At 66.6% G+C, this 57,671-nt stretch carries 48 protein-coding genes, 1 tRNA gene and 1 pseudogene (2 of these 50 cut by a window edge); 33 read left to right on the plus strand and 17 right to left on the minus strand.

All coding sequences use genetic code 11. From position 1 onward, the window contains the following. The 6 genes from gdhA to ABQE93_RS11200 form a co-directional block, all read left to right on the plus strand. Positions 1-971 carry the 3' portion of an NADP-specific glutamate dehydrogenase gene (gene gdhA / locus ABQE93_RS11175; RefSeq protein ID WP_448407932.1) on the plus strand. It extends 379 nt beyond the left edge of the window, so 971 of the gene's 1,350 nt are visible here — the last part of the coding sequence; the start codon falls outside the window, past its left edge; the stop codon is at positions 969-971. 91 nt (positions 972-1,062) lie between these two features. Beyond that, a complete protein-coding gene (locus ABQE93_RS11180; RefSeq protein ID WP_448407930.1) occupies positions 1,063-2,244 on the plus strand; it encodes an NAD(P)/FAD-dependent oxidoreductase in 1,182 nt (393 codons plus the stop codon). Further along, positions 2,241-3,143 (plus strand): RNA polymerase sigma factor SigJ, encoded by a 903-nt coding sequence (sigJ, locus tag ABQE93_RS11185; protein WP_448407929.1) that lies wholly within the window; start codon positions 2,241-2,243, stop codon positions 3,141-3,143. Before ABQE93_RS11180 ends, sigJ begins: the two co-directional genes overlap by 4 nt. Positions 3,144-3,304: 161 nt before the next feature. Continuing rightward, entirely contained in the window at positions 3,305-4,483 is a 1,179-nt protein-coding gene (locus ABQE93_RS11190) for an NAD(P)/FAD-dependent oxidoreductase (RefSeq protein WP_448407927.1), read from the plus strand. Then, on the plus strand, positions 4,480-5,403 hold the full coding sequence (locus ABQE93_RS11195; RefSeq protein ID WP_448407926.1) for an RNA polymerase sigma-70 factor: 924 nt from the start codon (positions 4,480-4,482) through the stop codon (positions 5,401-5,403). The genes ABQE93_RS11190 and ABQE93_RS11195 overlap by 4 nt, the downstream gene beginning before the upstream one ends. Positions 5,404-5,423: 20 nt before the next feature. Then, positions 5,424-6,674 (plus strand): aminodeoxychorismate synthase component I, encoded by a 1,251-nt coding sequence (locus ABQE93_RS11200; RefSeq protein WP_448407924.1) that lies wholly within the window; start codon positions 5,424-5,426, stop codon positions 6,672-6,674. Here ABQE93_RS11200 and rsmI read toward each other — a convergent pair. Further along, on the minus strand, positions 6,630-7,466 hold the full coding sequence (gene rsmI / locus ABQE93_RS11205) for a 16S rRNA (cytidine(1402)-2'-O)-methyltransferase (RefSeq protein ID WP_448407923.1): 837 nt from the start codon (positions 7,464-7,466) through the stop codon (positions 6,630-6,632). The genes ABQE93_RS11200 and rsmI overlap by 45 nt on opposite strands. A gap of 24 nt (positions 7,467-7,490) precedes the next feature. Between rsmI and ABQE93_RS11210 the strand changes: the two genes are divergently transcribed. Next, entirely contained in the window at positions 7,491-9,032 is a 1,542-nt protein-coding gene (locus ABQE93_RS11210) for a dolichyl-phosphate-mannose--protein mannosyltransferase (RefSeq protein ID WP_448407922.1), read from the plus strand. Between the two features lie 115 nt (positions 9,033-9,147). Next, positions 9,148-10,011 (plus strand): type IV toxin-antitoxin system AbiEi family antitoxin, encoded by an 864-nt coding sequence (locus ABQE93_RS11215; protein ID WP_448407920.1) that lies wholly within the window; start codon positions 9,148-9,150, stop codon positions 10,009-10,011. Positions 10,012-10,059: 48 nt separating this feature from the next. Here ABQE93_RS11215 and arcA read toward each other — a convergent pair whose 3' ends face one another. Continuing rightward, positions 10,060-11,271 (minus strand): arginine deiminase, encoded by a 1,212-nt coding sequence (arcA, locus tag ABQE93_RS11220; protein WP_448407919.1) that lies wholly within the window; start codon positions 11,269-11,271, stop codon positions 10,060-10,062. A gap of 46 nt (positions 11,272-11,317) precedes the next feature. Between arcA and soxR the strand changes: the two genes are divergently transcribed. Both soxR and ABQE93_RS11230 read left to right on the plus strand, forming a co-directional pair. Continuing rightward, a complete protein-coding gene (gene soxR / locus ABQE93_RS11225; RefSeq protein ID WP_448407917.1) occupies positions 11,318-11,752 on the plus strand; it encodes a redox-sensitive transcriptional activator SoxR in 435 nt (144 codons plus the stop codon). 33 nt (positions 11,753-11,785) lie between these two features. Next, a complete protein-coding gene (locus tag ABQE93_RS11230; protein ID WP_448407915.1) occupies positions 11,786-12,382 on the plus strand; it encodes an alpha-ketoglutarate-dependent dioxygenase AlkB family protein in 597 nt (198 codons plus the stop codon). Here ABQE93_RS11230 and ABQE93_RS11235 read toward each other — a convergent pair. Then, positions 12,379-13,023, minus strand: a complete 645-nt coding sequence (locus tag ABQE93_RS11235; RefSeq protein WP_448407913.1) for a DUF5642 family protein — start codon at positions 13,021-13,023, stop codon at positions 12,379-12,381. The genes ABQE93_RS11230 and ABQE93_RS11235 overlap by 4 nt on opposite strands. 29 nt (positions 13,024-13,052) lie before the next feature. After that, positions 13,053-13,688 carry a DUF5642 family protein gene (locus ABQE93_RS11240; protein WP_448412401.1) on the minus strand — a complete coding sequence of 212 codons (636 nt, stop codon included), beginning with the start codon at positions 13,686-13,688 and terminating at the stop codon, positions 13,053-13,055. Positions 13,689-13,788: 100 nt separating this feature from the next. Here ABQE93_RS11240 and ABQE93_RS11245 point away from each other — a divergent pair, with 100 nt between their 5' ends. Then, complete coding sequence (locus ABQE93_RS11245; RefSeq protein WP_448408066.1) at positions 13,789-14,073, plus strand: hypothetical protein; 285 nt, start codon at positions 13,789-13,791, stop codon at positions 14,071-14,073. On the opposite strand, the gene ABQE93_RS11250 is transcribed toward ABQE93_RS11245, so the two are convergent. Continuing rightward, complete coding sequence (locus ABQE93_RS11250) at positions 14,070-15,575, minus strand: PE-PPE domain-containing protein (protein ID WP_448407911.1); 1,506 nt, start codon at positions 15,573-15,575, stop codon at positions 14,070-14,072. The genes ABQE93_RS11245 and ABQE93_RS11250 overlap by 4 nt on opposite strands. A gap of 217 nt (positions 15,576-15,792) precedes the next feature. Here ABQE93_RS11250 and ABQE93_RS11255 point away from each other — a divergent pair, with 217 nt between their 5' ends. Next, complete coding sequence (locus ABQE93_RS11255; RefSeq protein ID WP_448407910.1) at positions 15,793-16,488, plus strand: envelope biogenesis lipoprotein LpqN; 696 nt, start codon at positions 15,793-15,795, stop codon at positions 16,486-16,488. Positions 16,489-16,498: 10 nt separating this feature from the next. On the opposite strand, the gene ABQE93_RS11260 is transcribed toward ABQE93_RS11255, so the two are convergent. Then, a complete protein-coding gene (locus tag ABQE93_RS11260) occupies positions 16,499-17,497 on the minus strand; it encodes an acetyltransferase Pat (protein WP_448407909.1) in 999 nt (332 codons plus the stop codon). Positions 17,498-18,119: 622 nt separating this feature from the next. Here ABQE93_RS11260 and ABQE93_RS11265 point away from each other — a divergent pair. From ABQE93_RS11265 to ABQE93_RS11315, 11 genes are all read left to right on the plus strand, one after another. Then, complete coding sequence (locus tag ABQE93_RS11265) at positions 18,120-19,853, plus strand: AMP-binding protein (protein ID WP_448407908.1); 1,734 nt, start codon at positions 18,120-18,122, stop codon at positions 19,851-19,853. 251 nt (positions 19,854-20,104) lie between these two features. Then, positions 20,105-20,527, plus strand: a complete 423-nt coding sequence (locus tag ABQE93_RS11270) for a hypothetical protein (RefSeq protein WP_448407907.1) — start codon at positions 20,105-20,107, stop codon at positions 20,525-20,527. Between the two features lie 197 nt (positions 20,528-20,724). After that, entirely contained in the window at positions 20,725-22,068 is a 1,344-nt protein-coding gene (locus ABQE93_RS11275; protein ID WP_448407906.1) for a UDP-glucose dehydrogenase family protein, read from the plus strand. A 3-nt stretch (positions 22,069-22,071) separates the two neighbouring features. Next, complete coding sequence (locus ABQE93_RS11280; RefSeq protein WP_448407905.1) at positions 22,072-23,007, plus strand: efflux ABC transporter ATPase subunit, DrrA-related; 936 nt, start codon at positions 22,072-22,074, stop codon at positions 23,005-23,007. Beyond that, complete coding sequence (locus ABQE93_RS11285; RefSeq protein WP_448407903.1) at positions 23,004-23,747, plus strand: ABC transporter permease; 744 nt, start codon at positions 23,004-23,006, stop codon at positions 23,745-23,747. Before ABQE93_RS11280 ends, ABQE93_RS11285 begins: the two co-directional genes overlap by 4 nt. After that, positions 23,744-24,541, plus strand: a complete 798-nt coding sequence (locus ABQE93_RS11290) for an ABC transporter permease (RefSeq protein WP_448407902.1) — start codon at positions 23,744-23,746, stop codon at positions 24,539-24,541. The genes ABQE93_RS11285 and ABQE93_RS11290 overlap by 4 nt, the downstream gene beginning before the upstream one ends. 51 nt (positions 24,542-24,592) lie before the next feature. Then, on the plus strand, positions 24,593-25,420 hold the full coding sequence (locus tag ABQE93_RS11295; RefSeq protein ID WP_448407901.1) for a glycosyltransferase family 2 protein: 828 nt from the start codon (positions 24,593-24,595) through the stop codon (positions 25,418-25,420). A 39-nt stretch (positions 25,421-25,459) separates the two neighbouring features. After that, positions 25,460-26,533 (plus strand): glycosyltransferase, encoded by a 1,074-nt coding sequence (locus tag ABQE93_RS11300; RefSeq protein ID WP_448407900.1) that lies wholly within the window; start codon positions 25,460-25,462, stop codon positions 26,531-26,533. Positions 26,534-26,675: 142 nt separating this feature from the next. Then, positions 26,676-27,461: an FkbM family methyltransferase gene (locus ABQE93_RS11305; protein ID WP_448438061.1), complete on the plus strand. Its 786-nt coding sequence runs from the start codon at positions 26,676-26,678 to the stop codon at positions 27,459-27,461. Positions 27,462-27,688: 227 nt separating this feature from the next. After that, positions 27,689-28,627: a methionyl-tRNA formyltransferase gene (locus ABQE93_RS11310; protein ID WP_448408064.1), complete on the plus strand. Its 939-nt coding sequence runs from the start codon at positions 27,689-27,691 to the stop codon at positions 28,625-28,627. Positions 28,628-28,679: 52 nt separating this feature from the next. Continuing rightward, on the plus strand, positions 28,680-29,552 hold the full coding sequence (locus tag ABQE93_RS11315; protein WP_448407897.1) for an ATP-grasp fold amidoligase family protein: 873 nt from the start codon (positions 28,680-28,682) through the stop codon (positions 29,550-29,552). Positions 29,553-29,566: 14 nt separating this feature from the next. Here the strand turns inward: ABQE93_RS11315 and ABQE93_RS11320 are convergent, their stop codons facing one another. Next, positions 29,567-32,764 carry an MMPL/RND family transporter gene (locus ABQE93_RS11320; protein ID WP_448408063.1) on the minus strand — a complete coding sequence of 1,066 codons (3,198 nt, stop codon included), beginning with the start codon at positions 32,762-32,764 and terminating at the stop codon, positions 29,567-29,569. A 293-nt stretch (positions 32,765-33,057) separates the two neighbouring features. Between ABQE93_RS11320 and ABQE93_RS11325 the strand changes: the two genes are divergently transcribed. Continuing rightward, positions 33,058-34,308, plus strand: coding sequence for a glycosyltransferase (locus ABQE93_RS11325; RefSeq protein ID WP_448407896.1), 1,251 nt, complete (start codon positions 33,058-33,060; stop codon positions 34,306-34,308). On the opposite strand, the gene ABQE93_RS11330 is transcribed toward ABQE93_RS11325, so the two are convergent. Next, positions 34,298-35,608, minus strand: coding sequence for a hypothetical protein (locus tag ABQE93_RS11330; protein ID WP_448407894.1), 1,311 nt, complete (start codon positions 35,606-35,608; stop codon positions 34,298-34,300). The two genes, ABQE93_RS11325 and ABQE93_RS11330, sit on opposite strands and share 11 nt — an antisense overlap. Positions 35,609-35,861: 253 nt before the next feature. On the opposite strand from ABQE93_RS11330, the gene ABQE93_RS11335 reads away from it, so the two are divergent. Further along, positions 35,862-36,659: a phthiotriol/phenolphthiotriol dimycocerosates methyltransferase gene (locus tag ABQE93_RS11335; RefSeq protein ID WP_448408062.1), complete on the plus strand. Its 798-nt coding sequence runs from the start codon at positions 35,862-35,864 to the stop codon at positions 36,657-36,659. Here the strand turns inward: ABQE93_RS11335 and ABQE93_RS11340 are convergent. The 4 genes from ABQE93_RS11340 to pks2 all read right to left on the minus strand — a co-directional run bounded on the left by ABQE93_RS11340 (position 36,656) and on the right by pks2 (position 47,222). After that, positions 36,656-37,975 (minus strand): condensation domain-containing protein, encoded by a 1,320-nt coding sequence (locus tag ABQE93_RS11340; RefSeq protein ID WP_448407893.1) that lies wholly within the window; start codon positions 37,973-37,975, stop codon positions 36,656-36,658. The two genes, ABQE93_RS11335 and ABQE93_RS11340, sit on opposite strands and share 4 nt — an antisense overlap. Before the next feature lie 96 nt (positions 37,976-38,071). Further along, positions 38,072-39,439, minus strand: a complete 1,368-nt coding sequence (locus ABQE93_RS11345) for a WS/DGAT/MGAT family O-acyltransferase (protein ID WP_448407892.1) — start codon at positions 39,437-39,439, stop codon at positions 38,072-38,074. Between the two features lie 17 nt (positions 39,440-39,456). Further along, positions 39,457-40,902 carry a condensation domain-containing protein gene (locus tag ABQE93_RS11350; protein ID WP_448407890.1) on the minus strand — a complete coding sequence of 482 codons (1,446 nt, stop codon included), beginning with the start codon at positions 40,900-40,902 and terminating at the stop codon, positions 39,457-39,459. 29 nt (positions 40,903-40,931) lie between these two features. Further along, positions 40,932-47,222 (minus strand): sulfolipid-1 biosynthesis phthioceranic/hydroxyphthioceranic acid synthase, encoded by a 6,291-nt coding sequence (gene pks2, locus ABQE93_RS11355; protein WP_448407889.1) that lies wholly within the window; start codon positions 47,220-47,222, stop codon positions 40,932-40,934. 1,148 nt (positions 47,223-48,370) lie between these two features. Here pks2 and ABQE93_RS11360 point away from each other — a divergent pair. The 5 genes and pseudogenes from ABQE93_RS11360 to ABQE93_RS11380 form a co-directional block, all read left to right on the plus strand. Beyond that, a pseudogene (locus ABQE93_RS11360) lies at positions 48,371-48,512 on the plus strand (Fe-Mn family superoxide dismutase); the annotation flags it as partial. A 95-nt stretch (positions 48,513-48,607) separates the two neighbouring features. Further along, complete coding sequence (locus ABQE93_RS11365; RefSeq protein ID WP_448407887.1) at positions 48,608-49,372, plus strand: SDR family NAD(P)-dependent oxidoreductase; 765 nt, start codon at positions 48,608-48,610, stop codon at positions 49,370-49,372. Between the two features lie 97 nt (positions 49,373-49,469). Beyond that, positions 49,470-50,528 carry a dihydrodipicolinate reductase gene (locus tag ABQE93_RS11370; protein WP_448408060.1) on the plus strand — a complete coding sequence of 353 codons (1,059 nt, stop codon included), beginning with the start codon at positions 49,470-49,472 and terminating at the stop codon, positions 50,526-50,528. Positions 50,529-50,572: 44 nt separating this feature from the next. After that, complete coding sequence (locus ABQE93_RS11375; RefSeq protein WP_448407885.1) at positions 50,573-51,157, plus strand: TetR family transcriptional regulator; 585 nt, start codon at positions 50,573-50,575, stop codon at positions 51,155-51,157. Then, entirely contained in the window at positions 51,154-51,978 is an 825-nt protein-coding gene (locus ABQE93_RS11380) for a hypothetical protein (RefSeq protein WP_448407883.1), read from the plus strand. The genes ABQE93_RS11375 and ABQE93_RS11380 overlap by 4 nt, the downstream gene beginning before the upstream one ends. A 39-nt stretch (positions 51,979-52,017) precedes the next feature. Here ABQE93_RS11380 and ABQE93_RS11385 read toward each other — a convergent pair. From ABQE93_RS11385 to ABQE93_RS11405, 5 genes are all read right to left on the minus strand, one after another. After that, positions 52,018-52,090, minus strand: a tRNA-Ala gene (locus tag ABQE93_RS11385). Positions 52,091-52,153: 63 nt separating this feature from the next. Beyond that, positions 52,154-53,134: a divisome protein SepX/GlpR gene (gene sepX, locus ABQE93_RS11390; protein WP_448407882.1), complete on the minus strand. Its 981-nt coding sequence runs from the start codon at positions 53,132-53,134 to the stop codon at positions 52,154-52,156. A 218-nt stretch (positions 53,135-53,352) separates the two neighbouring features. Next, positions 53,353-54,006 carry a GNAT family N-acetyltransferase gene (locus tag ABQE93_RS11395; protein ID WP_448407880.1) on the minus strand — a complete coding sequence of 218 codons (654 nt, stop codon included), beginning with the start codon at positions 54,004-54,006 and terminating at the stop codon, positions 53,353-53,355. 14 nt (positions 54,007-54,020) lie between these two features. Beyond that, positions 54,021-55,298 carry a molybdotransferase-like divisome protein Glp gene (glp, locus tag ABQE93_RS11400; RefSeq protein WP_448407879.1) on the minus strand — a complete coding sequence of 426 codons (1,278 nt, stop codon included), beginning with the start codon at positions 55,296-55,298 and terminating at the stop codon, positions 54,021-54,023. Between the two features lie 67 nt (positions 55,299-55,365). Beyond that, positions 55,366-56,277, minus strand: a complete 912-nt coding sequence (locus tag ABQE93_RS11405; RefSeq protein WP_448407877.1) for a UTP--glucose-1-phosphate uridylyltransferase — start codon at positions 56,275-56,277, stop codon at positions 55,366-55,368. Between the two features lie 47 nt (positions 56,278-56,324). Between ABQE93_RS11405 and ABQE93_RS11410 the strand changes: the two genes are divergently transcribed. The 3 genes from ABQE93_RS11410 to ABQE93_RS11420 all read left to right on the plus strand — a co-directional run. Further along, positions 56,325-56,948 (plus strand): 5-formyltetrahydrofolate cyclo-ligase, encoded by a 624-nt coding sequence (locus ABQE93_RS11410; RefSeq protein WP_448407876.1) that lies wholly within the window; start codon positions 56,325-56,327, stop codon positions 56,946-56,948. 82 nt (positions 56,949-57,030) lie between these two features. Continuing rightward, positions 57,031-57,363, plus strand: a complete 333-nt coding sequence (locus tag ABQE93_RS11415) for an FmdB family zinc ribbon protein (RefSeq protein ID WP_448408058.1) — start codon at positions 57,031-57,033, stop codon at positions 57,361-57,363. Positions 57,364-57,432: 69 nt separating this feature from the next. Then, a protein-coding gene (locus ABQE93_RS11420; RefSeq protein ID WP_448407874.1) for an SAF domain-containing protein crosses the window boundary here: on the plus strand, positions 57,433-57,671 show its beginning. Its footprint extends 424 nt past the window's final position; 239 of the gene's 663 nt are visible here — the first part of the coding sequence; its start codon is at positions 57,433-57,435; its stop codon lies off the right edge, out of view.

Raw genomic sequence — 57,671 nt, forward strand, 5'->3', positions numbered from 1 at the left:
GCGGCAAGGGTGGTTCGGACTTCGACCCGAAGGGCTGTTCCGACGGCGAGGTGATGCGGTTCTGTCAATCGTTCATGACCGAGCTGTACCGCCACCTCGGTGAGTACACCGACGTGCCCGCCGGTGACGTCGGCGTCGGCATGCGCGAAATCGGTTATCTGTTCGGGCAATACAAACGGATCACCAACCGCTACGAGTCCGGTGTGCTCACCGGTAAGGGCCTGACGTGGGGCGGGTCGCAGGTCCGCACCGAGGCCACCGGCTACGGCACCGTCTTCTTCGTCAAGGAGATGCTCAAGGCGGCCAACGACTCGTTTGAGGGCAAGCGGGTGGTGGTCTCGGGTTCGGGCAACGTCGCGACCTATGCGATCGAGCAGATCCACCACCTCGGGGGCACCGTGGTGGCCTGTTCGGACTCCAGCGGCTACGTGGTCGACGAGAAGGGCATCGACGTGGCCCTGCTCAAGGAGGTCAAGGAAGTCCAGCGCGGCAGGATCATCGACTACGCCGAGGCCAGGGCCGGTGCAGCCCGCTCCGTACAGGGCCGCTCGGTGTGGGAAGTGCCGTGTGACATCGCGATACCGTGCGCCACGCAGAACGAGATCAACGGCGACGAGGCCGGATACCTGATCAAGAACGGCTGCCGGTTCGTCGCCGAGGGCGCCAACATGCCGTGCTCACCGGCAGCGATCAAACAGTTCAACGAAGCCGGCGTGACGTTCGCGCCCGGTAAGGCCGCCAACGCCGGCGGCGTCGCGACCAGCGCGCTCGAGATGCAGCAGAACGCGTCGCGCGACTCGTGGACGTTCGTCGACACCGAGAAGCGGCTGGAAGAGATCATGCGCCGCATCCACAACCGGTGCCTGTCGACTGCCGAGGAGTACGACCAGCCGGGCAACTACGTCGCAGGCGCCAACATCGCCGGGTTCATCCGGGTGGCCGACGCGATGCTGGCCCTCGGCCTCGTGTAGTGATGTAGGTCACACCGGTCCGCCCGGCCGTTACGTCCCCGCTCTCGACGGTGTCTCAAGGACACGAGACCCTGGAGAGTAAGGAGACATCATGGTCGACACCCGCACCCACGTCGTTGTACTCGGCGGCGGATATGCCGGAACCGTCGCGGCCAACCGGCTGCAGGCCGACGAGAGCTGCGACGTCACGCTGGTCAACCCGCGACCCCAGTTCGTCGAACGCATCCGACTGCACCAGCTGGTCGCCGGCCGCGACGACGCGCTCGTCGACTACGCCGACGTGCTCAACGGGGCCGTCCGGTTGGTAACCGACCGGGCCATCCGCATCGACGCCGCGGCGCGCACCGTGGCCCTGGCCTCCGGCGACACGCTGGACTACGACTACCTGATCTACGCGGTGGGCAGCGGCGTCGCCGCCCCCACCGTGGCCGGTGCCGCCGAATTCGCCTATCCGATGGCCGAATTCGAGCACGCCACCCGGCTGCGCGCCGCACTGGACGACGTCGAGCCTGCCGTGGCGCTGACCGTCGTCGGCGCGGGCTCCACAGGTATCGAGACGGCCGCCGAACTCGCCGAGCAGGGCCACCCCGTCACGCTGGTGTGCGGCGGCGAACTGGGTCCGTACCTGAGCGCATCGGGCCGACGTTCGGTGGCGCGGCGCCTCGCCAAGCTCGGTGTGACCGTGCTCGACGGCCCGGGCAGTACCGTCACCGCCGTCACGCCAAACGCCGTGACGCTCGCCGACGGCCGGGAGGTGCCCAGCCCGATGACCGTGTGGACGGCCGGTTTCGGCGTACCGGATCTGGCAGCCGCCAGCGGGTTGAGCACCGACGCGCTGGGCCGGCTGATCACCGATGAGACGCTGACCAGCGTCGACGACGTCCGCATCGTGGCCGCGGGCGACGCGTCCGCGCCGTCGAACGAGCCGCTGCGGATGTGCTGCGCGTCGGCCGCCCCGCTCGGCGCCCAAGCCGCCGACACCGTGCTGGCCAGGATGGCGGGCACCGCTGCGCCGCCGCTGAGCGTGGCGCTGGCCGGGCAGTGCATCAGCCTGGGCAGCAAGGCAGGCATCTTCCAGCTGTCCCATACCGACGACACGGCCACGCCGCTGTACATCGGTGGCCGCGCCGGCGCGGCGCTGAAGAAGGCCGCGTTGACGGCCTCGGTCAAGTTCCTGTCCCGCGAAGCCCGCAAGCCCGGCTCGCTGCTCTGGCTCAAGAGCGACAAGCGCGCCCAGCGCCTGGCGGACACCGAAAGGGTCACGGCGCCATGAGTTCTGGTGACGAGCACGCCGAGCGGTTCACGCTGCTGCGCCCGCTGTTGTTCACTATCGCCTACGAGATCTTGGGCAGCGCAACCGAATCCGATGATGTGCTGCAGGACAGTTACCTGCGGTGGGCCGATGTGGATCTGGCGACCGTGCGCGACACCAAGGCCTACCTGGCACGGCTGGTCACCCGGCAGGCCCTCAACGCGCTGCGGGCGAGCAACCGCCGCCGCGAGGACTATGTCGGCCCGTGGCTGCCCGAACCGCTGCTGCTCGACGAGCACGACGCCGAAGCCGACGTCGTGCTCGCCGAATCGGTGTCGATGGCGATGCTGGTCGTGCTCGAGACGCTCACCCCCGACGAACGCGCGGTGTTCGTCCTGCACGAGGTGTTCGGGTTCGGCCATGACGAAATCGCTTCGACCATCGGCAAATCGGCGAACGCCGTGCGCCAGATGGCCTACCGCGCCCGCGAACACGTGCAGTCGCGGCGCCGACGAATGGAACCCGTCGATTTCGCCACGTCGGTGCGCGTCACCGAACAGTTCATGACCGCGGCGGCCACCGGCGACATGGAGCAGCTGCTGGCGATGCTCGCACCCGATGCGACGTGGACGGCCGACAGCGGTGGCAAGGCGCCGGCCGTGCGTCGTCCGGTGATCGGCGCGAAGAAGGTGGCCGCGATGATCGTCGCGTTCATGCGCCACGGACCCGAGCGGGTGCCCGGGCTGCGCTTCGAAACGGTCAACTGCAACAACACCCCGGCAATCGTCGTCTACGACGACGACGAGCCGCTCGGTGTGTTCCTGGTCGAGGTCGTCGACGCCAAGATCACCAACTTCTACGCGATGGCCAACCCGGAGAAGCTGGCCGGGATCGCCCGGCCGCGCACGATCCGCCGCTGACCCCTTGCTGGGCCGAACGTGGGTTACCGACACGTTTCGAGCGCTTGAGGCGTGCGGGTAACCCACGTTCGCCGCGCTGAGGGTGTGGGCTGCGTCACGTCCTGTCACATCCGGGCGGCCCGCGGTGTCTAGGGGGCAGGACCCATTAGAGAGGAGCAACCATGACCGACAAGCGCACACATGTGATCGTCATCGGCGGCGGGTACGCCGGGGCGTTGGCGGCCAACCGTCTGCGAGAGCGCGACGACGTCGACGTCACCCTGATCAACCCACGGTCCCAGTTCGTCGAGCGCATCCGGCTGCACCAGTGGGTGGCGCGCAGCGGCGAGGCCACCGTGGACTTCGCCACGCTGCTCGGCGAGGGGGTGCGGCTCGTCGTCGACACCGCCACCCGCATCGACACCACATCGCGCACCGTGGCGTTGGCGTCGGGCGACACGCTGGCCTATGACTACGTGATCTACGCCGTCGGCAGCACCGGCGCCGTACCCGACACAGTGGCCGGTGCAGCCGAATTCGCCTATCCCATCGGGGAATTCGAGCTGGCTCAACGGCTGCGTGCGGCGCTCGACGAGCTGCACAGCGACGCGCCCGTCACCGTGGTGGGCGCCGGGCTCACCGGTACCGAGACGGCGGCGGAGCTGGCCGAGCAGGGCCGCAACGTCACGCTGGTCTGCGGCGGTCGGCTGCTGCCGAGCCTTTCGGAGCAGGCGCGACGCTCGGCGGCCAAGTGGTTGCGCAAGCACGGGGTGAAGGTGCTCGAATCCGATGTGGTGACCGAGGTTCGACCCGACGCGGTGGTGTTCGCCGACGGCGCGGTACGTCCGAGCGCGTTGACCGTGTGGACGGCCGGTTTCGGAGTGCCCGCGCTCGCCGCGCACAGCGGCCTGCGCACCGATGCGCAGGGCCGGTTGCTCACCGACGAGACGCTCACCAGCGTCGACGACCCGCGCGTCATCGCCGCGGGCGACTGCGCCTCCCCGTCGAATGCACCGCTGCGGATGAGCTGCCAGTCAGCCTCGCAGCTGGGACCGCAGGCGGCCGACACGGTGCTGAGCCGGATCGCAGGCACCGAACCCGCGCCGCTGCAGTACGGCTTCGCGGGGTCCAACGTCAGCCTGGGCCGCCGCGCGGCGGTCATCCAGTTCGCCCGGCAGGACGACACCGCGGTGCGGTTCTACGTGCCGGGGCGGCTTGGTGCCGCGATCAAGGAGGCGGTCTGCAAGGGCACGGTGTGGGGGATCCGGCGGGAGGCCCGCAAGCCCGGTTCCAGCTTCTGGTTCAAGGGCGGCCCGCGTCCGGAACAGCCGGCGCACGCCGGGGTAGCGTCGGTGCGATGAACACCGGGCCGGGTGACGTGGGGGTACCTCCCGCTAGTGGGGGACATGTCGAGCGGTTCACGCAGCTGCGTCCGCTGCTGTTCACGATCGCCTACGAGATCCTGGGCAGCGCAACCGAATCCGACGATGTGCTGCAGGAAAGCTACCTGCGGTGGGCGGAGGTGGACCTCGCGACGGTAAGCGACACCAAGGCCTACCTCGCCCGGATCGTCACCCGGCAGGCCCTCAACGCCCTGCGCGCCCAGTCGCGTCGGCGTGAGGACTACATCGGCCCGTGGCTGCCCGAACCGCTGCTACTCGATGCCACCGATGCCTCCTCCGATGTGATTCTCGCGGAGTCGGTTTCGATGGCGATGCTCGTCGTGCTGGAGACGCTGAGCCCCGACGAACGCGCGGTGTTCGTGTTGCGTGAGGTGTTCGGCTTCAACCACGACGAGATCGCCGCGACGATCGGCAAGTCTGCCGTCGCGGTGCGGCAGATGGCGCACCGTGCCCGTGCGCATGTGCAGTCCCGACGTAAACGGTTCGAGCCGGTCGACCCGAAGCTGTCGGCGGAGATCACCTCCCAGTTCTTCGCGGCGGCCTCGAGCGGCGACGTGGACGAGCTGCTGGAGATGCTCACCGAGGACGTCACATGGACCGCCGACAGCGACGGCAAGGCCAGCGCGGCCCGCAAGCCGATCGTCGGCGCCGAGAAGGTCGCCAGGGTGCTCGTCGGGCTGGTTCGCGTCGCCGGGGAGCGCGGCCGCGTCGAACCGGCGACGTACAACAACGCCCCTGCGCTCAAGCTCTACCTGGGCGACAGCTTCGAAGGGATCATCACCGTGGAAATCACCGACGGGCGGATCTCCAACTTCTACGCGATGCGCAACCCCGAGAAGCTGGCCGGGGTCGACATCCCCCGCACGATCAGCCGGTGAGGGTCTGACACGCTTACGCGGTGCGGATCGAGCGGCTCGGCGACCTGGGCAGCGCCCCTGCGGTGCTGCGCGCCCTCGGTCACGCCACCGCCCGAAGCCTCCTGCCGCCGCCGGCCGCGCTGATCGGCGAGTGGTTCGACTCGCGCGCCGTCATCGCGCCGTCGCTGGCGACCGCGCCCGCCCCTCCTTCTGCCGTGTTCGACGTCGCCCCCCGCGCATCCGGCGGCGCGGTCGGCGGTGGCTGGTTCGGCTACCTGTCGTATCCCGACGCCGGCGCCGACGGGGCCGGGCCACGCATCCCGGAGGCGGCCGGCGGCTGGTCGGACTGCGTGCTGCGCCAAGACCGCGACGGCCGATGGTGGCATGAAAGCCTCTCCGGCGCAGGGCTTCCCGGATGGGTGATCGACGCGCTCGGCACCGAGGTGGCGCCGCGACGGTGTGAGGTGGTGTGGGCCGAGGCCGACCGCGACGCACATCGCCGCGGCGTGTCGGCGTGCCTGGATGCGATCGCGGCGGGCGAGGTCTACCAGGCGTGTGTGTGTACGCAGTTCCGCGGCCGGGTCAGCGGTTCGCCGGTGGACTTCTTCGTCGACGCCGTCGCACGCACGTCCCCCGCCCACGCGGCCTACGTTGCGGGCGACTGGGGCGCGGTGGCGTCGCTGTCACCGGAGCTGTTCCTGCGCAGGCGCGGTGAGGCGATCACGTCCAGCCCGATCAAGGGCACGCTGCCGCGCGATGCCGATCCCCGCGCCCTGCGCGCGTCGGCCAAGGAGGTGGCCGAGAACATCATGATCGTCGACCTGGTGCGCAACGATCTGGGTCGCGTCGCGATCACCGGATCGGTGACCGTACCGGAGTTGCTTGCGGTGCGGCCCGCGCCGGGGGTGTGGCATCTGGTGTCGACGGTGACCGCGCGGGTGGATACCGCCATGCCGATGTCGACGGTGCTCGACGCGACGTTCCCGCCCGCCTCTGTCACCGGGACACCGAAGACGCGGGCGCGGCAACTGCTGCGCGGCTGGGAACCGGTTCGGCGCGGTGTTTACTGCGGCACAGTCGGTTTGGCGTCACCGGTGGCTGGTGTCGAGCTGAACGTGGCGATCCGGACGGTGGAGTTCGACGCGTCGGGCAACGCGGTGCTCGGTGTCGGCGGCGGCATCACCGCCGACTCCGATCCCGAACGCGAGTGGCAGGAGTGCCTGCACAAGGCGGCGCCGATCACCGGGTCAGCCGCGCGACCGCAGGACCGCGTCGTAGAGCTCACGCCGTGACGGCGCCCCCGGATGCGCGGCGACCACCTCCGCGCACGCGTCCTTGACGCGCACCCCGTCGTCGACCAGCTTGTGCACCTCGGCCACCAGCGTCTCGACGTCGGCCCGCGGCACCGCGCCGGCCAGCACGACGGTGATCTCGCCGAGCACGCCGTCGGCCGCCCGGTCGGCGAGTTCGGCCAGCGAACCGCGCAGCACCTCCTCGTGGGTCTTGGTCAGCTCGCGGCACACCACCGCGCGCCGCTCGGCGCCGAGGACGTCGACGGCGTCGGTCAGCGTCGCCGCCAGCCGGCGCGGCGACTCGAAGAACACGCAGGTGCGCTGCTCGACGGCCAGCGTCGTGAGCCAGGTGCGGCGCGCGGCCTGCTTGCGCGGCGCGAAACCCTCGAAGCAGAACCTGTCGGCGGGCAGCCCCGACACCGCGAGCGCCGTCGTCACCGCCGACGGCCCGGGTAGACAGCTGACCGGCAGGCCGGCGTCGATACAGGCCGCCACCAGGCGGTAGCCCGGGTCGCTGATCAGCGGCATGCCGGCGTCGCTGACGGCCAGCACAGTCGCGCCGCCGCGGATGTCGTCGACCAGGCGCGGCACCCGGGACGCCTCGTTCTGGTCGTAGAGGCTGATGACCTTGCCGACCGGTTTGACCTCCAGCGCGGCGGCCAGCGTCCGGATCCGGCGGGTGTCCTCCGCGGCGATGACGTCGGCGCTGCCGAGCGCCCTGACCAGCCGCGTCGAGGCATCCAACGGCTGCCCCAACGGCGTGGCAGCGATCAACAGCCGGCCGACACTCATGCCCGACAGCCTACGATCGCATGCGTGACCGCCCCCGCCACCGATGCTCCGCACGCGGTGCCGGTCATCAGCCCGGCGCCGCAGGTACCCGTCGCCGACTTCGGGCCGGTCGACCGGTTGCAGGGCTGGCTGATGACGGCCGTCATCGCCGCGGTGGCCGCGGTGACGCGGTTTTTGAACCTGGGATCGCCGACCGACGCCGGCACCCCAATCTTCGACGAGAAGCACTACGCACCGCAGGCGTGGCAGATGCTGCACAACCACGGTGTCGAGGACAACCCCGGCTACGGCCTGGTGGTGCATCCGCCCGTCGGTAAGCAGTTGATCGCGATCGGTCAGGCGTTGTTCGGCTACACCGGGCTGGGCTGGCGGTTCTCCGGCGCGGTGTGCGGCGTGATCATGGTGGTGCTGGTGGCGCGCATCGCGCGGCGGATGAGCCGGTCGACGTTGGTCGGCGGGATCGCCGGGCTGCTGGTGATCGCCGACGGGGTCAGCTTCGTCACCTCCCGCACCGCGCTGCTCGACGGGTTCTTGACGGTGTTCGTGGTCGCGGCGTTCGGCGCGCTGATGGTCGACCGCGATCAGGTGCGCGAGCGAATGCACATCGCGCTGTTCGAGGGCCGCATCAGCGAAACCGCCTGGGGGCCAAGGCTTGGGGTGCGTTGGTGGCGGTTCGGCGCCGGTGTGCTGCTCGGGTTGGCGTGTGCCACAAAGTGGTCCGGCCTGTACTTCGTGGCGTTCTTCGGCGTGATGACGTTGGCGTTCGACATCGCCGCGCGCCGACAGTACCGGGTGCCGCGGCCGTGGCTGGGCGCGTTCCGGCGCGACCTGGGGCCGTCGCTGTATGCGCTCGTGGTGATCCCGGTTCTGGTGTACCTGGCGTCCTACACGCCGTGGTTTGCCTCGGAGAACGCGATCGACCGTCACGAGGTGGGCCGGTCGATCGGTGAGCACAGCGTGTTGCCGATCCCCGACGCGTTGCGCTCGTTGTGGCATTACACCTACGGCGTGTACAGGTTTCACTCTGGCCTGACCAACGCCGACGGCAACCACCACCCGTGGGAGTCCAAACCGTGGGCGTGGCCGATGTCGCTGCGGCCGGTGCTGTATGCGATCGACAACCAGGACGTGCCGGGTTGTGGCGCGCAGTCGTGTGTGAAGGCCGTGATGCTGGTCGGCACCCCGGCGATGTGGTTCCTCGCGGTGCCGGTGCTGGGGTGGGCGCTGTGGCGGGCATTCATCAAGCGCGACTGGCGTTTTGCCGCGGTGCTGGTTGGTTACGGCGCCGGGTTCTTGCCGTGGTTCGTCGGCATCGACCGGCAGATGTACTTCTTCTATGCCGCGACGATGGCGCCGTTTTTGGCCCTGGCGATCGCGTTGATCCTCGGCGACATCCTGTACAAGCCGCGGCAGAACGCCGAACGACGAACGCTGGGGTTGCTCGCGGTGAGTTTCTATGTCGCGCTGGTCCTTACGAACTTCGCGTGGCTGTTTCCGATCCTGACGGGCATTCCGATCTCGCAGGAGACGTGGAACATGCAGATCTGGCTGCCGAGTTGGCGCTAGGCCCCGTTTCGCGAGGCGTACACCAGGGTCGTCGTTCGCGAGTTATCCACAGCCCTGGTGTAAACCTCGCGAATCGTGGGTGGCCTTGTCGGTGCTCCTGGCCAGCATCCGTGGCATGGAACAAGCATTCATCGGCACCGAACTACTAGGCAGCGGTCTGACTCGAAGCCAGTTGCGTTGGCGCTATAAGGCCGTCCACCCTCGCATCTACGTGCCGCGGCGCGCTTCACCGTCGGTGCACCTCGACGCGCAGGCCGCCTGGCTCTGGACGGATCGCCGTGGCATCGTGGCTGGCCGCGCCGCTGCTGCATTGCACGGAGCGAAGTGGATCAACCCGGGCACCCCGATCGACATGATCGCCCCGCGTGAACGGCGGCGGGCCGGTGTGGTCGTCCGAAATGAACGGGTCGACTGGGACGAAATCTGCGCGATCGGCGAACTCGCGGTCACCACGCCGGCGCGTACCGCATTGGATCTGGCTCGACACCTCAACCGCGACTTGGCCGTCCAGCACCTCGATGCGCTGGCGGCGGCAACCGGCGTGACGGCTGACGACGTAGCGCCGCTTGTCGAGCGGTATCGCGGTTGGCGGGGGATGAAGCGCGCCCGCATCGCGCTGGATCTGATGGACGGCGGTGCTCAGTCTCCCAAGGAGACCTGGCTGCGGCTGCTCGTCATCGACGCCGGATACCCACGGCCTCGCACCCAGATTCGGGTTCACGACGGTATCGCCGAGGCGTTCCTGGACATGGGTTGGGACGAGCCGATGATCGCATTGGACTACGACGGCGAGCAGCATCAGACAGATCGCCCACGATTCGTCCACGACATCGGACGAAACGCGCTGGTGGAGTGTCAAGGCTGGCTCGACATCCACGTGGTCAAGGAGCACAGCCGCGGGTTCACGTTGCACAGATTGCGGGAGGCCGCCGAGCGCCGCCGGTGGTTCCCGCTCGCGAGGCGTACACCAGGGCCGTGATCGCGTGGGATTCGACAGCCCTGGTGTACGCCTCGCGAGTTAACGAAGCTACAACGGGTCGCGGGCGGCCGGGCACGACATGCACCGCGGGCCGCCGCGGCCGGTACCCAGTTCGGCCGCCTCGATCGCCAACACCTCGATGCCGGCATCGGCCAGCCGCGCATTGGTTTCGGTGTTGCGCTCGTATGCGACCACGACACCGGGCGCGAGCGCCAACGTGTTGTTGCCGTCGTCCCACTGCTCACGCTCGGCGATCACCGGGTCCAGACCCGTCGCGATGACCCGCAGCCGCTCGATACCCATCGCCTCGGCCGCCGCATCCACGAACGGCGCCGCGTCGTCGATGCGCACCCCGCCGCTGCCGTTGCGATGAATCATGTACGCCGACAACGAGTCCACCACGCCCGGATACATCACCACCGCGTCGACGTCGACCATCGTGCACACCGTGTCCAGGTGCATCTGCGCGCGTCGCTGGGTGATCGGCACAGCCAGCACGGTGTGCGCCAGATCGTCGTCGAACAGGCTGCGGGCCAACGCTTCCGCACCCGCGGGTGTGGTGCGCTCCCCCACCCCGACGGCCACCACCCCCGGCGCCAGCAGCAGCACGTCACCGCCCTCCACCGGAGCCGACCGGGACTCGTAGGCCCGACGCACCCCCAGGAACCGAGGGTGATGCGCATAGATCACGTCGGTCAGCGACGTCTCGCGCACCCGTGCAGGCAACGCCAACGAGGTGATCGCCACCCGCGGGCCGATCCAGAACGACGAGTCGCGGGTGAACATCAGGTTCGGCAGCGGGTCGATGACGAAGTCGGCGCCGTGGTGCATCTTGCGCACCAGCGACAGTTCGCTGTCGCGGAACGGCAACTCGTTGAAAGTCATCCCCGCCATCAGCACCCGCGCCAGCGGCGCCGGGTCGAGACCGCGCAGATACGCCGAGAGTTCTTGAGCCAGCGGCAGTCCCAACCGCCTCGGATCGACCGCCGCGGCGATACCGTGCATCCTGGCGGCGCCGCTGTGCGCCAGGGCCTCGGTCAGCAGGTCGGCCAGCCGCAACACCTCGACGCCGCGCGACTCAAGCAGCGCGGCGAACGCGTCGTGCTCACGCTGTGCCCTGGCCACCCACGGCACACCGTCGAACAACAGCGCGTCGTTGTTACGGGGCGTCAACCGCTGCAGTTCGGCGCCGGGCCGGTGCAGGATCGCCACCCGCAGCGCGCCGACCTCCGAGTCGCATCCCAAGGCAGCACCCGTCACGTTATGCACCGTAGCGCCACGCGCCACCTCAACTATTGTTCAGGTCATGGAGCGCACCCTCGAGCTGACGCCGGGCGAGATGTCCGTCCGCAGCGGCGTAGCGGTGTCGGCACTGCACTTCTACGAGCGCGAGGGCCTGATCACCAGCCGCCGCACCGCGGGCAACCAGCGCCGCTACGCCCGCGAAACCCTGCGACGCGTGGCGTTCATCAGGATGTCGCAGCGGTTGGGCATCCCGCTCGCCCGCATCCGCGAGGCGCTGGCCAGCCTGCCCACCGATCGCGTCCCGACCAGCAAGGACTGGGCCCGGCTCTCCGCGGGCTGGCGCCAGGACCTCGACGACCGGATCCTGCATCTGCAGCGGCTGCGCGACAACCTGACCGGATGCATCGGCTGCGGCTGCCTCAGCCTCAAGACGTGCGCGTTGTCCAACCCCGACGACGTGCTCGCCGAACACGGCCCCGGTGCGGTCCGGCTCTGACGATTCGAACGCCTGTGCGATAGACTCGCGGGTATGGAGCTGGCGTTGCAGAGCTCGCTGTTCGAGCACGCTGAACGACGGCACCTGGGCCACGGCGCCTGGATCGATTTTCGGTCCGGCTGGCTCGAGGACGCCGACGAGCTCTTCCAGGAGCTGCAAACCGTGATCCCCTGGCGCGCCGAACGCAGGCCGATGTATGACCGCGTCGTCGACGTGCCGCGGCTGGTCAGCTTCCACCACCTCGTCGACGATCCGGCGCCGCATCCCCGGCTGAAGCACATCCGGCGCCGGCTCAACGACGCCTACGCCGGCGAACTCGGTGAACCGTTCACCACCGCGGGGTTGTGCCTGTACCGCGACGGCAACGACAGCGTGGCCTGGCACGGCGACAACATCGGCCGCAGCAAGACCGAGGACACCATGGTGGCGATCGTGAGCCTCGGCGCCACAAGGACTTTCGCGCTGCGCCCTCGGGGCGGGGGTAAGTCCCTCCGGCTGCAGCACGCGCACGGCGACCTGTTGGTGATGGGCGGCTCCTGCCAACGCACCTGGGAACACGCGGTGCCGAAGACCACCAAACCCGCCGGTACGCGCATCAGCATCCAGTTCCGTCCGCACGACGTGCGCTAACCCCTGACCGCGGTCACCGCCTCGACGAGCAGATCGCGGGCGCGCTGGGTGTCGACCGGCGCGACGGGTGTGTCGGGCAGCACCAGCGGGTTCGCGGTGACGATCACCAGGAAGCTGCCGAAGCTCGCCACGTAGTTGTACAACTCGCCGGTGCCGGTGTTCGTCTGGAGTACGCGATGAGTGCCCACGGTCTGCGCGCCGTCGATCTGCGGCACCTCGGTGGTCTCGACCAGACCGCGCACTCCGGGGCCGATGAACCCGACCTTGGAGCAGTTTTCGGCGGGGCCGTCGACGTCGGCGGCCTCAGACGTCTCGATCGCGATGGTGATGAACCGGTTGCCCTCGCCCTCGGCGGTCACGGCGGCCATGTTGCCCTTGGCCCCGGCGGGCACCATCTGTCGGTTGGCGAACGAAGCGCAGTCGGCCGGGTCGAACGTCATTCCGGGCGGCAGCGCCTGCGGGCCCAGCAGCCGCGGGTCGATCCCGCTGGGCCCGACGTCGCTGACCTTGAACTCCTGGCCGAAATTGGACCGCACGTCCAGGACCCGCGCGATGTCGGCGTTCGACAGGTCGGCTTTCCCGCTCGTACACGCCGCCAACAGACCGACGCACGCGATCGCGACCATCACCCTGTTCGACATCGCCGCACACGCTACCCGCCGAGCTGCGCTCAGCCCCGCAACGCCGACACCGTTTCGACCAGCAATCCGGCGGCGAAATCCTGTCCCAGTTGCGGATTCGGCGATCCCGGATCGGTGACGACGACGACGAACGCGACGTGGGAGCCCAAGTACGCGGTGACGGTGTAGGCGTAGGACCGGGTCTGGGTGCCGCCCTCGACGACGGTGGTGGAGTCGGTGACGGTGGCGAGCGTCGTCGCATGGGCGACCGTCGGCGCCGGGGCGATCGTGACGATGCCCTGACCCTGCCCGCCGGATACCGTCCAGCGCAGGCATTCGTCGCGCAGTGCGGAGTCGAGGTGCGCCGGATGCGGCGCGCCGAGCACGACGGCGTAGACGATGCCGCCCGGCCCGGAGGCCGACCACCCCGCTGTCGTCGTCGCATCCGGGACGGGGTCAGCCAACGCCGCGCACTTGGGCGGATCCGCTGTCCACCCCTGGCCATAACCCCACAGGGCGGCGGGCGCTGTTGGGTCGGTGACGCCGGCGAACTCATAGCCGGCCGGAAGGTCGCCACGCACGCGGTCGACGCGGGCGGGATCGACGCGCAGGTCCGTCGTCGACGTCGGCCCGGGCACCGGAGGCGTCCCGCACGCCGCCGCGGCCAGCGCCAACGTCGCGACCATCGCACGCAACACTTCTCGGCCCCCCAGCGATCAATTAGGTAGCAGGGTTCATTCTCATCGGACGGAGGCTGTCATGCGTGGGTTATGGAGCGTGGCAGCAATGGTGGCGGCCGCGGGCGTCATGCTGGCCCCGGCGACCGCGGCCGTCGCGCAACCCGTGGCGCCCGGCAACGCGCAACGCACGATCGGGGAACTGGAGGCCTCCGGCTATGACGTCGTCATCGACCGGGTCGGCAGCGCCCCGATCGAGCGGTGCATCGTGACCAGCGTGCGCAATCCGCAGGAGGTCACCCAGACCTACGTCGTCGGCAAGGGTAAGGACCGCGAGTTGGTCACCGTCGTCGTCAGCAGATCGATCACGGTGTCGTTGAACTGCGCCGCCTAAGCCGCGGCCTGATCGTCGCTGCCGGTGTCGGTGTCGGTACCGGTGTCCGATTCGCTGGGGGTGTCGTCCTGCGCCGCGGGTGAGGCGGGTGGCGCGGACGTCTCGTCGTCGAGGTCTTCGGTGTCCTCGTCGACGACTTCCTCCTCGGTGTCCTCGGTGTCCTCGGTGCCCTCGGAGTCGGTGGTGTCGTCGCCGCTATCGGTCTCCGGCTCAGGCGTGTCCTCCACGACCTCGTCGACCGCCTCGTCCTCCGGCGCCTCGTCGTCGCTTTCGGACGACGACGACGCGGCCAGCACTTCCTCGGTGTCCGTGTCCGACGGCGGCTCGGGCAACTCCGGGCCGCCCACGCCGAACGGGCTGGTCACTGGCTTGGTGCCCAGCGGCCGGAACGTCGGATCGTCAGCGACCTCGGCCAGCGCGTCGTCGATGCCGACCGGGATCGCGGCAACGATGTTGACGATGGTCTGCACCGGGTCGAGGAAGGGAAACCAGCTCACCTTCGTGGGGACGCCGGGGCTGACGTGTCGCGCGTAGCCGCCCTCGATGGCGGCCCGAAGCGGTGCGTCCAGAAACGTCAGGATCGGCGACGGAACGAACGGCTCGAACGGCATCAGAATCGGCAGCCGCTTCGTCACATAGAGGTAGTAGTCGGTGTCGCCGTAGGACCCCTGGTACCGGGCGTCGCTGAGGTCCCCGTTCTGCAGGGGCCCGTGCAAAAGGATCGAGCCGGCCACCGCGTTGAGCCACGCCAGCACGTTGGTGACGCTGGCCGGGGCGTCGCCGCCGCGGACGTCGTACTGTCCGGCGACGTCGACCGTGGGCATGCAGTTGCCGGTGTCGCAGCTGTTGGTCGGCGTGGGGCCGTGAAACGTCACGCCGATGATCGGGATGGTCCAGCCGCGCAGCCCGCGCGCCAGGATGCCGCCGTTGGGCCGCATCGGGTTGCCCAGCAGGAAAAACGATGAGACCGGCGGCGTCGCACCGGGGTTGTCGATCAAATCCCGCTTGACCAGGGATGCGATGACCGCGCTTTGCGAGTAGCCGTACACGACGAACTCGTCGCCGACCACCGGTGGCCCGTCGGGCGGCGCAGGCTCCAGAAGGGCGCTGTCGTTGTAGAGACATCCGGTGCCGCGTATGCAGCTGTTCAAGTTGTCCCGACCGATGGCCACGGAGCGGTCGAACGTCATCGAGCCGTATACGGGGAAGAACTGCGCCGGGTTGACGACGGCGTACCGGTCATCGCCGGGGCCAACGCCTGCCAGGGGTGCACCCCCAGTGCCCGTCGGCATAGCCGCGGCCTGGTTGATGTAGTCGTCGATGGCGTTGCTCATATACGGGTTGACGTAGGCCGCGTCGTCGTCGGTGCCCAGCGTGTGGCCGCTTCCACCCATGATCAGCGCGGTCGCCGCCAACTGGACCGCCGTCGCCGCGGTCCATGCGACGGCGACGACCACGGTGCCGAACAACCCCAGCACCACAGCGACGACCGGACGGAGCAAGCGAGACCTCCTCAGCAACGGCGATCGACACCGTTTCACCACCTATTGGACCAGATCCCCCGCCCCGACGCAGAATTACGGTCGAGGCAGAGCAAATGGATTTGGGGCCACGTTAGGACAACGCAGCGGAAAACCGCGCGGGGCGCGGCGGTTTTCGACTGCGTAAAGGCCGGTGCCGACCGTAGGCTACGGCCGAACGTCAACGATGGGAGATTCAATGAGCAGTTCCGTGAGGGCCGGCGTCGTCGCCATAGCGGTCGCCGCACTCGGCCTTGGCCTGGCCGGCTGCGGATCGGACACCGAGACGGAGTCAACGGAAACCGCCGCGGAAACGACCACCACCACCACCAGCGAAGCCGCGCCCCCAACGGCGACGCCGCAGGCACAGGGTCCCCACTACACCATCGTGGACTACATCCGCGACAACAACCTCACCGAGGAACCGGTGAAGCGCGATACGCCCGGAGCGCCGGTGGTCAACATGCCGATGCCGCCCGGTTGGGCTGACGCCGGCCCCAACACCCCGCAGTGGGCTTACAGCGCAATACTTTTCACGGCCCCGGAATTCGCAGCCGATCCGCCGACGGTCGTCGCGCTGATGTCGAAGCTGACCGGCGACGTCGACCCCGCCAAGATCCTGGAGTTCGCCGCGGGTGAGATCCAGAACCTGCCCAACTACGAGGGCGCGGACAAGGGTGAGCCGAGCCAGCTGTCCGGCTTCGACGCGGTTCAACTCGGCGGCCTGTACGTCAAGGACGGCGTCAGGCGTGCGATCGCGCAGAAGACCGTGGTGATCCCGACCGAGGGCGCGGTCTATGTCTTGCAGCTCAACGCCGACGGCCGCGAGGACCAGATGGGCGTGTTGATGGACGCGACCGTGGCGATCGACGAGCAGACCACGATCACGACCTGACCGAAACCCCTCAGCCGACCGCCTGCACGACCTGGCGGGTGGCATCGCGCACCCGCTTGGTCAGCCCGGGGGTGAACGGGGGGTTGCGCGGACGGGGAACCTCGATCTCGGTGGTGACGACGCCGAGATCCTCGCGGTGCCACCGCGCGCCGGCATGGTTGAGGATCGCGCGCATCGCCAGGTTGTCGCTCAGCACCCGTGCGGTGAACCGTTGCACGCCATGGTATTCGGCGGCGATCGAGACGGCGCCCATGAGCAGGGTGCCGACCCCCTTGTTCTGGTAGGCGTCGGCGACGATGAACGCGACCTCGGCGACGGTGGGGTCATCTGCGTCGACGACGAACCGTCCGTCGGCGACAACCGGTCCGTCGGGCCCGTCGGTCATCACCCAGACGAAATGGTGGACGTAGTCGACCTCGAACAGATACCGCATCAGCGATTTGCTCGGGACGTGCATCGTCTGGAACCGCCGGTACAGCGTTTCGCTGGAGAACTCGACGGGCCCACGCGAGGTGCGTTCGTTGTCGCCGGGCAGCACCGGGCGCAGGTCCAACTCCGTACCATCGCGCAGCCGGACGGGTATCGGCGTGATGAACGCAGCCAGCCGCTGACGAGCGGTGCTCAACAGTCGCTCGAGCATGCTCGGGATCTCGAGCAGAGTGGCGAACGCGTCGCGGTTGCCGACCCAGCCCGTGACCGGCTGGGTGGCGATCACGGTCGCGGTGCGCGGCGCGTCGCGGAGCAAGGCGATCTCGCCGACGATCATTCCGGGCGTCAACCGGGCGACGGTGTCGTTGCCATCGGCGCCGGTGTGGCTCACCTCCGCTTCACCGGAGCCGATGAGCAGGAAGGACACCGCGAGCTCGTCCTGTTGCATGAGCACCTGCCCGGGGGCCGCGGTCAGCGGTCGCAGCTGCGCCGCCAGCGGTACCAGGGTCTCGGTGGGGCAGCCGGCGAAGATCTCCAACCTCGTGAGCTCGTCGGCGCGGACGACGGTCGGGCCGGCCACCACACGAGGCTACGGCGTGGTGGTCGCGCCCAGCAAGGAACGCCGTGTGTCGCCGGACGGCGACGCCGAGCCTCGGCGTTTTCGCTGCAGGTGCAGCGGGTGCGGACGTCCACGAAGCCTTCGCGACGCGCCCGACCGCGTGTCAGGCATTTTGGCGGGTCTGATCTGATGAGATGGCCGGTGCGCGACGGCACCCCGCGGACGCCGCGGCCAACGAAATTGACGTCGCAGGCAAATATTGGCTGGGCGGCTGGCAAGCTACCGCGCCCAGGAGGCCGGATGCCGCCGACATTCGGTTGAAAATCACATTTTCGGTGCGATGTACTGCGCTGCAACGACACTTTTCGCGACTGTGGCTAGCGCCAAAGTGTTTGCTACGCTGCACGATTAGTCGTGTTTACGCTCGAGAAAAGCCGTGCAGCAAAGGTTTGGCCGAAGCCGAGATGTTAGCCGATCAGGTCGCGACTGACCCGGTCGGAGGCCCAGATAGAGTGGCAACTTTGGACGTAAGCACGCACACTAATCTGATGTTGCATAAGCTTTAAGCAATTGTCCGCGCGGTCAATTAGCAAACGCCCTGCTCGCGGCAAAGCGAGCCGAACCGGAAGGTCGACGTACGTTGATGCTGGGGTCCTCGATACCTGCTGTACTGCGCGAACGCGCCAGTCTGCAGCCCAATGACGTCGCATTCACATTCGTTGATTACGACCACGACGGAACGGCCGTGCCCGAGACCATGACATGGGCGCAGTTGAATCGGCGCGCAGCAAACATCGCTTCCGAGTTGAGTGTTTGCGGAGCACCTGGGGACCGGGCCGTCATTCTGGCTCCGCAGGGGTTGGACTACATCGCCGCGTTCGTGGCATCGCTCCAGGCCGGTTTCATCGCGGTGCCGCTTTCGGTGCCGCAACCGGGAGCCCACGACGAGCGCGTGACCTCGGTATTGCGCGACACCGACCCAGCCGTCATTCTCACCACCTCCGCGGAGGTCGCGGACGTCGCCGACTACGCGAAGGCGACAGCGTCGACGCCGACCGTCGTCGCGGTCGATGAGCTCGAGGAGAAGCCGCGGAAACGTCCGCGGCTCAAGGGCGACGCCGGCCAGGACATCGCGTACCTGCAGTACACGTCCGGCTCCACGCGCGAGCCGGCCGGTGTGATGATCACCAACCGCAATCTGTCGGCCAACTTCGAGCAGATTTACGCCGATTTCTTCGTCGACTTCGGCAAGGTCGCGCCGCCCGGCACCACCGTCGTGTCCTGGCTGCCGCTGTACCACGACATGGGCCTGCTGCTGGGGTTGTGCGTTCCGATCCTGGGCGGGTTGCACACCGTGCTGATGAGCCCGATGTCGTTCCTGCAGAGCCCGGCGCGGTGGATGCAGCTGATGGCCAGCCATACCAACGTCATGAGCTCGGCACCCAACTTCGCATTCGAGCTCGCGGTGCGACGCACCACCGACCAGGACCTGGAGGGTTACGACCTGGGCAACGTGCTCGGCCTGCTGAGCGGAAGCGAGCGCGTGCATCCAGCGACGTTGCGCCGATTCACCGACAGGTTCAGCAAGTTCGGCTTCCGCGACACCGCGATCCGGCCGTCCTACGGGCTGGCGGAAGCGGTGGTGTACGTGGCCACCCGCCGGCCGGGTGACCCCCCGGAGATCGCCCACTTCGAATCCGAGAAGCTGTCGATTGGACACGCCAAGCGGTGCACGAACGCCTCGGGCACTCCCCTGGTCAGCTACGGCAGGCCGGAGTCGAACACCGTACGGATCGTCGACCCGGAGACCATGCGGGAATGCCCGGCGGGCACCACCGGCGAGATATGGGTGCACGGCGAAAACGTCGCAAAGGGTTACTGGAACAAGCCCGAGGAGACGGAGCGCACGTTCGGTGGAACGCTGGTCGCGCCGTCGCCGGGCACCCCGGAAAAGCCGTGGCTTCGCACCGGAGACCTGGGTTTCATCTCCGAGGGCGAGCTGTTCATCATGGGCCGCGTCAAAGACCTCCTGATCGTCTACGGCCGCAACCACTATCCCGAGGACATCGAGGCGACGATCCAGGAGATCTCCGGAGGCCGCTGCGCCGCGATCTCGATCGCCGAGGACGGAACCGAAGAGCTGGTTACCGTCGTCGAGGTGAAACAGAAGGGCAACTCACCCGAAGAGATCAACGAACGTTTCGCCGCCATCAAGAACGACATCACGTCGGCGATATCGGCCACCCACGGGCTGCGGATCGCCGATCTGGTCCTGGTGGCACCGGGGTCGCTTCCGATCACGACGAGCGGCAAGATTCGCCGCTCGACCTGTGTGGAGCACTACCGCAGCGGCCAGTTCGCCCGGGTCGACGGGTGAGCGGCTGATAAAGTGTTTGCTGGAAAGGCCAGATTGCGGCTGTTTTACGTGGACGTAAGCGCCCGCTTGTACCGAACAACAATAGCTTCGCCGGTCGCGAAGCCAACCTCACACACATCCTCAGAAACAAAGGGAACGACAATTTGCGGTTCCCGACATATGATTAACGCGTCTACGGCGGGAGTGAATCAGTGACTATCAAGCACATGGCCACGTGCGCGGCTGTCTCGGGCGCAGCTGGCCTCGCAGCCTTGTTCCTCAGCAACGGGCTGGCCGCCGCGGACCCGGTGGCGCCTGCACCGCCGCACGAGCCTGGCGTCGTTGCGGCGCACGAGAACCCGCCGCCGGAGGAGCGCCGCGAGGAGCCCGCCAAGAACCCGTGCACGGGGCCGTGGTGCGAGGTCATCAACGCCGCCAAGCAGTTGCCGCCGCCCGACTTCTCCAACGTGGACGTGCCCAAGATCGCCGACGTATCGGTGCCGGTGTCCTTCGGTGTCGGAATGCCCGACGTCGTACCCGATATCGGTATTCCGATCGCGTTCCCGCTGCCGGACTTCCAGATGCCGCCGCCGCCCGCCGTCGGCCTCCCCCAGTTGCAGGCACCCAAGCTGCAGCTGCCGGGACCGCCCAAGATCGGCCTGCCGCAGCTCGGGCCGCCCAAGCTGCCGTTCTGACCCACATCTCGACAACCCACAACCGGTTTGCTCGAAAACCGGTCGTGGTTGAGAATCCTCATGGATCAGAACTGTTCTGGCTACCGTGATCTGTTCGCTACCGATTCGCGCTTATGGCCAGTCACAGGCCATTATGCTGACCGATACGAACACGAATTGTTAGCGGAGCAGCCTTGCGAGAGGCGGAATGCAGTCGAATGCGCATAAGCGTTATTGGCACCGGCTACCTGGGTGCGGTCCACGCCGCATGCATGGCGCATATCGGCCATGAAGTCTGCGCATACGACACCGACGCGTCGAAGATCGCGCTGCTTTCTGACGGTAGCTCACCGTTTTACGAGCCCGGGTTCGAGGAATTGCTCACCTCCGCACTGGGCACTGGCCGGCTGCGCTTCACCCACGATCCCGCGGAGGCGGTTTCCGGGGCGTCCGTGCATTTTGTCTGCGTCGGCACCCCGCAACTGCCCGGCTCCAACGCGGCCGACGTGCAGTACGTCGACAGCGCAGTGCGGACCGTCGTCGCCAACGCCGACTGCCAAGGTTTGATCGTCGGCAAGTCGACGGTGCCCGTCGGTACGGCGCAGCGCCTGGCCGGGGAGGTGGCCGCGACACCGTCACAGCATCTGCTCGAGCTGGCTTGGAACCCGGAGTTCCTCCGTGAAGGCAAGGCGATCGAGGACACGCTTCATCCGGACCGGCTGGTCTTCGGCGTCACCTCTGAGCACGCTGAGAAGGTGCTGCTGCAGGTGTACGGCAGCCTCATCGAACAGGGCACCCCGCACCTGACGACGGATCTGCCCACCGCGGAGATGGTCAAGGTGGCCGCCAACTCCTTCCTCGCCACCAAGATCTCGTTCATCAACGCGATGGCAGAGGTCTGCGAAATGGTCAACGCCGACGTCGTGACGCTGGGCCGGGCGCTCGGGTACGACGAGCGCATCGGCAGGCGCTTTCTCAGCGCGGGCCTGGGCTTCGGCGGCGGCTGCTTACCCAAGGACATCCGCGCGTTCAGCGCGCGGGCCGGTGAACTCGGCGCCTCGGATTCGCTGCGGTTCCTGCACGAGGTCGACAAGATCAACATCCGGCGCCGGGAGAAGGCTGTCTCGGTGGCCAGCGCGCTGCTCGACGGCGATTTTCTCGGGAGGAACATCGCGGTTCTGGGCGCGGCGTTCAAACCGAACAGCGACGACGTGCGGGACTCTCCGGCGTTGAACGTCGCTGCGGCGATGCATCTCAAGGGTGCTTCCGTGCGGGTCCACGACCCGAGGGCGATCGTCAACGCCAGGGCGTTGTTTCCCACCCTGACCTACTGCGAAGGCATCGACGACGCCTGCCGCAACGTCGATCTGATCGTGCTGGCCACCGAATGGGATGAATACTGCAACCTCGATCCCGTGGCGTTGCGGTCGATCGTTCGGGGGGCGCGTCTGCTCGACACCCGCAACGCGATCGACCGCGACTACTGGTCGAGCGTGGGCTGGCACGTGTACGCGCTGGGACGGGGCGAGACCAAGCCTTCCGGCGCGCACGGTGGAGGTTGATTCATGGCCGTAGAGCTGCACAACGTTTCAAAGACATTCGGCGACACGGTGACCGCGCTGAACGACGTCAGCTTCTCCGTTCCGACCGGCACGGTTTGCGCGTTGCTCGGTCACAACGGCGCCGGTAAGACCACGATCGTCAAGATCCTGTCCACCCTGCTGCGGCCCACTTCCGGACAAGCGGTCGTGGCCGGCTACGACGTCGTCCGCCAGCCCGGAAAAGTCCGCGCCAGCATCGGGTTGACGGGGCAGGAGGTCGCGCTCGACGGATCCCTGACGGGCCGCGAGAACCTGGTGCTGTTCGCACGGCTGCGGGGTATGCGCCGCCGCGAGGCACGGATGCGCGCCGACGAACTCCTCGAACAGTTCCAGATGCAGCACGCCGCCGATCGGCGCGTCACGACGTACTCGGGCGGCATGCGTCGTCGCATCGACATCGCCGCCGCACTGGTGGACCCGCCCAAGGTCCTGTTTCTCGACGAGCCCACAACGGGACTGGACCCCCGCAGCCGTCGCGACGTCTGGGCACTGGTTTCCGAGCTTTGCGCCCAACAGATCACGGTCCTCCTCACCACGCAGTACCTCGAAGAAGCCGACGTCCTCAGCGACTCGATCGTCATCCTCGACGGCGGGCAGATCATCGCCACCGGTACCGCCGAGGACCTCAAACGCCGTGTGGGCCTGAGCTATTGCGAGGTGACGCCGGTTCACCCGGCCGACCTGTCCCGCATCGAAGGGGCGCTGGCCGACATCGAGGGTGCAGAAGCCTCGTACGAGTCGAACACGGTCTCGGTGCCGGCCCACGACGGGGTCGCGACCCTGATCGAGGTACTCCGCAGGGTCGATCAACTCGGCATCGAACTGCACGACATCACGTTGCGCAAGCCGTCGCTCGACGAGGTGTTTTTGCACCTCACCCCTGGGACTGTCAGCGTATGACCGCGCTGACCGCTCTGACCGAGCGCGTCGTGCTGAGCACGCTGCGTGACCGCGATCTGCTGTTCGCGATCCTGGCACCGGTGGGCACGTTCCTCGGTTTTGTGGTGGTGCTGCAGAACGTGATCGACACGGGGGGCATGAGCTATCCCCAGTATGTGCTGCCCGCGGTGGTGGTCCAGACGATGCTTCTCGGCGCGATGACGACCGCCGAACGGGCCGCCAAGGACTTGCGGCCCGGTTTCGGTACTCGGCTGCGCACACTTCCGATCACCGCCGCGGTTCCGTTGATTGCCCGCATGCTCTACTGCCTCATCCGGGGGACACTGGCACTCGTCGCCGCCATCGCGTTCGCCTATCTGTTCGGCTTCCGGATGACCGGTGGATTTCTGAACGGAGTGGCCTTCGTCGTCGTCGCCTTGTTGCTTACGCTGGCGCTCTCGCTGGTTGCGGACGCCACCGGATCGCTGGGCTGGAAGATGAACGCCGCCAGCCACTTGCTGCTGGTCCCCCAACTGCTTTTGGTGCTGTTGTCTACTGGGATGGCGCCGGTCGAGGCGTTCCCCGACTGGCTGGAGCCGTTCGTGCGCCACCAGCCCATCTCGGTCGTCACCGATACGCTGCGCGGCTTCACCAGCGGTCACGTCGTGGGCAGCAACCTGATCGCCAGCCTGGCGTGGTGCATAGGCCTTTTCGTGGTGTTCGGGGCGATCGCACTGCGGATGCAAAGGCGTCCACAATGACCGCGGACGTGTCGTCGCGCTCCGGACTTTTCACCGAGAGCTTGTTGTTCGCGGGCTGGTACATCAGACGGTGGCGCAGCGAGCCACTGGTACCGCTCCAAAGTCTGGCTTTCCCAACACTTTTGCTGATCGTCTACCACACGCTGGTATCTGAGTCGATGACCCGGCTCACCGGCACGAACAACCTGAACGGGTTGGTGCCGATGTGCGCCTTGGCCGGTGGGTTGTTGGGCGCGCTCGGGTTGGGGTTCGCGATTCCCGCTGAGCGCGCCATCGGGCTTCTCAGCCGCATGTGGACCTTTCCGATCGGCCGGGCCAGCGCGCTGATCGGCCGGCTGGTCGCCGAAGGCGCGCGAACCCTCATCGCCGCCGCGTTGGTCACGGCGATCGGCGTGGCGATGGGCCTTCGATTCGAAAGCGGCCCGCTGGCGATCATCCCGTACCTGTTCGTGCCGGTGCTCGTGGTCCTCGTCGTCGCGACGGTGGTGATCACCCTGGGGCTGCGGGTGGGACCCGACGGCAACGCGATGATGACGTGGGTGGGCACCGCGTCCATCGGCATGGTATTCGGCAGCTCAGGAATTGCTCCCGTCGAGGTGTTTCCGTCTTGGCTGCACCCGCTGATCCAGTTCCAACCGATGTCGCCCGCGATCGAGACGATGCGCGCGCTCAGCGAGGGCGGGCCCTTGTTCGAACCGCTGATGCTCACATTGGCATGGGTTGCCGGCCTTTCGGCGGTGTTCGTGCCGCTGGCCATACGTAACTACCGGATCGCGGCGGAATCGGCGATCTAATGCCTTGCAGAGTGTGTGCGACGAGATCGAAAGCGAGGACTGGCAACCACGATGCCTAGACAGCTACCTGTAGTTGCGGCAATTCCCAACTACAACATGGGACATCATCTTCGGATGTTGCTGCCGCAGGCCTTGGCTCAAGGTTATGACCGGGTTGTCGTGCTCGACGACGGCTCCACGGACGACAGCGTCGAGGTGGTCAACGGATTCGGCGGTGAGGTGACGTTGGTGAGAAGCCCCCAGAACCAGGGCTGCACCGCAAACCGCAACCAGATCATCGACCACGTCGGCGACGGCGAACTCATCCATTTCATCGACGCCGATATGGATTTGGAGACACCGGAAACCGCTTCGGTCGCCAGGGAAGTCGCCGCCCGCTACGCCGAGCAGGGGGTCGGAGCGATCGGTGGTTTGGTGAGCCGCAAAGACGGCACCCAGGAGCCGTACAACTACGGTCCGGTCTTCTCCCTCAAGGGCCACCTCTCGGCGGTACCCCCACTGCTCGACCGGGTGAGGGAAAAGCCGCGGCTGTCCCACGTGGTGCAGCGATTGGCCGCGCCGGGGACGAAATACTGGCCCAACGTGCTCGAACCGCCGAAACCTGCTCCGGCGTACTGGCTTCACGAGGGCAACATGCTCATCTTCTCCGACGTGTTCAAGGCCATCGGCGGCTATGACCCGTTGCTGCGCAATCACGGCGCGCAAGACCTAGCGATCCGACTGGAAAAGCGTGGCGTCAAACGGCAGTTCGATCCCAGCATCGAAGTCGTTCACCACTACATCGATGTGCGGGGCAGAAAGCGCAAGTGGCAACAGATCAAATCCCTGCGGTACCTACTGCGCAAGCACGGCTTTGTGCGTTGGCTGACCGACGGCTAGCTGACGGGCTTTTCGCGCTGCGGGACACCAGGGGGAAATGTGAAAGTGAAGACGAGCGGTACCCGTGATCTGACACGTCAAGCCAGCGCTGTCCGCGTCGTCGGTTGGCCGCGGTGGTTTGCGAACCCGTACCTGCCCAGACTGCTTGCCGCGCTGCGCGACGAAGGCATCGATGCCAGCGCCTCGTTCACGCTTGCCGTTTGTGCTGCGCGGTTGCGCGCCGGAGATTGGCTGCACCTGCACTGGCCCGGCGAGGCGCACACCCACAAGCATCGTTGGCTCTACAAGCTGCACTCCGCGACGGTGCGCATGCAGTTGCGCGCGCTCAAGCGCCGCGGCGTCCGTATCGCCTGGACCGCCCATAACCTGGTCCCTCACGACGATCCGCACCCCGACTTGGGCCACCGTGCCCGTCGCGACATGCTCGCGCTTGTCGACCACGTGTTCGTGCATTTCGCCAGCGCGCGAACCGATCTGGCCGAAACGTTCGGCTACACCGGCCCGAGCACGGTCATGCCCCACCCCCATTTCATGGACACCTATCCGCCGCCCGCGCCACGCGCCGCGGCCAGGGCGCGCCTTGGGCTGCCCGATGACGGGTTCGTCTGCCTCGCTTTCGGCCGCATCCGCCCCTACAAAGGTGTCGGCTCGATCATCTCCGCGTTCCAAACGATCGCAGGTGAACGTGACCGGCTCGTGATCGCGGGCTTACGCGAGGGCGATGTCGATGCTGAACTCGCACTGGCCGAAGGCGACCCGCGAATCCTGGTGCACGCGCGAAAGATTCCCCACGATGACGTCCCGCTGTACTTCGGGGCGGCCGACGTCGCCGTGACGGCCCACCGGGCGTTCTTCACCTCCGGCACCGCACCGCTCGCGCTGACCATGGGTTGTCCGGTCGTGGGACCTTCGGTGCACCACCTCGCCGAGCTCGCGGGCGGACAGCGCGTGTTTCCCATCCAGGACGGCCCCGACGGCCTGGCGGCAACCCTTGCTCAGGCCCGCGATGCCGCCCCCACCATCGACCACGGCGAGGTGCGCGCCTGGACCGCGGCCTGTCTCGGCGACTGGCGCGACGCGGCGGCACGTATTTCTGCAGTTTTGCGTGCCTGAGGCAAGGCGCCGAAGGTCGTCAACCGCGCTGGACTTGCCTATGGTGGGATCGATGGTCGATTTCCGTCGTCAGCACCCGCGCATCGTCCGAGCCGCCACCCGCTTGGGCCCCCTAGGCGGAGGGTTGCTGGACTGGTATTCGATGGCGCTGCGGCGGTGGGCCTCCGAGCAGGACTGTGTCACCTATTTCGGAGCGACGATGACATGTGATCCCGCTGATTCCGTCCAACGGACGATCTTGTTGTTCGGGGTGTGGGAGCCAGCCATTTCGCAGTTGATCGAGCGCAATGTGCGATCTGGTTCGGTGTTTGTCGACATCGGGGCGAATGTCGGCTACGACTCCCTGCTGGCCGCTTCGCAGGTGGGCACGGACGGAGCGGTGGTAGCGGTGGAGGCGTCCCCGGATATTTTCGCGCGGTTACAACGCAACCTCGCGCACAATCCCGACCTCTCGCGTCATGTGCGCCCAGTCAATGTGGCGGTTTCGGACCGCCCCGGGTCGGTCGATCTCTTCGACTTTGGACCTCAAAATGTCGGTGCCACAACGACACTCGCGTCACGACAGGGTAAGCACGTCGGCACCGTCACCGCTCAGCGTTTGGGTGACATCCTCACCGACGATGAGCTCTCACGGGTGCGGCTGATCAAGATGGATGTCGAAGGGGCTGAGCCGGTCATTCTGAACGATATCCTCGACAACCTCGATGCCTACCCCGCCGACATGGATCTCATCATCGAGGCGAACCCCGACGATGACATGGCGGCATTTGGCCGCGTCTTTGACCGGGCGCGTGCGGCCGGGTTCAGCACCTGGGTCGTCGAGAACGGTTACAGCAATCACTGGTACCTGCGATGGCACGACCGCGGGTTGCGCAGGTTGGATTCGGTGCCGACCGAAAGATGCGATTTGTATCTGACTCGGCAGTGAAGGAAAAGACGTTTGACTAAACGGGCCGGCTTCCGCATGACTGCCGCTACGGCGGCGATGTTTGCGAGAAGCGCAGGTACCGGAGCAAGCACTTGCGACAACCCGCCATAGGACGGCGTGAAGGCGATATCGCAGGTCCCACGTGCGCGTTAGCTTAGCCTAAGGTAAGTTAACCTGGTCCGATGGGGGGCCGCCCTCACCGCCAGCGAAGATCAGTGAGGTTCCTAGTGCGCATCGTCTCGTTCGGCTTCCAGACGTGGGGAGTCAAAACCCTGCAAGCGCTGATCGACTTGAACCACGACGTCGTGCTGGCGGTCACCCACCCTGCCAGCGATGACTCCTACAAAGGGATCTTCTCCGATTCCGTCGAGGAGCTTGCGCACAGCCAGGGCATCCCGGTGCACCTCACCGAGCGAGTCGACAACGACACGATCGATCTGGTCAAGCGGGCGGAGCCCGACGTCATCGTCGTCAACAGCTGGTACACGTGGATGCCACCAGAACTGTATGAACTGCCCCCACACGGCACCCTGAACCTGCACGATTCACTGCTACCGAAGGGCACCGGCTTCTCCCCGGTGATCTGGTCGTTGATCAGCGGTGAATCGCAGATCGGCCTGACGATTCACCGCATGGACGAACACCTCGACACCGGTGACATCTTGGTGCAGCACTCGTTGCCGATCGGGCCGAACGATACGGGCACCGAGTTGGTGGAACGCGGCATCGACCTGATTCCCGGCGCGCTGAAGGAAGCGCTGGCCGCGTTGGAGTCCGGCAATCCGCAGTGGCGACCGCAGGACAAGGCCAAGCGCACCTACTTCCACAAGCGTTCCGAGCGCGACAGTTTGCTCGATTGGAGTTGGCCCGCCGAGGATCTCGAGCGGCTGGTGCGGGCACTGTCGGCACCCTATCCCCCGGCCTATGCCTACTACCGGGGCGAGCGGGTCGAGGTGCTGGAGGCGAAGGTCTCGCAGATCCGTTACGGCGGAACGCCGGGCCGGGTGATCGTGCAGGAAGGCGGGGGCGCGGTGGTGTGCGGGCCGGCCGCGTATCGCGGCGGCAACCGCGGGTTGGTGATCGCCCGCGTCCGTTCTGCCGATGGCGTTGAGCATCGCGCGGCCGAGTTCTTCCGGCGCGGCGGTTACCTGACCCAGCAGCCGTAGCACCCAGGGGATTTCGATGCCACTGTTGATGAACAGGCAGCCTCCTGCGTTCATGATTGCGGCACACCGGCGGATGATCAGCAAGATCCCATTACCGCTGCTGCGCCAGGCATTTCACATCACGATGATTCACCGGCTGGGCAATTTCGATCAGCCGCGCACCTTCAACGAGAAGGTCAACTGGCGCATCCTCTATGACCGGCGGGACCGGATCGTCGCCGCCTGCGACAAACTGCGCATGAAGGAAATGGCGCGCGCGGCGTACCTGGGCGCCGATATGCGGATTCCCCAAACTTACTGGTACGGCACCGATGTGCAGGATGCCCCGGATCTTTCGGACCTTCCGCCGTGGGTGCTCAAGCCCAATCACAGCAGCGGATACGCGTTGTTCGGGCCGGATCCCGAGACCGATATCGCCGGTCTGCTGGAGCAGACCCGCGACTGGTGGAAGCGGACCCCACTGGAGTTGGGTGAGTGGGGCTACGGCGAGGCACGCCCCATGCTGCTGCTCGAAGAGCGCATCCCCACTCCGGACGGCAGCCCGCCGGCCGACTACAAGTTCTTCGTGTTCGACGGCCGGGTGGCACTCATCCAGGTCAACAGCGGCCGATTCGGCCACCAGACCGCCACCTTCCTCGACGCCGACTGGAACCGGCTGCCCGTACGCTGGCGGATCCGCCCGGTCGCCGATGAACCGCGGCCGCCCGAACTGGACACGATGCTGCACATCGCCAGCGTCCTCGGATCAAGCTGGGATTTCATCCGGATCGACCTCTACGCGGTCGAGGGTGCCGTCTGGTTCGGGGAATACACGCCCTACCCCGGGGGCGGGTTACTTCGTTACCGGCCAAGGCAATTCGACGACGAGCAGGGAAAGCACTGGAAGCTGCCGCCGCTGGAGCAGGTGCGGCGCGGCCAGCCCTGACGGCGTCGGCAACCTCAGTAGGTCACACCCGACGGCGACGGCCGCGCCGGTGAGCGCGGCGATCTGCGGGGACGCGCAATCGGGTCCCGGCGCGCCTTGACCGCGCTGCCGATCCGGGCCGTCGGCGCGGTTGTCAGCAAAGGCAGTTCGTCCGTTGGGAAATCGTCATAGTCCTCGGCGGGCGGATCGGCGGACTTCTTCCTGGAGAAGGTCAACTTGCCCGGCCACCAGTTCTTGTCCTTCAACAGGACAGCTATCGCCGGCACGGTGATCGTGCGCACGATGAAGGTATCCAGCAGCAGGCCGATGCCGATGACGAAACCGATCTGGGCCACACCGGCGATGCTGCTGAACGTCAGGCCGAACATCGACGCGGCGAAGATGAGGCCGGCCGACGTGATGACGCCGCCGGTGGCGCCGACGGTCTTGATGACACCGGATCGGATTCCGTGTCGTGCCTCGTCGCGGATCCGGGAGATCAGCAACAGGTTGTAGTCGGCGCCGACGGCGACCAGCACCAGGAACGCCAAACCCGCGACGCTCCAGGCGAGTTGCTGACCGAGGATGAACTGGAAGAAGACCACCCCGATGCCAAGCGCCGACAGATACGACAGGATGACCGACCCCACCAGGTAGATCGGCGCGACGATGGACCGCAACAGCATCACCAAGACGACGAAGACGATGATCAGGGTGAACAGGATGATGAACCGTAAATCGCCGTTGTAGTAGTTGCGCATATCGTTCTGCACCGCGGAGAAGCCCACCATTGAGATCTCGGCGTCCTCGAGCATCGTGTTGGGCCGCGCGCTTTCGGCGGTCTCGATGATGGACTTCACCTGGTCCATCGATTCGGTGCCGAACGGGTTGAGCGCCGTCTGCACCAGGTACCGCGCCGTGTGGCCGTCCGGGGAGATGAAGACGTCGGCTGCCTTCTTGAACTCCTCCTGCGTGAGGATCTCCGGCGGGATGTAGAAGCCCGACATCGGCGGGTCGGCAGCGCCCTGCTTCATCGCCATCAGAAACGCCGACGCCTGGTCGAGTCCGCCGCCCAGGTTTCTGGTCTGGTCGACGAGCAGTTGTACGCCCTCGGCGAGCTGTCGACTGGAATCGGCCAGCAGGTTCGCGCCTTGTTCGGCCTGCTTGAGTTGCTCGCGAATCGAGTTCGGCTCGTCCAGGCCCGCCGCACGAGCCGCGTTGACCGCGGTCTGCATGGTGGTGCCCAGATCCCGCACGGTCTCGTCGAGCGTCTGGGTTGCCTCTGTCTCCTTGAGCACGCGACCGAGGTTGGCCACCTTCTCCGCCGTGCCGTCGTTCTGGAAGGTGGTGACGCGCTGCAGATATGTCCGCGACTCGACGCATGCGGGATCGACGTTGCACACCGGGCTGGTGTTGAGGGCGTTGACGATCGGCGCCGCCCAGCTGTACATCTCGGAGATCTCCATGAGGCTGTCGCCCATCGCATCGCCGAGCGAGTTCATGTTCGCCACCAGCGTCGCGGTCTTGTCGATTTCTTCCAGCGTCGTTTCGCCGCCGTACTTCGCCTGCATATCGATGAGTGCGTTGGTCAGCGGCCGCACGGTGATCAGCCCGTTGAGCACGGCATCGCGGAGCTGATCGAGGGTGTCGGCGAGCTTGTCGGCGCCTCCACTGAGCAGGTCGAGGTTGGCGTCGTTGTCGGAGATGAGTTCCGAGGCGTCGCCGAGCTTCGTGCCGACCTCGCCGGCCTGGTAGGTGGCCTTGGCCTGCTCGAGCACTTCCCCGGTGGGCCGGGTGATGCCCCGCACGACGGCGATGTCGGGCAGGTCGGCGACGCGGTCGGCCATTTCCTCCATATCGGCGAGCGCCTTGGGGCTACGCAGGTCGCGCGGGGACTGGATGAGGATGAACTGCTGAACGGTGCCGCTGACGTCGAAGTGCTCGTCCATGGCGTCGTAGGCCAGGTTGCTCTGGGCGTCGGCAGGCAGGTTCTTGCGCTCGTCGTAGTTGTACTCGATGAACGCGACCGCACTGGCCAGCCCGATCAAAATGACCAGGCTGACGGCCAGGTGTGCGACGGGTCGGCGCACGATGTGCACACCCGAGCGCCGCCACAGCCGCCCGGTCAGGTCTTTACGCGGATTGACCAAACCGCGCCGCCCGGCCAGCACCACCATGGCGGGCAGCAGCGTCATCGCGGCCAGGAAACCGATTCCGACCGTGATCGACAGGGCTGCGCCGACCGTGGAGAACACGCCGAGCTTGGTGAAGCTCAACCCGTAGAACGCCAGCGCTGTCGTGGCCGCCGAGCCTGCGATCACCTTCCCGATGGATTCCATCGCGGCGATCACCGCGTCATCGGAGTTGAGCCCTTGCCGTAGGCACTCGTGATAGCGGGTGAAGTAGAACACCGCGTAGTCGACGCCCGCGCCCATGATCATGGCCGTCATGAACATGAACGTCTGCGGGCCCAGACCCAATAGGTCTGCATCGCCGAGGCCGGCCACCGTCTGCTGGGACACCACCAGCGCGACGCCGATCATCAGCAGCGGCAACAGCATCGCGACGATGTTGCGGTAGACCACGATCAAGATCGTGAAGACGATCAGCAGGGTGGCGATTTCGATGACGTGCTGATCGCGCACACCGACCCTGTTGAGGTCGGCCACCGTCGCCGCCGGGCCGATGACGTTCGCCTTCAGGCCGCTGTCCGCGGTGGTTTCCTCGACGATCTCTACGACGTTCTTGTAGGCGCGCTGCCCCGGGCCGGTGCCCATCGTGCCTTCCATGCTGATGGGCAGCTGCCAGGCTTTGCCGCTCTCGCTCGTCATCACCTCCCGCAGTTCGGGGATGGTGACGAAGTCCTGCGTCGAAGACACGCTCTCCGGCGCGGCGTTCAGCCGCTCCACCAAGGTGCGGTAAACCGTTTCGTCTTCAGGTTTGAGCCCGTTGTCGTTGGTCAAGATGATGACGCCGACGTTGCCGGAGCTGCCGGAGCCGCTATCGCCACCTTCGTTGAAGGCCTCGCTCATCTCGCGGCTGGAGATCAGCACCGAGGAGTCATCCGGAAGGAGTCCCGGCGGCTTGCGTTCTGCCACCTCTGTCAGCGGAGGCAGGGTCAAAAAGAGTGTGAGGGCAAGTAGAAGCCACGCAACGATCATTAAGATCGGGTGACGAACCACCAGACGACCCAGCGCTGGAAAGCCCGCGCCCTCGAACGCACCGGTGGACATGGCGCGCCTCAACACCCCAAATACGGTACACCGGTACCGCCGGTTATGAGGAATCACCGAGTTTGCTCGGCCCCGACCGCATGAACGCCGGAATCCGGTGTACGCATTGGCGTTACCCGCCTTGGCCGTCGTGCGTGTTAGGTAACTGTGTTGTAATCGGGGCGTGCCCGCCCACGAGCTTTCCTTGACCGAGCCGCCGTCACCGGCCGATCGACCGCGCGACGCCGCTTTCATGTTTGCCATATCTTCCAGCGAAAGCTTTTGACCTCGATGAACATCATTTGGAGCCGTCCGTGAAATTTGCTGTGGGCGTACATGGCACCCGCGGCGATATCGAGCCGTGCGCGGCCGTCAGCCGGGAGCTTCTGCGCCGCGGGCACGACGTCCGCCTGGCGGTCCCGCCCAACCTCGTCGGTTTCGTCGAATCGGCTGGTCTGCCGGCGGCGGCGCCGTACGGGGTGGACTCCCAGAAACAGATGGACGCCGACATCTTCCGCAAGTACTGGAAGATCCAGAACCCGGTCACCGCGCTGCGCGAACTGCGCGAATACATCACGCAGGGTTGGGCCGAGATGAACCAGACCCTGGTGTCGCTGGCCGAAGGCGCCGACTTGATCCTGACCGGCACGACCTACCAGGAGGTCGCGGCCAACGTCGCCGAGTACTACGACGTGCCGTTGGCGGCGCTGCACTACTTCCCCGCACGCGCCAACGGTCAAGTGCTACCCGTCCCGCTGCCGTCGAAGGTCGTCCGGTCGGGGTGGGCGGCGGCCGAGTGGGTGCACTGGCGCGCGTTGAAGAACGCGGAGGACGCGCAACGACGCGAACTCGGCCTGCCCAAGGCGCGAGCGCGCGCGGTCCGTCGCATCGTGGAGGGCGGGGCGCTGGAAATCCAGGCCTACGACGAACTGTTCTTCCCGGGTCTGGCCGAAGAGTGGGGCGGTCAGCGGCCGTTCGTCGGCGCGATGACGATGGAGCTGGGCACCGAAACCGACGACGACGTCTTCTCCTGGATCGCCGCCGGCACACCGCCGATCTACTTCGGGTTCGGCAGCATGCCGGTGCAATCCCCCACCGCCGCGCTCGCCACGATCACCGAAGTGTGCGCCGACCTGGGTGAGCGGGCGCTGATCTGTTCGGGTTCCTGGGACCTCGACGGCCACCAGCCCGCAGAACACGTCAAGATCGTCCGTGCCGTCAACCACGCGGACGTGTTTCCGCTCTGCCGGGTCATCGTGCACCACGGTGGTGCGGGCACCACCGCCGCAAGCATCCGTGCCGGCGTGCCGACCCTGGTGCTGTGGGTGGGCGCCGACCAGCCCGTCTGGGCTAAACAAGTCGAACGCTTGAAAGTTGGTACCTACCAGCGGTTCTCGAAGATGACCACCGCGTCACTGAGATCCGCTTTGCGGACCGTGCTCGCACCGGAGTACGTCGCGCAGGCGCGTGACGTCGCCACCGAGCTCACCAAGCCCGCGGTGAGCGTCGCCACCGCGGCGGACCTGCTCGAGGCGGCCGCCCGCGACGGCCGCGCTACTCGATGAACGCCGTCAACTCGAAGTCGGCGAGCGTCTCGGAGATCTTCGCGAGCAGGGCCTGCCTTGAGTTGTCCCAATTCGGGTGATACGCGCGGAAACTGAGGAAGAGCTTCCCGGAGACCCTGCCTGAGGCCACATAAAGCTCACCCGACGCGACCTCCGGGCTGTTGACCGTCAGGTTCTGTTCGACCATCCGCATCCCGTAGTAATCCGCCTCGCTGCCGTCGACGTAGGCGACCGCCGGGTCCATCTCGCCGAAGTTCGAACACCCGACGGTCAGATCCGCGTTCATGGCCGCCAGCGGAAGCTTTCTCAGCACCAGCGTGGGTATGAACGGGGTCAGCGGAAAGGCCCGCTCTTGCTCCTTGAATTTCCCGAGGCCGGCGTTGATGGTCTCCCGGAAATCGTTGCGGATCTTGCGAAGGTCCGACGTCACCGGCCGAGGATCCACCGTGAAGTCGATGCCCTTCAACGCATTACCGCGCACATCGTTTTCGGTGCGGTCGTTGACCGGATAGGACAACCTGACCATCCCGTCGCTGTCCAACCGCCCGTACTTCTCGGCCAGCTTCGCCGCGAACCCGGCCATCAGCGCGTTGCTTGTGCCTCCGAGACTTTCCGCGCGGGAATCCCAGTGAGCCCCATCGATGTAGACGGTGGCCCCCGGCACCACCGCGGGCCGGTTGTCTTTGCGGTGCGCCTTGGGCACCGACGACTGTCCGCCCGACCCTCCTCGGGTGGGCGGGTTCTGGCGGGCCACCGTCACGGTCGCGCGCAGGGCACGCCCGATCTCGGGCAGTCCCCGAAAGGTGACCCGCGCATCTTCGGCCAGTGCTTGGCGTTTCAGACGCGCGCCGGGAGGCGGAAGCCCCAGATTGCGCCGCACCCCGTTGATCGCGTCGGTGAGCGCAATGCAGGTGCCGACGCCGTCGACGACGGTGTGGGACGCCACCAAAGTCACGGCGGTTCCGTAACCCTCGATGGGAAGGACACCGAGGTGCCAGCAGGGGCCGAACTCCGGATCGATGGGGATTCGGGCGCGCTCGTCGAACCAGTCGGTCACAGCCGCGCGGGTGCTGACCGGTGGGTCGACGTCGATTCCCGGCAGGTCATGACACGAGACCCAGCGATGCCGGCCGAAGGGCAGTGGAGAGCGTTCGATACGGCGGCCCAGCAACCCATGCGCCAGGTTGTCGTGCACCCTGGCCAACCCGTCGTGGTCGATGTCGCGCTGATAGACCCATGTGCACTGGATGCCGTGGACATGACCGCTGGCTCGGACCCACAGGTGCGAGGCCTGGTCCATGTAGGCAAGCGTGTTGTCATTTGCCCGAGGTCCGGATCGCGAATCGGATTCGGCCACGTCACCTCTTTCTACCGGGTCTTACGTGTTTTCCGAACATTGAGGCTATCAATGGCCGATTCGACGTGCGCACAGCCGAAGCGATCTGTCTTTCCATCCTTCCTGCCACCGCACTTTCACGGGTTTTCCCATGTTGCTGACAGCAGATAGCACAGCATGAATACTTGCCCGTGTGATTGAGGAGATCTATCGGCCCATGGTGTCCAAAGTCGTGGGCTTTTCGCACCGCCACCTCGGGAAACTCGTTGGTAAGTATGGCTACAGCCTGATGACGCGCAGGCTGGGCGACGACGAGGTGCTGTTCCTCAACTGGGGTTATGAGGAGGACCCGCCGATGGATCTGCCGCTCTCGGCCGCCGATGAGCCAGATCGCGTCTGCATTCAGCTTTATCACCGCGTGGCCATTCAGGTCGACCTGAAGGGTAAACGGGTGTTGGAGGTCAGTTGCGGCCACGGCGGCGCCGCCTCCTACATCATGCGGACGTTCAGCCCCGCCTCCTACACGGGGCTGGACCTCAACCCGTCGGGTATCGCGTTTTGCCAACGGCGACACAACATTCCCAACCTGACATTTGTCCAGGGCGACGCGGAGAACCTGCCGTTTCCCGACCAGAACTTCGACGCGGTGGTCAATGTCGAAGCCGCTCACCTGTATCCGGACTTCCGCCGCTTCCTCTCCGAGGTGACGCGGGTGCTCAGCCCCGGCGGACATTTCTTGTATGCCGATCTTCGTGGCCGAAACGGTATCGAGGAATGGGAAGCGGCCCTTGACGATTCCGCACTGCAGGTGGTGTCGCAAGAGGAGATCAACGCCCAGGTCCTGCGGGGGCTGGAGCTGAACTCACCTCGCTACCAGGAGCTGGTCAATCGGCATGCGCCGAGGCCGCTGCGCAGGTTCGGCCGCGATGTCGCTGTCACCAAGGGCTCGCCGCTGTACGAGCAGGTCGAGAGGGGCGACCTGTCCTACCGGCTGTATTGCCTGGTCAAGAACTAGAAGATCTCGCCGGTCAGCCCGAAATCGGCCAGCGTGCGGGCAGCCAACTCGCGCAGCCACTGCTTGGAGTTCTCTGCGCCGGCCTGGTAGCCGACGATGTCGATGGAAATCCTGCCGCTGATACGTCCGACCACCAGCACCAGCTGGCCACCGGCGCGTTCGAGGTCAGCGCGATACACGTTCTGGTCCACCCCGCGACACAACATGTACTCGGCCTGGGTGCCGTCGGGACAGGCCGCCGCCGGGGGAAAGTCGCCCATGTTCGAACACGAAACCGGAAGGTCGGCACCGGATCCCAAGAACTGCTGAACCACCCGCTTGAGCGCGGAGCGCGGCACGTACGGCACCAGCGGTAGGAGCTGCATCACTGGGTCGGGCTCTTCGCGTGCCTTCTGCAGTGCCTGCCGCACGGCGCTGCGCGCATCGGTCAGATCCGTAATCACCGTGGTCGGGTCGATATCGGCAGAGCCGAAGATCATCGCGTTCGCGCGGGTGTCGTCCGGGAGGTTACGCGCGTTGAGTGCCATCACCAGCGTCACGGCGCCGTCAGCGCGTTTGCGCCCCATGTGTTCACCCAGTTTCGCCGCGAAACCGGCCACCAGGGAATGGCTCGTTCCGTTGAGCGAAGCGGCACGGGCATCCCACTGCGTCAGGTCGACCAGAACCGAGACCGCCGGCACCACAACGCGGGTATCAGCGCCGGTTCGGCGGGTCGCCGGCGCAGCGGACGTGGTCGGGGCCACTACCTCGTTTCGGCTCTGAAGCCCTAGCTTCGCGGCCACGCCGACGGTGCGGACCGCCTCGGGTAGGTGCTTGAAGGTTCCCCGAAGTTCTGCCAGCCCACCGCGAAAGCGGCTGCCCGACTGAGCATGTGGGTGACCGAAGTCCCGCCTGGTTTCGGAGACCGCCTCGGTGACCGACTGCAGGCCGCCCACACCGTCAGCGAGGTAATGCGAGCCCACCAAGCTGACCGCGGTGGACCCGTCGGTCATCGGCAGCACACCCATGTGCCAACCGGGTCCGTGCTCGGGATCGACCGGTATCTGTGCTCGTTCGTCGAACCAGTCGCTGACCTCTGAGCGGGGCCGCGGTTCGGCGATGACGAGATCGGTGGCCGGCCCCAACGCAGACACCCAGCGGTGCCGACCGAACGGCAGCGGTGAGCGTTCGATCAACCGACCGTAGCAGCCGTAGCCGAAGTTGCGGTGGAACCGCCGCAGTCCGTCCATGTCGACGGGATGTTCATAGATCCACAGCACCTGCATGAGTTGGCCGCGCCCGGTTGCACGCAACAGCTGGAAGCCGGCCTGATCCATGAATGTGAGCTGATTGTCTTGTGCCGTCGTGGGTTTCCCTGTTCGGCGGCTCAACCGCCGTAACGCTGGACGAGCTTGGATAGCCATGCCTTCCTGCTACTCGATTACACCGGCGAGCTCGAACTCGGCCAGCACCTTGGCGGCCAGCTCGCGCAAGCGGGACTTGGAGTTCTCTGCACCGGCCTGATATCCGACGACGGTGATCGACACCTTGCCACCTATTCGTCCGGCGAGCACCGTCAGCAGCCCGCCACGGTGCTCGAGGTATCCGCGCGACACCTGCCGGTCCACGCCACGCAACATGACGTACTCGGCTTCGGTTCCGTCGGCGCGCGCCACAACGGAGTCGACATCGCCGAGGATGGAACAGGATACGGGCATATCGGCGAAGTTGAACACCACGTCTGAGCCGCGCTTGACCGCGCGCTTAGGGATGAACGGGGTCAGCGGTAGCAGCTCGAGGTTCTCATCTGGCTCCTCGCGCAACATCGTCAGCGCGTGTTTGATCTCGCGTCGGGCAGCGCTCAAGTCGGTGGTCACCGAGGTTGGATCGATGACGGCGGTGGCGATCGACGCGGCGTTGGCCCGCGTATCGTCGGCGATCCGGTCGCTGATCGGGATGTGCAGGGTGACGGCGCCGTCGGCGCGACGGCGTTCGAGTCGTTCGGCCAGCTTCGCGGCGAACGCGGCGACCAACGAGTGGCTCGACCCGTTGAGGGCCTCGGCCCGCGCATCCCATTCGTCGAGGTCGATGTAGATCGAGATCGCCGGCACGACAACATTTTCGGTCATGCTGCCTGCGGCCGCCGCGGTCCGAGATCCGGTCGACTTGGTGATCTCGTGGCGTCGGCGCACAGCCTGCTTGCCCACCCGCACCAGGGTGCGCGCCACCTCGGGTAGGCCACGCACCGTCTCTTTGAGGTCGGTGGCCGCTGCCCGTAGCGGCGGGCGCGACCGTGGCGGCGGGTAGCCGAAGTCGCGGCGGTTACCGACGATCCCGTCGACGATCGTGAGCAGCCCGCCCAGGCCGTCGGCCAGGCAGTGCGAGCCCACCAGGGAGACCGCGGTCGACCCGTCGGTCATCGGTAGCACCCCGAGATGCCAGCTGGGTCCGGTTTCCGGATCGATCGGCAATTGTGCGCGTTCGTCGATCCAGTCGCTGAGTTCTTCTCGGGGGCGAGGTGTTTCGACGATGTCGAGGCGTGATTTGGGACCCGGCGCGGAAACCCACCGGTGCCTGCCGAACGGCAGCGGCGAGCGTTCGATCGCCCGACCGTACAGACCGTAACCGACGTTGTCGTGAAACCGTCGCAGCCCGTCATAGTCCACCGGGTGCTCGTAGACCCATACGCACTGCATGACCAGTTCCTGGCCGGTGGCCCGCTGCCCGAGGAACAACAGCTGATCGGTGAACGTGAGCTGGTTGTCCAGCCGTGTTTGTGCCGCCGCAGTCATCGAAGACATTCGTCGAACTGCGCGGTTCAGAAGGACTTCTGGATGACACCAACAAGGTCGGATGCCGCCGCCAGTTCACCGCGACCATCGGCGACGCGTAAGAAGACTGCCTTCATCGCGTCGACGTAGCGGGTGACCGACTCGCGCGCGATCGGATTGTTGGGGAAGGCCAGCGTCACCGAAGTGCCGTTGCCGAACCGGTTGATCCACATGCCGACCTGATGGGCCGCGCCCATTTCGCTGTAGATCTTGCCGTTCAAGCCGTTCCACTCGGCGACCACGGCAGGAGACAGCGGCGCAATGGTGGCGTCGAGGTAGGAGATCATCGGCACGCCCGGCTTCGGCTGCGTCAAGCCGCGCTCGCCCGCCGCCAGTTCGAGCACCCGGTCAAACGGCACATGCGCCAGGACCAGACCCGAATCGAAGGACGCCTGCGCGGCCCTTGCGGTTTCGGTGAATGACGTCGGTGTGACGGGCACGGTGATGGGCACCGTACCGGTGAACCAACCCGTCGTCATCACCTCGGCTTGTGTGCTTCGCGTGCTGGTCGGCGTGATGACGTAGTAGGTGTCGGCACCGGTGAGCTGATGTTCGGCCATCGCGGCTGCGGCGAACACTCCGCCGATGAACCGGGCACCGGCCTTGATGCACGCCGATTCAAAGCGGTCCGACTGCTTTTCGTCCATCAACGAAACCGTCAGCAGATCGCCTTCACAGGCCACCGCCGGATCACCGAGCGGAAGCGGAAACTGCGGAAGGGTTCCGTTGTTGCCCCTTGCGAACTTGATCCACTCGTTCACCTGCGGCGAGTCCAAGGTCAGCGAGGAGGTGAACTCTCGCTGCCGGATGCAGTAATCCTCATAGCTGCCGGCTTCCGGCAGCGGAATCGGTGCTCCGCCGCCGACCAGCGCGTTGTACATCATGTGGATCTCCACGAACGCCAAGCCCATGAACATGGCATCGACATGCAGATGATCCACGCTCATCCAGAACGTGAAGTGGTCATCGCGCTGAATGACGCCGAACCGGAAGCAATCCCAGTTCAACGGGGACGGCGTGGCCAGGATGTGTTCGCGCCATTGCGCCGACGACTTCTGGCCGCGCTCGGACGCGACGAACTTGATGTCCTTCGGGTTGCGCAGCGTGCGCCGCACAATGCGGTCATCGTCGGTGAACTCAAACCAGCTGCGGTACGTGTCGTGGCGCCGAAGGTAGGCGTTGAGCACGTGCGTCATCGCCCGGACATCACAGCGTCCGGCGATGTTCCAGGCCGGGATCGTCAGCCGCGCCATCTCGGTGCCGCGGGCGGCGTGCGCACGGTAGCTCCGAAGATGTTGGGCCTGCTGATAACTGGCCGGCACATCGGCGACGGGTGCCTCGCTGACCTTCGCAAGCGTGGCCGGTGACGGATCCCAGGTGATGAGTTGGCCCGGAGCGTCCACCCACTCGTGGATTGCTTCTAGCGCGAACAATTCTTCCGCCTCCTACTTCGGTGCCGTCGTCATGTCGACGCCGCGACCGTGTCGTCCGCCGCGAGTGTTTCGCAAAGACTATCGGCCAGTGCGCGAACCGTGTTGACCCCCATTGCCGTGATGCGGATTCCCGTTTCCGCCTCGAGCCGAGTGCGCAGCTCGAGGTTGCCCAGCGAGTCGAGCCCGTATTCGGACAGCGGGCGGTCCGGATCGATCGCGCGCCGCAGGATCAGGCCAACCTGCTCTGAGATCAGCCGCCTCAGATGAGTTGGCCACTCGTCGCGTGGAAGCGCGGCCAGCTCTGCCCGGAGTTTCCTTCCCTCGCTGGAGCTTTGACCTGCCGACTTGAACGCCGACGCGAACGGGCTGCGCTGCGCGAAGGCAGTCAGCCAGGGCGTCCCGAGGATCGGGGCGTAACCGGTGTACACCCGGTCATACCGCAACAGGGACTCGAAAGCGTAGGCGCCCTCGTCGGGAAGGATCGCCGCATCGTTTTCGGCCATCGCGGTACCACGACCGATCTCGCCCCAGGCACCCCATGCGATGGCGCTGGCAGGCAGACCCTGTGCCCGGCGCCAACGCGTGAACGCATCCAGCCAGCTGTTGGCGGCGGCGTAGGCCCCCTGACCCGGCGACCCCACCAGCGCGGCTGCCGACGAGAACGAGCAGAACCAGTCCAGCGGCTGACCCTCCGTAGCGCGATGCAGGTTCCACGCGCCGTATGCCTTTGGCGCCCAGTCGCGTTCGACGAGATCGTCGGTGATGTTCGGGAGGGTGGCATCCTCGACGACCGCGGCCGCGTGCAGCACGCCCCGCACCGGCAGCCCGGTCGCCGTCGCCGCGGCCACCAACCGGTCGGCCGTTCCCTCCGCGGCGATGTCGCCACACTCGACGACGATGTCGGCGCCCGTGGACCGGATGAGGTCGACGATCTCCTGCGCTTTGGTGCTCGGCTGGCTACGCGAGGTGAGAACGATGCGTCCGCAACCCTTTTCAGCCATCTTCTCGGCGAGGAACAGGCCCAGACCACCGAGGCCGCCGGTGACGATATACGCACCGTCGGAACGGAAGGTCGGAGCCTCTTCCGGCGGCACCATCACCTCGGTGGTTCCGGTGCGTGCGACGTCGAGCACCAACTTCCCGGTGTGCTGGGCGCCACCGATCTTGCGGATCGCACTCGCGGCGTCGGCGAGCGGATAGCGCGTGATGTCCGGCAGCGGCAGTGAACCGTCGGCGGTCAGCTGGTAGACCTTCTCCAGCAAGCCGCGAACCTTGTCCGGATGGGTCACGGTCATCAACGCGAGGTCGATGGCGTAGAACGACAGGTTGCGGCGGAACGGGAACAGACCCACCCGCGTATCGCCGTAGATGTCGCGCTTGCCGATCTCGAGGAACCGCCCGCCGAAGGCGAGCAGCTCCAATCCCGCGCGCTGCGCGGCACCGGTCACCGAGTTCAACACGATGTCCACGCCGTAACCGTCGGTGTCGCGACGTATCTGGTCGGCGAATTCGGTGCTGCGCGAGTCGTAGACATGCTCGATGCCCCAGTCGCGCAGCAGCTGTCGTCGCGCCTCGCTGCCTGCCGTGGCGTAGATCTCCGCGCCGGCTGCGCGTGCGACCGCGATCGCCGCTTGGCCGACACCACCGGTCGCGGAATGGATCAACACCTTGTCGGTCGAGGAGATCCTGGCCAGTTCCTGCAGACCGAGCCACACGGTGCCGTATGCGAGGCCCACCGCGGCCGCCTGGTGCTCTTCCAGCCCGGCGGGCAACGGCGTCGCGAGGTTGGCCTCACAGATCACGTAGTTGCCCCAGCAGCCGTTGGCCGACACCCCACCGACGCGGTCTCCCACACGGTGAGTCGTCACGCCCGGGCCCACGGCGGTGACCACACCGCCGAATTCCGAACCCAATTCCGGCAGCCGGCCGTCGAAGCTCGGGCACCGCCCGAACGCGACAAGCACGTCGACGAAGTTGATGCTGGATGCGCTGACCGCGACCTCGATCTGGCCCGGACCCGGCGCAACACGTTCGAACGAAACCATTTCCAGCGACTCCAGGTCGCCCGGCGTGCGGACCTGCAGCCGCATGCCGTCGTGTTCGTTGTCCCCGGTGGCGGTATACCGCTCGTCGGCGCGCAGCGGCGCCGGGCACAACCGTGCGGTGTACCAGCGCCCGTCGCGCCATGCCGTCTCGTCCTCGTCGGAGCCGGCCAGCAACTGGCGAGCCAACTGCTCGGCGCCAGTTGTCTCGTCGACGTCGATCTGGCTGGCGCGCAGCCGCGGATGCTCCATCCCGATCGCGCGCACGAAACCACGCAGACCGGCATGTTCGAGGTTCGGAACGTCGTCGGCCACAACGGATTGCGTATTGCGGGTGATGACGTAGAGCCGCGGGGGCTCGCCCGGTGCTTCGGGCAGTTCGCGGATCATCCGCACCAGGTGGCGGACATGCTCGCCACCACGCACGGCCGCCTCGGCGACGCCGCCGCCATCGGCGAGATCGGGGACCACTACCACGCCGGTCAGCACCTGCTCACTGACATAGGACGTCAGCAACTCTGCGTTGGTCTGGTGGTCACCATGCGATGGCCAGGTCATCGTGGTGCACTCAGCTCCCGCTGTCTTCAGTGCATCGCCGAGTGCGGCGGTGAGGATGTCCCCGTTGAGGTTGGTGTCGATCAACAGCCACGATCCGGCGTCGACGGAGTCGGCTTCGGGCGGCTCGTGCTGGTCCCACTCGATGCTCAGCAGCCGCTCGTTGAGCACGCGGTCCGCCTGAGCCTTCTGCGAGGCGCCCGAGCCGAGCCGTAAACCTTCCAGGCTCAAAAGGATTGCTCCGCGCTCGTCGAGGATGTCGAGGTTCGCTTCGATACCTTCGGCGTCCGCCTTGACGATCCGGCTGTAGCAGTACTGCGCGTTTCGGGCCGAGCCGTTGGCGCGCAACCGGCGCACGCCCAGCGGCAGCAGCATGCCACCGGAGGCGGCGTTCTGGGCGACCGGATGCGCGACGACCGACTGGAAACAGGCGTCGAGCAGCGCGGGGTGCACCCCGTAGGCGCCTTGGTGTGCCCGCAGCGGTCCGGGCAGCGCGACGGCGGCCAGCACGGTGGGCTCGGCACCGTCGGCGGTGTAGGCCGTGGCCAAACCGGAGAAGGCGGCCCCGTGATGGATTCCCAACGCGCCGAAGGCTGCCCGCAGATCAGCGCCGTCGACCCCGTCGGCGTGCGCCGTCAGCAGTGCGTCGATGTCGTGAGTAGCGGATTCACCCGTCGCCACCTCGGCGTGCAGCACCGCATGTGCGCGTCGCGTACGTTCGCCGGCCTCATAGGTTTCCACCGCGAAGTCGAGGATCCCGGACGCGAGCGCGGATGCGGACGCCGAGATCGGCGTCGACTCGTCGAGCATCAACATCTGCTCGAAGACGATGTCGCGAACCTCGGCAGTTTCCCCAAGCGCGGTGCGCGCGGCGGCCAGCGCCATCTCGCAGTAGGCCGCACCCGGTAGCACCGCCACCTCGTGGACCTGGTGGTCGCCGAGCCACGGTTGAGCCTCCGTACCCACCTCGCCCTGCCATACGTGGCGCTCGGGCTCTTCGGGCAGCACGACGTGCGAACCCAACAGCGGGTGCACAGAAACCGAGCAGCCCCCGCGCGCGGCCACGTCCTGACCGTCGCGGTCGAGCAGCAACGACTCATGCGTCCAGGTCGGCAGCGGTGCGTCGACCAGTCGCCCGGTCGGGTACAGCACGGAGAAATCGACTGCGGCACCGGCATTGTGGACGTCGGCGACCAGCTGTCGCAATCCAAACGGCAACTGCTGTTCGCGGCGCATCGCCGCCAGCACAGTCAGCGGAACGTCGAGGCCGCGCGCGGTTTGGTCGACGGCGTGGGTCAGCAGCGGATGCGGGGACAGCTCGCCGAATACCCGGAAGCCGTCCTCGAGCGCCGCCTGCACCGCCGCGGCGAACCGCACGGTGTGGCGCAGGTTGTCCACCCAGTAGTAAGCGTCCCACTCCGGCTCGTCGCGCGGGTCGTACAGCGTCGCGGAGTAGTACGGGATCTCGGGCTGCATCGGGTTGAGGTCGGCAAGCGCCTCTTCGAGCTCGTCGAGGATCGGATCGACCTGCGGCGAGTGAGACGCGACGTCCACGGCCACCTCGCGCGCCATCACGTCGCGCTGCTCCCAGCCGGCCACCAGGTCGCGCACCGACTGTGTGGCGCCACCGATGACGGTCGACTGCGGTGAGGCGACCACCGCGAGCGAAACATCGGTGATGCCACGCGCAGCCAGCTCGGACAGAACCTGGGAGGCAGGCAATTCCACCGACGCCATCGCGCCGGAGCCGGCGATACGCGACATCAGCGTCGACCGTCGGCAGATGACCTTGACCCCGTCCTGCATCGTCAGCGCACCCGCCACGACCGCGGCGGCGACCTCACCCATGGAGTGTCCGATCACCGCGCCGGGGACGACGCCGTACGACTTCATCGTCGCGGCCAGGGCCACCTGGACCGCGAAAACAGTCGGCTGCACCCGGTTGATGCCGGTGACGGTTTCCGGTGCCGACATCGCTTCTGTGACGGAGAAATCCGACTCTTGGCGGATCAAGTCCTCCAGTTCGGCGACGGTCGAGGCGAACACCGGCTCGCGGGAGAGAAGCTCGGCGCCCATGCCGGCCCACTGCGAGCCCTGCCCGGAGAACACCCACACCGGTCCGCGGTCGTCCTGGCCGACGGCAGCCTCGTAGGGGCTCTCGCCGTCGGCCACCTCCCGCAGCGCCGCGATCAGTTCCTCGCGACCGCCGGCGATGACCGAGGTACGCACCGAGCGGTGACCACGCCGACGGGACAGCGTGTAACCGAGGTCGATCAGGTCGACGGCCGGCCCCCGCCCGTTGCCGTCGCCGCTCTTGGCCAGCCAGTCGGCCAGATTGCCTGACGTGCGGCGCAGTTCGTGCGCCGACGTCGACGACAAGGCGAACAGCAGCGGTCCGGTGCCGGCATCCGGTTTCTGCGGCGCCACCGGCTCCGGCGGCTGCTCGACGATCGCGTGCGCGTTCGTCCCCGACAACCCGTACGCCGAGACCGCCGCGCGCCGCGGCTGCTGGCCGTTGGTCGGAAACGCCGTCGTCGACTGGGGTACGAAAAGATGTGTCTCGATCTCGGTCAACTCGTCAGGCAGACGGTTGAAGTGCAAGTTCTGCGGGATGATGCCGTGCTGCACGGCCAATACGGCCTTCATCACGCCCAGCGCGCCCGCGGCCGACTGCGTATGACCGAAGTTGGTCTTGACCGATGCCAGCGCACAAGGCCCGTCGGTGCCGTACACGTCTGCCACGCTGGCGTATTCGAGAGGATCGCCGACCGGGGTTCCGGTGCCGTGCGCCTCCACCAGCCCGACGGTGCTCCCCTCAACGCCGGCGGCCGCCAGCGCGGCCCGGTACACCGCGGTCTGCGCCTCCGAGGACGGCGTGGCGATGTTGACCGTGCGGCCGTCCTGATTCACCGCGGTGCCCTTGATGACCGCCATGACGCGGTCACCCGCCTCGAGCGCGTCCTCGAGCCGTTTGAGGGTGATTACGACGCAGCCCTCGGCGGAGACGAAGCCGTCGGCGGCTTCGTCGAACGCGCGGCAGTGGCCGGTCGGTGACAACATGCCCGCCGCCGACCCGCCGGCCGCCTTGCGGGGTTCGAGCAGGACCGACACCCCGCCGGCCAACGCCAGGTCGCTTTCGCCGTCCTGCAGGCTGCGGCAGGCCATGTGGATCGCGCTCAACCCCGAAGAGCAGGCCGTGTCCACCGTGTAGGCGGGTCCGTGGACGCCGAGCGCATAGGCGATCCGTCCAGAGGCCAGGCTGAAGCTCGTGCCGGTGAACCCGTACGGCCCCTCCAACGTCTGGGTGTCGGCGGCCAGGTACGCGTAGTCGTTGTGCGTGACGCCCATGAACACGCCGGCCTTCGACCCGGTCAGCGCCGTCGGGTTCAGGCCTGCGTGCTCCACCGCCTCCCAAGCGGTCTCCAGCAGCAGACGATGCTGCGGGTCGATGGCCGTCGCCTCACGGGAGGTGATCCCGAAAAAGTCGGCGTCGAAGCCCGCCACGTCGTCGAGGAAGGCGCCCCACTTGGAGACCGATCGACCGGGCACACCTGGCTCCGGGTCGTAGTACTGCTCGGCATCCCAGCGCTCGGCAGGCACCTCGGTCACGAAGTCGTCGCCACGCAGCAACGCTTCCCATAGCTGTTCAGGGGACACAATGCCCCCCGGAAGGCGGCACGACATTCCGATTACAGCGACGGAAATTGTGCGCGTTTCACCCACGTCTGTAAACCTCTCTCAGGAGTGAGCACTGAATGCGACTGGAACAGAATAAAGCGAAAGTCGCGCCCTGTCTCAACTCCTGAAGACTAATGGCACCGCCGGCCGACATTGGTTGCTGGCCGCATGTAGATGCGCATCATAAACCGCGATCGCTGACAACAAATGTTGCCTCCCCTGCCAACCGCAGCTGCACCGCCCGCGGGACCGCCACGAGTCCCTGATGACGGCAACTATTCCGTAGTTTGCGCGGTCGCCCTCAGAAGGCATCGCCGAGTCCGCAAACGAGCCGCGGATGTCGACCGTGAACAGATCTGGTGGCCACGCAGCTGTGGTGCTGGTTTGCTTCGGGCCAGTGAGATCGAGCATGCGCGTCAATCTAGCAGGCGATTCCCAGAGATGGGACATATTTCCCAGATTCGCTCCCCACCCAAATGACCGGCCCAACAGGCCCGCGGCCAGCAAACTGTTCTGAAATAACGTATAGGTTAATATCCTGCTGATATGCGCTGCCTTAGAGGTACTAAGCAAAGATTTTGATACGATCGACGGAGGCTGTAGAAGGGCCCACCTGGGGCCGCCGATGAGATCGATCCGGCAACGGTTGCGTTACGGTTCGGGCGCGAACAATCGGCGGCTGAGATCACGCCGTCCTTCTGGGCCTTCTTCCCAGCCGTTTACTCATGGCAATTTTTCGGCTCGCGGTGACATTCGTCACACCGTCCAGCTCGACGTGGGGGTTTGCCGGGATTCGCACTACGGCCGCGCGGGAATGGCAAATTTATCGACAAAGAGAAGTGCAAGAAAAGGCAAATATCGCAAATACTTAGTGCACCTCATTAAAATCGTTCAACCCCTCGTCGGGCAGCGAAGCGACGTCTCTCAGGCTCCTCACAGCAACGTGTAAGCAAGCCTGCGCCGGTGTGGGCACCCCTCGGCAGCGGTGCCCACGCCGGTGTCCGGCGGCGCCTGGCGAACATTGGAGCGGGTCGGTCGCAGCGCGGGCTACCGCTCGAAGATAAGTCGGTTCCGATGTGCTGCATCGACGTCGCACACGACCGACCCGCAGGTGCCAACCTAACATGAACATGTGAACAGTTGGACATACGAGCTGGCCAGGCCATATGCTGCGCGCCTCGGTGCCCCGGGGAGAGCAGGCCAACGTGCCGCTCGGCTCATTCCGCTGCCCCACGTCGACATGTGGGAGCACGCCTATTACTTGCAGGACAAGAACGTCAAGGCCAGGACCGGTTCGCCGCGGCGACCAGCAGGGCCAACGGTCTGATCTTCTAGCCGGAACCTGTCGGGTAGCCCCGTCGCGGCTCGCGTAGGTCGCCAGGTGAGGATGTCTGGAGACGACAACCCGCTTACGCGAAAGGGCCAATGCGATGACGATTCTGGACAGGTTTCGGCTCGATGACAAAGTTGTCATCATCACCGGAGCGTCGTCGGGCTTGGGAGTGTCATTCGCCGAGGCGTGCGCGCAGGCGGGCGCCGACGTGGTGTTGGCGGCCCGACGCGCCGAGAAGCTCAGTGGCACAGCCGACCTCGTCCGCAGCGCGGGACGCCGCGCGCTGATCGTGCCCACCGACGTCACCGACACGCAGCAGTGCACCGCCCTGGTGGAGGCGGCCATGGAGGAGTTCGGCCGCGTCGACGTGTTGGTCAACAACGCCGGCGTGGGCACGGCGGTCCCGGCCACCCGGGAGACCCCCGAAGAGTTCCGCTCGGTGGTCGACATCAACCTGCACGGGTCGTACTGGACCGCTCAGGCGTGCGGCAGGGTGATGCAGCCGGGCAGCTCGATCATCAACATCTCCAGCGTGCTGGGCCTGACGACGGCGGGTCTGCCGCAGGCGGCTTACAGCGCCAGCAAGGCCGCCGTCATCGGGCTCACCCGCGATCTGGCCCAGCAGTGGGGATCGCGCAAGGGGATTCGCGTCAACGCCATCGCGCCCGGGTTCTTCCACTCGGAGATGACCGATCAGTACGTTCCCGGCTATCTCGAGCAGACACTCGCGACTCGCGTTGTGCTGCAACGGGCTGGCGATCCCGACGAGTTGTCGGCAGCGTTGATCTGGCTGGCCTCCGAGGCCGGCGGTTACGTGACCGGCCAAACGATCGTCGTCGACGGCGGTGTGACGATCACGTAGCTGTCTACAGTTAAGGCGCGATCTGCTCCCGACGAAGGGAAGTTCTGTGAGCGCCATCCCGACCAGTAGACGCCGCGTGGTGCACGTCGGCACCGGAATGACCGGGAGCGTCGCACTCGGCGCGATCATCGACGACCCCGCGCTCGAGTTGATCGGGGTCAAGGTGTCCACGCCGACGAAGGTGGGCGTCGATGCCGGCCGACTGTGTGGTCGCCCCGACGTAGGCGTTACCGCCACCGACGACGTGGCAGCGGTTCTGAAGGCCGACCCCGAGTGCGTCGCCTACTGCGCGACGGCCGTCAGACGCGAAGACGAGGTGGTCGCCGACATCGTCGGCTACCTGCAAGCCGGAATCAACGTGGTCACCATTTCCGCGATCCCGATGGTGTATCCCCAAGCCGCCCCGGCGAATTGGCGTGAGCCGATCGAGCGCGCGGCTCGACAGGGCGGCGCCACGTTCTACGCGACCGGCTGCGAGCCCGGGTTCGTGAGCCTGAACATCCCCACCGCGCTGCTGACCGGTGCCGGCGTGGTCGACTCCTACCGCATGGACGAGTACGCCCTGGACCTCGACCTGGCCTATCCGATCTGGGAGGTTCTGCACGAGTCGATGGGTTTCGGAAAGCCAGACGGCCACATCCCGGTCCGCATCGCCGTCGGCAAGGTGAACAACGACTGGGAACCGGTCGTGCGCTACATCGCCGACATCCTCGGTGTCGACGTCGAGCGAGTGGCCCTGGACTGGGAGACGATCCTTGCCCCGCGCGACCTCGAGACCGCGCTCGGGGTGATTCCGGAGAACACCATCTGCGGCCACCGCTGGCAGCTTTCCGCCGTCCGCGAGGACCGTCCGGTCGTGTCGGTTCAGTACTTCGCGACGGTGACGTCGACTCCGTGGCCCGAAAGCTGGCCTGCCCCAGGTCAACCCGGGCAGGGTGGGATGGTGTTCCGCATCGAGGGCTCACCCAACATGACCCTCGACCTGCGGCTGGACCCGACGCCGGGCGATCCCACCAACCCCGGTGTCGCTGCGACGGCCATGGCGGCGGTCAACGTCATACCGGCAGTGATCGACGCGCCGCCGGGGCTGCTGCCCGCCCCTCTCGCCGGTCCGGCGATCGTCACCCGGCGCACCCGGTACCGCGCTATTCATTGACACCCGTCATTGACGGTCGTCAACGAACGGCGTAGCCTCCTCCCATGGCCTTGCGAAGCGCTTCAGGCGTCCGGGAGGTACGACGACTCGAAACGCGGGCACGGCTGTTCGAGGCCGCGTTGGCTGAAATCGCTCGGCACGGGTTGGCTGCCGCCGATGTCAGCGCCATTGCCGCGGCGGCCGGCGTGGCGAGGGGAACGTTCTACTTCCACTTCCCGACCAAGGAACACGTGCTCGTAGAGGTGGAACGCGCCGAGGAGATCCGGATCATCGATGAACTGGGCGACGCCGACGGCGATCTGGAATCTGTACTGGCACGGGTCGTGGAGCGCGTGCTTGACGCTGAACAGCGGTTGGGCGCAGTTGTTTTCCGCGACATGTTGGGTTTGCACTTCTCGGCGACACGTCCGGTGGAGGACGAGCTGGCGCGCCATCCGCTGGCCGAGTTTGTGATCGGCGTGGTTACGCGGACGCAAGACGCCGGCCAAGTGCGCACGGATGCGGACGCCGCCGAGCTCGGGATCTTTTTCCTGACAGGGCTTTTCGCGCTTTTGGCCACGGGAGCACACGATGCCGGGGTGTTACGTCGTTATGTGGCAACGATTGTCAACGGAATGGAGAGACGATGAAAACCTCAGGCATCGAAGGGTATCGGGAGTATCTGGCCAAGCGCGACGGCGAGGCTGACCTGCTCAATCGGCGGCTGGCGAACCGGGAGCAGTTCTTCCGCGAGTTGGAGACCAGCCCTGTGCGATCGGCCCATCCAGCCGACCGCGCGACCTTTCTGCGCAACCTGCGGCGTCGGCACCCCGAACCGGGTCTGGACGACAAGATGCTGTTTCTGCTGGCGACCGCGAAACTGAACCAGGCGGAACGGTTCGGCGTCGGGCTCGGCGAAACTTACGGGCGCAACAGCGATGAGAGCCTGCCGCCGGAAAATGTATACCTCGAACTCGAGGAGCATTACCACACCCGGTTGCTCGCATACGCGCTCGACGTTTTCGACCTGACGTTCCAGGTGGTGCCGCCGCCATTTCTGATGCGACAGTTCGTCAAGACGGGCGTGTTCATCCCGGAGCGGCTCAGCTTCATGTTCGTCGGAGCCGCGGAGATGGCCGGCTGCATCATGTTCGACGAACTCCGCCGGGTCGGGGTCCAACTGTTCGCCGACGAACCCGAAGTCGCCAATCGGATCGAACTGCTGTACAGCGAGATCCTCACCGACGAAATCGGCCATGTGGGGTATTGCGCGTCGCGGTGCACGGCGGCAGAGCGAGCGATGATGCGCCGGATCTACCCACTCATCGGTAAATTCTTCGCGCGCCAAACCGCAGAGATCAGCCTTCTCATCGACCCCTCGGCACTGCATGCTCGCCTCGACCGGCCGTTCAGGGTAGAGGAACTCACCGCAGGCCTGGACAACGAAACCTATCTCGTCACTCATCCATGACGGCATGAGCGCAGGCCGGTCTGACCTGATCAAACTCTGTGGAGCTAAGGGGAATCGAACCCCTGACCTACTCGATGCGAACGAGTCGCGCTACCAACTGCGCCATAGCCCCTGGTACCGATAGCAGGCTACCAGCCTGCCCGCGGCGCCCGAAAATCGGAAACGAAAGCCGACCCTACTGGCCGGCCGCCCGCGGCAGGTCGAACCCTCGAGCGAACGCCACGTACTCCAGGTGCTCGAAGTCGGGGTCCTCGTCGTCGATCTCCAGCACCACAGAACCCGGCCGCCGCAGCCGTGCCGGCACGACGTCGAACTCGCTGTCGAGGGTGTTCTCCACACCCAAGCGCGAGCGGGCGATCCGCTGGGCCCTGCGCCGCCGCAGCCGCTCCTCGATGCGGGTCTGACGGCGCAGATACCCCAGATACAGCACCGTCACGCCGCCGACCGCGCCACACAGCCACCACAACGACGGTGACAACGTCGCTGCCGCGATCGCTGAGACCACCAGCATCGCCGCCATCGCGGTCAGCATCCGCTTGCGGAACTTGTACTTGCGGGCACTGACCGCGGCGGCCGTCTTGGATTCGTGCCTGCGTCGCCTGGCCGCAGTCATCGAGTCGGCGAGCTGCAAATCGGTTTCCGAGGGCGCCTCGAGCCCCGAGGAATCGTCGACGTACTCGTACTCGTCGTCGGTGCCGTCGGCCTCCTCCTCGGCCGGCTCATCGAATTCCAGTGTCAGCTCACCGGTTTCGGCGTCGGGTTCTTCGTCCTCGGCCATTGCGGACTCGCCGACGGGCAGGGCGCCCTCCCCGATCACGTCCACATCGAGGTAGTCCGATTCTTCGTCGCGCTCGACCTCGACCACCGCCGCGCGCACCAGGGATCGTTCGGCGGGCTCTTCATCGTCCGCGTCGTCGAGGTCGTCGTCGAGATCGGTTTCGGCCGGTCGCCAGTCCGGATCGCTCGCATGGCCCGCCGCGACCCGCGGCCGTCGCAACAGCCGCGCGTTGCGGCTGCTGTTGAGCACCCGCGTCGCCAGTGCCACGTCGCTGGTCCGGCGCACGGCGTCCCGCTTGCTGATCAGCATCGGGACGAGAACGAACAACCAGAGGACGACGAGCGAGATCCACAGCAGAGATTGGGGGATGCTTGGCATTGCGCCTGCTCCTTTCCCCATCAGGCTAAGTCCGTGACCAGCGCATCCGTGGATGGCGCGCCGAGACAATTACACACCTGTAATTCACTGCTGACAAGCACCACCAGTCACAAATGTCACATTTGTAACAAGTTTGTGTCTCCGAAATCTGCGCCAGGGTCGCGATCCGGGCCGTTGCACAGCCCTCAGCGCAGAATCGACGCAACAGGGTAAACCCGCTACACCCAGGCCGCGCGGCCCCCGCGAACCAAGGTCGAGGATGCCGAACCGTTGATCTCCTCGACGGTGATGGCGACCAACAAGTGATCCCGCCACGCGCCATCGACGTCGAGGTAGCGCCGCAGCAGGCCCTCCTCGCGGAAACCGACCTTGGAAAGCACCGCGCGGCTGGCCGCGTTCTCCGGGCGCACCGTCGCCTCGACGCGATGCAATGCAACCTGTCCGAAGCAGTGATCGACACCTAACGCCAACGCGGCCGTCGCCACCCCGCCGCCGGTGACCGCACTGGCCACCCAGTACCCGATCCACGCTGACCGCAGCGCCCCGTGTGTCACGTTCCCGATCGTGAGCTGGCCGCAGAACTGGCCGTCGAGTTCGATCACGTAGGGCAGCATGCGGCCCTTACGCGCCTCCGCCCGCAATCCCGAACACACCGCCGGCCACGACGTAACGGCATGGCGCGCTTTCCAATCCATCCCGGTGGCGGGCTCCCACCGCTCCAAGTGCGCTTGGTCGGCCAGCCGAAGACGGCTCCACTGCGCCCCGTCGCGCAGCCGCACCGGCCGCAACCGCACCACGCCCGCCGGCACCCGAAGCGGACCGACGGGCAGCGGCCAACCGGGATGTAAGGAACTGGACCGCCAGAAGTTCACGTCGGCCGCGCTGATCAACCGCGTTGGGCCAGAAACGCGACGTCGACGATCTCGCCGGTACGGATCTGCTCGGCTTCGCTGGGCACGATCACCAGACAGTTCGCCTCGGCCAGGGTTGCCAGCAGATGCGACGATGCCCCCGGCGCGCCGCCGAGCGCCTGCACCAGGTACTCGCCGGTGTCCTGGTCGCGCATCAACTGCCCCCGCAGATAGCCCTTGCGGCCGACCACCGAGCTGATCGGCGACAGCGTGCGCGCCTGCACGATCCGTCGGTGCGCCTGGCGCTTGCCCAGCGACAACCGGATCAGTGGACGCACCATCACCTCGAACACCACCAACGCGCTGACCGGGTTGGCCGGCAGCAGAAACACCGGCACACCTTCGGCGCCCAGCTGGCCGAAACCCTGCACCGAACCGGGATGCATCGCGATGCGGGTGACTTCCATATCGCCCAACTCGGCGAGCACCGACCGGACCCCTTCGGCGGCGGCCCCACCGACAGCGCCCGCGATGACCAGCGCTTCTGAGCGGTTGAGTTGGCCCTCGACGACTTCCCGGAGTTTGGTGGGATCGGCGTCGACGATGCCGACACGGTTGACCTCCGCACCGGCATCGCGGCCCGCGGCAGCCAACGCATAGGAGTTCACGTCGTACACCTGACCGTTTCCGGGCGTCCGGGAGATGTCGACCAGTTCGCCGCCGACGCACATCACCGACAGCCGCGGTCGAGGGTGCACCAGCACGCGTTCGCGCCCGACCGCGGCCAGCAGGCCGACCTGTGCGGGCCCGATGATCGTGCCGGCCCGCACGGCGACGTCACCGGGCTGCACGTCGTCGCCGGTACGACGGACATACGCCCCGGATCGCACGCCGCGCAGTACGGTCACCCGCGAGTCGCCGCCGTCGGTCCAGCGCAGCGGCAGCACCGCGTCGGCCAGCGTGGGCATGGGCGCACCGGTCTGCACGCGCGCGGCCTGACGCGGCTGCAAGCGGCTGGGCGTGCGCGCGCCGGCCTCGATCAAACCCATTACCGGCAGGCTGATCTCCCGATCGACCGGGCCGCCGTCAGCGTCATCGTCGTCATCGGAGTCGTCGGAGTCCACCCCGAGAACATCCACGCTGCGGACCGCGTAACCGTCGATGGCCGCCTGGTCGAAGCCGGGCAGCGGACGCTCGGTGACCACCTCCTCGGCGCACATCAGACCTTGGGCCTCTGCGATCGCCACCCGGACCGGCCGGGGAGCCACCGCGGCGGACGCTACCCGAGCCTGCTGCTCCTCCACCGAACGCACAACACGCCTTTCTGCCTTGCGGGGCTATCCCCCAATGTCGCCGACCCGGCGGCCGCGGCGTGTGGTTCTACTGTGCGGTCAAGCCCAGTCGCTCTGCCAACCATCGCCGCAATTCAGGCCCGTAGTCGTCGCGCTCCAATGCAAAGTCAACCGCAGCCTTGAGGTAGCCGCCGGGATTTCCCAGGTCGTGTCGAGAGCCGCGGTGCACGACCACGTGCACGGGATGTCCTTCATCGATCAACAACGCGATCGCGTCGGTCAGCTGGATCTCGCCGCCGGCCCCCGGCGAAACGCGGTTGATCGCATCGAAAATCGCGCGGTCCAGAATGTATCGGCCCGCGGCGGCATACGGCGACGGCGCGTCCTCGGCCTTGGGTTTCTCCACCATGCCCTTGACCCGTAGGACATCGGGGTTGTCGGCGTCCGGAACGGTTTCGACGTCGAACACGCCGTAGGCGCTGATGTCCTCGCCCGGGACCTCGATCGCGCAGAGCACCGAGCCGCCGCGCTTGCTTCGGACCTTCGACATGGTCTCGAGCACGCCGCTGGGCACCACCAGATCATCGGGCAGCAGCACCGCCACCGCGTCCTCGTCGGGCCCCAGCGTGTCTTCGACGCAGCCCACCGCGTGGCCGAGACCGAGCGGTTCGGCCTGCACCACCGACTCGACCTTGATCAGCGCCGGTGCGCGACGCACCTTCTCCAACATCGATTGCTTACCGCGCGCCTCCAGCGTGCCCTCGAGGACCAGGTCCTCGACGAAGTGGGCGACCACGCTGTCCTTGCCTTCGGAGGTGATGATCACCAACCGTTCGGCGCCGGCCTCCGCCGCCTCAGCGGCGACCAGCTCGATGCCCGGAGTGTCCACCACCGGCAACAACTCTTTGGGCACCGTCTTCGTCGCAGGCAGGAACCGGGTCCCCAACCCGGCTGCTGGAACCACCGCCGTAAGCGGTATCGATGCCGATCCCCGTGTCATCGTTCACACATTAACCTCCCTGGTTTGGTTTAACCTCCCAAGGTTCGATGTTTGAAGGCGGTGCGGTGAGCGTGACGAAAACCGAGTTGCGTGCCGCGATCCTTTCGGCCCGTCGGGCGTTGCCGCCGCAGGAGCACGACGCCGACGCACACGCCTTGGTGACGCATCTCTCCGCGCTGGTGGCCGGCGGCGAAACCGTTTGTGCCTATGTGCCTGTCGGCTCCGAGCCGGGTTCTTCGGAGCTCATCGATTCGCTGCAGCGACGCGGGGTCGAGGTGCTGCTTCCGGTGGCGCGGCACGACGCCGCCGGCATCCCGCTGCCACTGCAGTGGGGCCGGTACCGGCCAGGCGAGTTGGTCGACGCACGGTTCGGGTTGCGCGAACCGGCTCAGCCGTGGCTGGGCGCCGAAGCGGTGGCCGGTGTGTCGACGATCCTGGTGCCTGCGCTTGCCGTCGACCGGACCGGCGTACGGCTGGGCCGCGGCGCGGGGTTCTACGACCGGTCGCTGCGCCTGGCCGGCCGCGATACCCAGATGATCGCCGTGGTGCGCGACGAAGAGCTACTCGACGAATTGCCTGCTGAGCCGCACGACGTGCCGATGACCCACGCGTTGACGCCGCGACGCGGTCTGGTCGCGCTCGGCCGTGCGCTGGTCGATGAGCGGGAATGACCGGGAATGACCCAGCCCACGTAGCGGTTCTAGCACTTGACGCGCTAGAGTGCTAAGTAGTTTGACCACCTCGGAGGTTCGCGTGCCCACCTACTCTTATGCATGCACTGAATGCGGCGATCGGTTCGACGCCGTGCAGTCCTTCAGCGACTCCGCACTGACCACGTGCAGCAAGTGCAACGGCCGGCTGCGCAAGCTGTTCGGCAACGTGGGCGTGGTCTTCAAAGGCAGCGGTTTCTATCGCACCGACAACCGCGAGCCGGCCAAGAGTTCCTCCAACGGCTCCTCGAGTAGCTCCACGAGTTCGTCGGCCGGCTCCACAAGCTCCTCGTCGGAGAAGTCCAGTTCCAGCAGCGACTCGAGTTCGAGCTCTTCCTCGTCGAGTTCGGCTCCGGCTGCAGCGGCTTCGAGCTAACGCGCACAGTTATCCACAGGCGGGCTTTTGCCCGGCCCATCGTGGTCGCCTGCTGCCTAGTTTGGCGGTATGGGGGAATCTCTGAACCCGTCGGCGCTGAGCCGGCTCCAACAGGCGCTGCGCCCTGACTGGACCCGCACACTGGCGGCCCGTCGGGCCGCGGCCGGTGTGCTCGTCGTGCTGGCCGCCGTCGCGGCCCTGCGTCCCGACCCCGACGACCACCGCGCCGACATCGTCGTCGCCGCGCACGATCTGACCCCGGGCATGAAGCTCAGCGCCGATGACGTCAAGATCGAATCCCGCTCTGC

It is taken from the genome of Mycolicibacterium sp. XJ662, from assembly GCF_053484035.1.

Coding starts and splice junctions, on each gene's coding strand:
- ABQE93_RS11180 (WP_448407930.1), top strand. CDS start 1,063: ATGGTCGACACCCGCACCCACGTCGTTGTACTCGGCGGCGGATATGCC.
- sigJ (WP_448407929.1), top strand. CDS start 2,241: ATGAGTTCTGGTGACGAGCACGCCGAGCGGTTCACGCTGCTGCGCCCG.
- ABQE93_RS11190 (WP_448407927.1), top strand. CDS start 3,305: ATGACCGACAAGCGCACACATGTGATCGTCATCGGCGGCGGGTACGCC.
- ABQE93_RS11195 (WP_448407926.1), top strand. CDS start 4,480: ATGAACACCGGGCCGGGTGACGTGGGGGTACCTCCCGCTAGTGGGGGA.
- rsmI (WP_448407923.1), bottom strand. CDS start 7,466: ATGAGTGTCGGCCGGCTGTTGATCGCTGCCACGCCGTTGGGGCAGCCG.
- ABQE93_RS11215 (WP_448407920.1), top strand. CDS start 9,148: ATGGAACAAGCATTCATCGGCACCGAACTACTAGGCAGCGGTCTGACT.
- soxR (WP_448407917.1), top strand. CDS start 11,318: ATGGAGCGCACCCTCGAGCTGACGCCGGGCGAGATGTCCGTCCGCAGC.
- ABQE93_RS11230 (WP_448407915.1), top strand. CDS start 11,786: ATGGAGCTGGCGTTGCAGAGCTCGCTGTTCGAGCACGCTGAACGACGG.
- ABQE93_RS11235 (WP_448407913.1), bottom strand. CDS start 13,023: ATGTCGAACAGGGTGATGGTCGCGATCGCGTGCGTCGGTCTGTTGGCG.
- ABQE93_RS11240 (WP_448412401.1), bottom strand. CDS start 13,688: ATGGTCGCGACGTTGGCGCTGGCCGCGGCGGCGTGCGGGACGCCTCCG.
- ABQE93_RS11245 (WP_448408066.1), top strand. CDS start 13,789: ATGGTGGCGGCCGCGGGCGTCATGCTGGCCCCGGCGACCGCGGCCGTC.
- ABQE93_RS11255 (WP_448407910.1), top strand. CDS start 15,793: ATGAGCAGTTCCGTGAGGGCCGGCGTCGTCGCCATAGCGGTCGCCGCA.
- ABQE93_RS11265 (WP_448407908.1), top strand. CDS start 18,120: ATGCTGGGGTCCTCGATACCTGCTGTACTGCGCGAACGCGCCAGTCTG.
- ABQE93_RS11275 (WP_448407906.1), top strand. CDS start 20,725: ATGCGCATAAGCGTTATTGGCACCGGCTACCTGGGTGCGGTCCACGCC.
- ABQE93_RS11280 (WP_448407905.1), top strand. CDS start 22,072: ATGGCCGTAGAGCTGCACAACGTTTCAAAGACATTCGGCGACACGGTG.
- ABQE93_RS11285 (WP_448407903.1), top strand. CDS start 23,004: ATGACCGCGCTGACCGCTCTGACCGAGCGCGTCGTGCTGAGCACGCTG.
- ABQE93_RS11290 (WP_448407902.1), top strand. CDS start 23,744: ATGACCGCGGACGTGTCGTCGCGCTCCGGACTTTTCACCGAGAGCTTG.
- ABQE93_RS11295 (WP_448407901.1), top strand. CDS start 24,593: ATGCCTAGACAGCTACCTGTAGTTGCGGCAATTCCCAACTACAACATG.
- ABQE93_RS11305 (WP_448438061.1), top strand. CDS start 26,676: ATGGCGCTGCGGCGGTGGGCCTCCGAGCAGGACTGTGTCACCTATTTC.
- ABQE93_RS11315 (WP_448407897.1), top strand. CDS start 28,680: ATGATTGCGGCACACCGGCGGATGATCAGCAAGATCCCATTACCGCTG.
- ABQE93_RS11320 (WP_448408063.1), bottom strand. CDS start 32,764: ATGTCCACCGGTGCGTTCGAGGGCGCGGGCTTTCCAGCGCTGGGTCGT.
- ABQE93_RS11330 (WP_448407894.1), bottom strand. CDS start 35,608: ATGGACCAGGCCTCGCACCTGTGGGTCCGAGCCAGCGGTCATGTCCAC.
- ABQE93_RS11335 (WP_448408062.1), top strand. CDS start 35,862: ATGGTGTCCAAAGTCGTGGGCTTTTCGCACCGCCACCTCGGGAAACTC.
- ABQE93_RS11340 (WP_448407893.1), bottom strand. CDS start 37,975: ATGGATCAGGCCGGCTTCCAGCTGTTGCGTGCAACCGGGCGCGGCCAA.
- ABQE93_RS11345 (WP_448407892.1), bottom strand. CDS start 39,439: ATGTCTTCGATGACTGCGGCGGCACAAACACGGCTGGACAACCAGCTC.
- ABQE93_RS11365 (WP_448407887.1), top strand. CDS start 48,608: ATGACGATTCTGGACAGGTTTCGGCTCGATGACAAAGTTGTCATCATC.
- ABQE93_RS11370 (WP_448408060.1), top strand. CDS start 49,470: ATGACCGGGAGCGTCGCACTCGGCGCGATCATCGACGACCCCGCGCTC.
- ABQE93_RS11375 (WP_448407885.1), top strand. CDS start 50,573: ATGGCCTTGCGAAGCGCTTCAGGCGTCCGGGAGGTACGACGACTCGAA.
- ABQE93_RS11380 (WP_448407883.1), top strand. CDS start 51,154: ATGAAAACCTCAGGCATCGAAGGGTATCGGGAGTATCTGGCCAAGCGC.
- sepX (WP_448407882.1), bottom strand. CDS start 53,134: ATGCCAAGCATCCCCCAATCTCTGCTGTGGATCTCGCTCGTCGTCCTC.
- ABQE93_RS11405 (WP_448407877.1), bottom strand. CDS start 56,277: ATGACACGGGGATCGGCATCGATACCGCTTACGGCGGTGGTTCCAGCA.
- ABQE93_RS11410 (WP_448407876.1), top strand. CDS start 56,325: ATGTTTGAAGGCGGTGCGGTGAGCGTGACGAAAACCGAGTTGCGTGCC.